The organism is Exiguobacterium sp. UBA3968, from assembly GCF_002385115.1.
Classification (GTDB): domain Bacteria; phylum Bacillota; class Bacilli; order Exiguobacteriales; family Exiguobacteriaceae; genus Exiguobacterium_A.
Genome location: NZ_DGCW01000005.1, coordinates 1,159,359 through 1,217,029, shown reverse-complemented (window position 1 = coordinate 1,217,029; position 57,671 = coordinate 1,159,359). Strand labels below are relative to the sequence as shown.

At 46.9% G+C, this 57,671-nt stretch carries 54 protein-coding genes (2 of these 54 cut by a window edge); 52 read left to right on the top strand and 2 right to left on the bottom strand.

Translation table 11 applies throughout. The features are described from left to right. The 40 genes from B3S86_RS08130 to B3S86_RS07935 all read left to right on the top strand — a co-directional run. Window positions 1-929, top strand: partial view of a flagellar biosynthesis protein FlhF gene (locus B3S86_RS08130; RefSeq protein ID WP_290751354.1) — the 3' portion only. 115 nt of this gene lie to the left of the window's left edge; only the last 929 of its 1,044 coding nucleotides appear in the window; the start codon falls outside the window, past its left edge; its stop codon occupies window positions 927-929. Beyond that, entirely contained in the window at window positions 926-1,780 is an 855-nt protein-coding gene (locus B3S86_RS08125) for a MinD/ParA family protein (protein WP_056062221.1), read from the top strand. Before B3S86_RS08130 ends, B3S86_RS08125 begins: the two co-directional genes overlap by 4 nt. A 21-nt stretch (window positions 1,781-1,801) precedes the next feature. Then, on the top strand, window positions 1,802-3,805 hold the full coding sequence (locus B3S86_RS08120; protein WP_290751350.1) for a chemotaxis protein CheA: 2,004 nt from the start codon (window positions 1,802-1,804) through the stop codon (window positions 3,803-3,805). Between the two features lie 11 nt (window positions 3,806-3,816). Then, window positions 3,817-4,245, top strand: a complete 429-nt coding sequence (locus B3S86_RS08115; RefSeq protein WP_035407036.1) for a chemotaxis protein CheW — start codon at window positions 3,817-3,819, stop codon at window positions 4,243-4,245. Further along, window positions 4,238-4,846, top strand: coding sequence for a chemotaxis protein CheC (locus B3S86_RS08110; protein ID WP_035407039.1), 609 nt, complete (start codon window positions 4,238-4,240; stop codon window positions 4,844-4,846). Before B3S86_RS08115 ends, B3S86_RS08110 begins: the two co-directional genes overlap by 8 nt. Beyond that, window positions 4,839-5,321: a chemotaxis protein CheD gene (locus tag B3S86_RS08105; protein WP_035407042.1), complete on the top strand. Its 483-nt coding sequence runs from the start codon at window positions 4,839-4,841 to the stop codon at window positions 5,319-5,321. The genes B3S86_RS08110 and B3S86_RS08105 overlap by 8 nt, the downstream gene beginning before the upstream one ends. A 13-nt stretch (window positions 5,322-5,334) precedes the next feature. After that, a complete protein-coding gene (locus tag B3S86_RS08100) occupies window positions 5,335-6,108 on the top strand; it encodes a FliA/WhiG family RNA polymerase sigma factor (RefSeq protein WP_035407044.1) in 774 nt (257 codons plus the stop codon). Between the two features lie 11 nt (window positions 6,109-6,119). Further along, entirely contained in the window at window positions 6,120-6,548 is a 429-nt protein-coding gene (locus B3S86_RS08095; RefSeq protein ID WP_035407047.1) for a hypothetical protein, read from the top strand. 129 nt (window positions 6,549-6,677) lie between these two features. Further along, the gene (gene rpsB, locus B3S86_RS08090) at window positions 6,678-7,412 is read left to right on the top strand and encodes a 30S ribosomal protein S2 (RefSeq protein ID WP_012370721.1); all 735 of its coding nucleotides are present in this window, start codon (window positions 6,678-6,680) and stop codon (window positions 7,410-7,412) included. 82 nt (window positions 7,413-7,494) lie between these two features. Further along, a complete protein-coding gene (gene tsf / locus B3S86_RS08085) occupies window positions 7,495-8,376 on the top strand; it encodes a translation elongation factor Ts (protein ID WP_056062207.1) in 882 nt (293 codons plus the stop codon). A gap of 111 nt (window positions 8,377-8,487) precedes the next feature. Then, the gene (gene pyrH, locus B3S86_RS08080; protein ID WP_029342047.1) at window positions 8,488-9,207 is read left to right on the top strand and encodes a UMP kinase; all 720 of its coding nucleotides are present in this window, start codon (window positions 8,488-8,490) and stop codon (window positions 9,205-9,207) included. A 1-nt stretch (window position 9,208) separates the two neighbouring features. After that, window positions 9,209-9,766, top strand: coding sequence for a ribosome recycling factor (gene frr / locus B3S86_RS08075; RefSeq protein WP_023468691.1), 558 nt, complete (start codon window positions 9,209-9,211; stop codon window positions 9,764-9,766). A gap of 79 nt (window positions 9,767-9,845) precedes the next feature. Continuing rightward, the gene (locus tag B3S86_RS08070; RefSeq protein WP_035407050.1) at window positions 9,846-10,586 is read left to right on the top strand and encodes an isoprenyl transferase; all 741 of its coding nucleotides are present in this window, start codon (window positions 9,846-9,848) and stop codon (window positions 10,584-10,586) included. Window positions 10,587-10,605: 19 nt separating this feature from the next. Further along, window positions 10,606-11,406, top strand: a complete 801-nt coding sequence (locus B3S86_RS08065) for a phosphatidate cytidylyltransferase (RefSeq protein WP_035407053.1) — start codon at window positions 10,606-10,608, stop codon at window positions 11,404-11,406. 14 nt (window positions 11,407-11,420) lie between these two features. Next, a complete protein-coding gene (locus tag B3S86_RS08060; RefSeq protein ID WP_035407056.1) occupies window positions 11,421-12,575 on the top strand; it encodes a 1-deoxy-D-xylulose-5-phosphate reductoisomerase in 1,155 nt (384 codons plus the stop codon). A 14-nt stretch (window positions 12,576-12,589) separates the two neighbouring features. Further along, window positions 12,590-13,831: an RIP metalloprotease RseP gene (rseP, locus tag B3S86_RS08055; RefSeq protein ID WP_056062204.1), complete on the top strand. Its 1,242-nt coding sequence runs from the start codon at window positions 12,590-12,592 to the stop codon at window positions 13,829-13,831. A gap of 34 nt (window positions 13,832-13,865) precedes the next feature. Beyond that, on the top strand, window positions 13,866-15,566 hold the full coding sequence (locus tag B3S86_RS08050) for a proline--tRNA ligase (RefSeq protein WP_035407061.1): 1,701 nt from the start codon (window positions 13,866-13,868) through the stop codon (window positions 15,564-15,566). 147 nt (window positions 15,567-15,713) lie between these two features. Continuing rightward, window positions 15,714-19,985 carry a PolC-type DNA polymerase III gene (locus B3S86_RS08045; RefSeq protein ID WP_290753246.1) on the top strand — a complete coding sequence of 1,424 codons (4,272 nt, stop codon included), beginning with the start codon at window positions 15,714-15,716 and terminating at the stop codon, window positions 19,983-19,985. A 129-nt stretch (window positions 19,986-20,114) separates the two neighbouring features. Beyond that, the gene (rimP, locus tag B3S86_RS08040) at window positions 20,115-20,582 is read left to right on the top strand and encodes a ribosome maturation factor RimP (RefSeq protein WP_023468684.1); all 468 of its coding nucleotides are present in this window, start codon (window positions 20,115-20,117) and stop codon (window positions 20,580-20,582) included. A gap of 17 nt (window positions 20,583-20,599) precedes the next feature. Continuing rightward, window positions 20,600-21,709: a transcription termination factor NusA gene (nusA, locus tag B3S86_RS08035; RefSeq protein WP_023468683.1), complete on the top strand. Its 1,110-nt coding sequence runs from the start codon at window positions 20,600-20,602 to the stop codon at window positions 21,707-21,709. A 3-nt stretch (window positions 21,710-21,712) separates the two neighbouring features. After that, window positions 21,713-21,982, top strand: a complete 270-nt coding sequence (gene rnpM / locus B3S86_RS08030) for an RNase P modulator RnpM (RefSeq protein WP_023468682.1) — start codon at window positions 21,713-21,715, stop codon at window positions 21,980-21,982. After that, complete coding sequence (locus B3S86_RS08025) at window positions 21,975-22,277, top strand: YlxQ family RNA-binding protein (protein ID WP_023468681.1); 303 nt, start codon at window positions 21,975-21,977, stop codon at window positions 22,275-22,277. The genes rnpM and B3S86_RS08025 overlap by 8 nt, the downstream gene beginning before the upstream one ends. A 15-nt stretch (window positions 22,278-22,292) precedes the next feature. Beyond that, entirely contained in the window at window positions 22,293-24,464 is a 2,172-nt protein-coding gene (gene infB, locus B3S86_RS08020) for a translation initiation factor IF-2 (RefSeq protein WP_035407064.1), read from the top strand. Window positions 24,465-24,503: 39 nt separating this feature from the next. Next, window positions 24,504-24,845 carry a 30S ribosome-binding factor RbfA gene (rbfA, locus tag B3S86_RS08015; protein WP_035407069.1) on the top strand — a complete coding sequence of 114 codons (342 nt, stop codon included), beginning with the start codon at window positions 24,504-24,506 and terminating at the stop codon, window positions 24,843-24,845. Window positions 24,846-24,895: 50 nt separating this feature from the next. Next, window positions 24,896-25,804 (top strand): tRNA pseudouridine(55) synthase TruB, encoded by a 909-nt coding sequence (truB, locus tag B3S86_RS08010; RefSeq protein ID WP_290751322.1) that lies wholly within the window; start codon window positions 24,896-24,898, stop codon window positions 25,802-25,804. 16 nt (window positions 25,805-25,820) lie between these two features. After that, on the top strand, window positions 25,821-26,750 hold the full coding sequence (locus tag B3S86_RS08005; RefSeq protein WP_035407075.1) for a bifunctional riboflavin kinase/FAD synthetase: 930 nt from the start codon (window positions 25,821-25,823) through the stop codon (window positions 26,748-26,750). A 123-nt stretch (window positions 26,751-26,873) separates the two neighbouring features. Beyond that, window positions 26,874-27,143, top strand: coding sequence for a 30S ribosomal protein S15 (rpsO, locus tag B3S86_RS08000; protein ID WP_023468676.1), 270 nt, complete (start codon window positions 26,874-26,876; stop codon window positions 27,141-27,143). Between the two features lie 138 nt (window positions 27,144-27,281). Further along, on the top strand, window positions 27,282-29,501 hold the full coding sequence (pnp, locus tag B3S86_RS07995) for a polyribonucleotide nucleotidyltransferase (RefSeq protein WP_290751315.1): 2,220 nt from the start codon (window positions 27,282-27,284) through the stop codon (window positions 29,499-29,501). Between the two features lie 74 nt (window positions 29,502-29,575). Further along, window positions 29,576-30,808 carry a M16 family metallopeptidase gene (locus B3S86_RS07990; RefSeq protein WP_290751312.1) on the top strand — a complete coding sequence of 411 codons (1,233 nt, stop codon included), beginning with the start codon at window positions 29,576-29,578 and terminating at the stop codon, window positions 30,806-30,808. 59 nt (window positions 30,809-30,867) lie between these two features. Next, on the top strand, window positions 30,868-32,331 hold the full coding sequence (locus B3S86_RS07985; RefSeq protein ID WP_035407085.1) for a UDP-N-acetylmuramoyl-L-alanyl-D-glutamate--2,6-diaminopimelate ligase: 1,464 nt from the start codon (window positions 30,868-30,870) through the stop codon (window positions 32,329-32,331). Beyond that, window positions 32,328-33,587, top strand: coding sequence for a lipid II:glycine glycyltransferase FemX (locus B3S86_RS07980; RefSeq protein WP_290751309.1), 1,260 nt, complete (start codon window positions 32,328-32,330; stop codon window positions 33,585-33,587). Before B3S86_RS07985 ends, B3S86_RS07980 begins: the two co-directional genes overlap by 4 nt. Next, window positions 33,587-34,249: a M15 family metallopeptidase gene (locus B3S86_RS07975; RefSeq protein ID WP_290751306.1), complete on the top strand. Its 663-nt coding sequence runs from the start codon at window positions 33,587-33,589 to the stop codon at window positions 34,247-34,249. The genes B3S86_RS07980 and B3S86_RS07975 overlap by 1 nt, the downstream gene beginning before the upstream one ends. A gap of 153 nt (window positions 34,250-34,402) precedes the next feature. After that, window positions 34,403-36,067 (top strand): ribonuclease J, encoded by a 1,665-nt coding sequence (locus B3S86_RS07970; protein WP_023468670.1) that lies wholly within the window; start codon window positions 34,403-34,405, stop codon window positions 36,065-36,067. A 68-nt stretch (window positions 36,068-36,135) separates the two neighbouring features. Next, a complete protein-coding gene (locus B3S86_RS07965) occupies window positions 36,136-38,283 on the top strand; it encodes a DNA translocase FtsK (RefSeq protein ID WP_035407095.1) in 2,148 nt (715 codons plus the stop codon). A gap of 317 nt (window positions 38,284-38,600) precedes the next feature. Continuing rightward, window positions 38,601-39,614 carry a BMP family lipoprotein gene (locus B3S86_RS07960; RefSeq protein WP_290751301.1) on the top strand — a complete coding sequence of 338 codons (1,014 nt, stop codon included), beginning with the start codon at window positions 38,601-38,603 and terminating at the stop codon, window positions 39,612-39,614. 222 nt (window positions 39,615-39,836) lie between these two features. After that, window positions 39,837-40,556, top strand: a complete 720-nt coding sequence (locus B3S86_RS07955) for a GntR family transcriptional regulator (RefSeq protein ID WP_035407101.1) — start codon at window positions 39,837-39,839, stop codon at window positions 40,554-40,556. 130 nt (window positions 40,557-40,686) lie between these two features. Further along, entirely contained in the window at window positions 40,687-41,760 is a 1,074-nt protein-coding gene (locus B3S86_RS07950; RefSeq protein ID WP_035407104.1) for a BMP family lipoprotein, read from the top strand. A gap of 65 nt (window positions 41,761-41,825) precedes the next feature. Continuing rightward, window positions 41,826-43,355: an ABC transporter ATP-binding protein gene (locus B3S86_RS07945; RefSeq protein WP_035407107.1), complete on the top strand. Its 1,530-nt coding sequence runs from the start codon at window positions 41,826-41,828 to the stop codon at window positions 43,353-43,355. Next, window positions 43,352-44,422, top strand: coding sequence for an ABC transporter permease (locus B3S86_RS07940; RefSeq protein WP_035407110.1), 1,071 nt, complete (start codon window positions 43,352-43,354; stop codon window positions 44,420-44,422). Before B3S86_RS07945 ends, B3S86_RS07940 begins: the two co-directional genes overlap by 4 nt. Continuing rightward, on the top strand, window positions 44,422-45,381 hold the full coding sequence (locus B3S86_RS07935) for an ABC transporter permease (protein WP_035407114.1): 960 nt from the start codon (window positions 44,422-44,424) through the stop codon (window positions 45,379-45,381). Before B3S86_RS07940 ends, B3S86_RS07935 begins: the two co-directional genes overlap by 1 nt. Window positions 45,382-45,514: 133 nt before the next feature. Here the strand turns inward: B3S86_RS07935 and B3S86_RS07930 are convergent, their stop codons facing one another. After that, window positions 45,515-45,763, bottom strand: coding sequence for a ferredoxin (locus tag B3S86_RS07930; protein WP_029342027.1), 249 nt, complete (start codon window positions 45,761-45,763; stop codon window positions 45,515-45,517). A gap of 230 nt (window positions 45,764-45,993) precedes the next feature. Between B3S86_RS07930 and B3S86_RS07925 the strand changes: the two genes are divergently transcribed. From B3S86_RS07925 to B3S86_RS07890, 8 genes are all read left to right on the top strand, one after another. Continuing rightward, window positions 45,994-47,016, top strand: a complete 1,023-nt coding sequence (locus tag B3S86_RS07925; protein ID WP_290751288.1) for a helix-turn-helix domain-containing protein — start codon at window positions 45,994-45,996, stop codon at window positions 47,014-47,016. Then, window positions 47,016-48,446 (top strand): RecQ family ATP-dependent DNA helicase, encoded by a 1,431-nt coding sequence (locus tag B3S86_RS07920; RefSeq protein ID WP_290751285.1) that lies wholly within the window; start codon window positions 47,016-47,018, stop codon window positions 48,444-48,446. Before B3S86_RS07925 ends, B3S86_RS07920 begins: the two co-directional genes overlap by 1 nt. A 43-nt stretch (window positions 48,447-48,489) precedes the next feature. Beyond that, on the top strand, window positions 48,490-48,684 hold the full coding sequence (locus tag B3S86_RS07915; RefSeq protein WP_035407120.1) for a hypothetical protein: 195 nt from the start codon (window positions 48,490-48,492) through the stop codon (window positions 48,682-48,684). 71 nt (window positions 48,685-48,755) lie between these two features. Continuing rightward, on the top strand, window positions 48,756-49,640 hold the full coding sequence (locus tag B3S86_RS07910; RefSeq protein ID WP_035407123.1) for a MerR family transcriptional regulator: 885 nt from the start codon (window positions 48,756-48,758) through the stop codon (window positions 49,638-49,640). 57 nt (window positions 49,641-49,697) lie between these two features. Then, entirely contained in the window at window positions 49,698-50,288 is a 591-nt protein-coding gene (locus tag B3S86_RS07905; protein ID WP_035407127.1) for an adaptor protein MecA, read from the top strand. A 139-nt stretch (window positions 50,289-50,427) separates the two neighbouring features. Then, complete coding sequence (locus B3S86_RS07900) at window positions 50,428-51,360, top strand: D-alanine--D-alanine ligase (protein WP_214854453.1); 933 nt, start codon at window positions 50,428-50,430, stop codon at window positions 51,358-51,360. A gap of 146 nt (window positions 51,361-51,506) precedes the next feature. Beyond that, window positions 51,507-52,772 (top strand): Glu/Leu/Phe/Val family dehydrogenase, encoded by a 1,266-nt coding sequence (locus B3S86_RS07895; protein ID WP_035407132.1) that lies wholly within the window; start codon window positions 51,507-51,509, stop codon window positions 52,770-52,772. Between the two features lie 131 nt (window positions 52,773-52,903). Continuing rightward, window positions 52,904-53,893: a YpdA family putative bacillithiol disulfide reductase gene (locus tag B3S86_RS07890; RefSeq protein WP_056062188.1), complete on the top strand. Its 990-nt coding sequence runs from the start codon at window positions 52,904-52,906 to the stop codon at window positions 53,891-53,893. A gap of 51 nt (window positions 53,894-53,944) precedes the next feature. Here B3S86_RS07890 and B3S86_RS07885 read toward each other — a convergent pair whose 3' ends face one another. Continuing rightward, window positions 53,945-54,913, bottom strand: a complete 969-nt coding sequence (locus B3S86_RS07885; RefSeq protein WP_056062186.1) for an asparaginase — start codon at window positions 54,911-54,913, stop codon at window positions 53,945-53,947. Window positions 54,914-55,080: 167 nt separating this feature from the next. On the opposite strand from B3S86_RS07885, the gene prsW reads away from it, so the two are divergent. The 4 genes from prsW to B3S86_RS07865 form a co-directional block, all read left to right on the top strand. Beyond that, window positions 55,081-55,758, top strand: coding sequence for a glutamic-type intramembrane protease PrsW (prsW, locus tag B3S86_RS07880; RefSeq protein WP_035407140.1), 678 nt, complete (start codon window positions 55,081-55,083; stop codon window positions 55,756-55,758). 19 nt (window positions 55,759-55,777) lie between these two features. Continuing rightward, window positions 55,778-56,434: a flagellar brake protein gene (locus B3S86_RS07875; RefSeq protein WP_035407143.1), complete on the top strand. Its 657-nt coding sequence runs from the start codon at window positions 55,778-55,780 to the stop codon at window positions 56,432-56,434. Window positions 56,435-56,510: 76 nt separating this feature from the next. Then, the gene (gene cmk / locus B3S86_RS07870; RefSeq protein WP_290751261.1) at window positions 56,511-57,185 is read left to right on the top strand and encodes a (d)CMP kinase; all 675 of its coding nucleotides are present in this window, start codon (window positions 56,511-56,513) and stop codon (window positions 57,183-57,185) included. Continuing rightward, window positions 57,182-57,671, top strand: the 5' portion of a protein-coding gene (locus B3S86_RS07865) for a lysophospholipid acyltransferase family protein (protein WP_290751258.1). Its footprint extends 110 nt past the window's final position; 490 of the gene's 600 nt are visible here — the first part of the coding sequence; the start codon lies at window positions 57,182-57,184; its stop codon lies beyond the right edge, outside the window. The genes cmk and B3S86_RS07865 overlap by 4 nt, the downstream gene beginning before the upstream one ends.

Here is a 57,671-nt window from a genome sequence, read left to right as displayed (position 1 = left end):
TCTTTGGTTTATTTGCGAAGAAAAAAGTGGAATTGGTTGCATCGGTGGATGAACATGTCTCAAGCGAACCTGTCGTCTCGAAGCAAGCAACGAGTCGACAGGAGGTTGTGGAAATTATCCAACCAGTACCAGTGCGTCCGACGATTGTTACGGTCGGCGAGCGACCATTGCCAAAAGAATTGCGACATTATGCGCCGTTACTGGCTGAACCAGCGTTACAGCAGGTATCTGAACGATTACACGAACGGTTATTGACTGCGTATTATCAAACACAACAAACGGAGTTAACGGATCTCTTGACGGAAGAAGTGAAAGCGTCATTACGCGTGACACCGTCGACTGCACGGTATGTCATGTTGACAGGACCGACTGGTGTCGGAAAGACAACGACCGTCGCTAAGCTTGCTGCTCACCATGCTCTCATTAAAAATCAACGAGTTGGACTCATCACGACCGATACATACCGGATCTCAGCGATTGAACAATTAAAAACATATGCAGACATATTAGGCATTCCGATTCATGTCGCATATGACTTGGATGATTTCGAACGAGCCAAGCAGGCGTTAGCATCGTGTGACATCGTACTTGTCGATACAGCGGGGCGAAATTTCTTAGACGAAGCGTATGTGGAGCAGTTACGAAGTCGGCATGATTTTGCGGATACGGATGTATTCTTGGTTCTTAGTTTGACCTCGAAATACCGAGATTTATTACAAATCCACGACCGTTTCGGCAAGATTCCCTTATCTGGAATCGTCTTTTCGAAAGCAGATGAAACAAGTGAACTCTGGTCGATATTCGGACTCGCGACCGAGACGAAGTTGCCGATCTATTGTGTGACGACGGGGCAAGAAGTGCCGGAAGACATCACGTTCGCTACGGCGGATGAGTTATCCCGAATGATTGTCGAGAGAGGGATGAGATGATGCGAGAAGATCAAGCACGTGTCTTACGATCTAAAGTGACCGTCAAGGAAACGAAGACGATTGCCATCGTGAGTGGAAAAGGTGGCGTCGGAAAAACGAATGTCGCGGTGAATCTTGGCGTGGCATTATCGTTGCAAGAAAAACGAGTGCTTTTGATTGATCTTGATATTGGAATGGCGAACATCGGGATTCTATTCGGTAAAACGTCGAAATCATCTTTAATGGAATGCGTCAAACGACGAGAATCACTCCAGCACGCAATCGTGGAACAGTCTCCGTCTCTTCATTTCATTCATGGCGGAAGTGGTTTTGCAGAATTGACGAATCTGACGAAGGAAGACGTGATGTTCCTTCTACGGGAGTTCCAATTTTTCTATGAATATGACTATGTGTTACTCGATTTAGGAGCCGGTGCGAATCATCAGACATTTGATTTCATCAGTAGTGCAGACGAAGCATGGTTGATTGTCACGCCAGAGCCGACTTCGATCATGGACGGATATGCGTTTGTCAAACTGGCACACCATCATGCGACGGATCTTCCGATTTCCGTTGTTGTCAATCGGGCGACGAATGGTGGGGAAGCGCTTGAAACGTTTGATCGATTAGCACTTGTCAGCCAACAGTTCTTGCAAAAACCTCTTCGCTTTACCGGTTTTTTACCAGAAGATCCGACAGTCGTTAAAGCAGTCAAGGCACAGATGCCATTTTATTTAATGGATCGAACGAGCGACGTCAGTTGGCGGCTCGATCACATCACGACATCGTTAACAGGTGTACAAGTCAAGGAACGGAAGTTTTTAGATCGATTGTTACATCGTCTGAAAAAAAGAAAAGATCATGTCCGTTAAGATTAAAGGAGGGTATCAGTCATGGACTTAAATGAATATGTAGGGTTGTTCCTCGATGAGTCGATGGAGCATTTACAAGCAATCAATACAAGCTTATTAGTTTTTGAGGAGCGGCTAGACGACGAGGCGGTCATCGATCAAATTTTCCGTTCTGCCCATACGTTAAAAGGAATGGCAGGAACGATGGGATACGACGCAATCGCTGATTTAACGCACGAGATGGAGAGTGCCCTTGATTTAGTCAGATCGAAAAAACAACCTGCTACTGCTGAACTGATCGATGTTCTCTTCGTAGCCGCCGAGCAACTAGAGACGATGGTAGAAGACATCAGTCGAGGTGGGAAAGGAAAGCTTGACGTCACTGAAACAGTGAGACGTTTACAGCAGTTCATTCGTCCCGAGCAAGAAGAAATCGTTCCAGTTACACCTATAGTTGCTTCACAAACCTTTGAGTGCGACGTTTACTCGGAGGCAGTCGTCAAACAATCGATTGCATCCGGTTATCAAGCGTATATCGTCCACGTCGAACTCTCGGCGGACGTCATCTTAAAAGCGGCACGCGTTTATATGGTGTTTGATCGTTTACAACAACTCGGAGATGTCATCTTATCGAACCCGACATCTGATGAACTGGAGCAGGAGCATTTTGAGACGACGTTCTCAGTCTTGTTCGTGACGCAACAAGATCAGGTGACGATTCAAGAAGCGATTGCTTCTGTATCCGAAGTTGCGATAGTAACGATCGACACATTCGAGACAACACCTGAAGCGGAGGTGGCGACGTCCACACTGCCGCAGGAAGTTCCTGTGACGACATCATTCTCTGCATCAGTAGCTTCACCAGAATCATCCGACCAGACAGACCTATCTGCGCCTGTCGCTTCGAAAACGATTCGTGTTAACCTTGAGCGAATCGATCGTTTGATGAACCTGTTCGAAGAGTTCATCATCGATCGCGGACGTTTGGAGCGTATTGCAGCAGAAGTCAGCTCACCTGAATTGACAGATACGGTCGAACGGATCAAACGAGGTACGAATGAATTGCAATCGCTCGTCCTAACGTTACGGATGATGCCGATCGAACAAGTGTTCAACCGATTCCCACGAATGGTGCGTTCCGTTTCGAAAGATGTCGGAAAACATATCAAATTACACATTACGGGTGCCGAGACGGAACTTGACCGTACAGTTATCGATGAGATCGGTGATCCACTCGTCCACTTGATCCGAAATGCCATTGATCATGGGATTGAGAACAAGGCAGAACGTATTTTAGCAAATAAGCCGGTCGAAGGAAATCTTTCGCTACGTGCTTATCACTCAGGAAACCGGGTCTTCATCGAGATTGAAGATGATGGAGCCGGTATCAATCACGAACGTGTCACACGGATCGCGATTGAAAAAGGATTGATCACGGAAGAAGAAGCAATGCAATTAACGATGGAAGAGGCTTCGATGCTGTTATTTGCACCTGGTTTCTCAACGGCAGAAGAAGTCACCGACTTGTCTGGTCGTGGTGTTGGTCTCGATGTCGTCAAATCGAAGATCGAGTCACTGGGCGGAGAAGTGTTCGTCGAGACACGTCGAGGAGAAGGAACGATTTTCCGAATCAGTTTACCACTGACGCTATCGATCATCTCAGCCATGCTCGTAGAACTCGGACAAGAGACGTATGCGATTCCATTGACTGCCATCATCGAAACAACCTCTTTACGTAAATCAGCCATTCTACAAGCACACCGGGAAAAAGTATTTGATTTCCGTGGGCAGTTGGTTCCGCTTATTTCGTTAAATGAGGTTTATGGGTTGCCGCAACATGAGGCAGAAGCCTATTCGGTCGTCGTCGTCCGGAGTGGTGAAAAATTAGCTGGTTTGATTGTATCTGAATTGATTGGTCAACAAGAGATCGTCATGAAACCACTTGGCAGTTATCTTGAAGGAATCCGTGCCATTTCTGGTGCGACGATTCTTGGAGACGGGCAAGTCGCGTTGATCATTGACAGCAATGCACTATTACGGAAGTGAGGGGAACGAAGATGGAACAAAAATGGGTTGTTTTTCAATTAGAAGATAATGCATACGGTATTGATGTACAGTCTGTTCGTTCAATCGAACGGCTCATCCCGATCACGCGGATTCCGAACGCTGCATCTTATGTCAAAGGAGTCATCAATTTACGCGGTGTCGTTACGCCCGTGATTGATTTGCGTGCTCGTCTTGGATTCGAGTTAGCGAAAGAGACAGAAGAGACACGCATCATCATCGCCACTTTAGAGCATGGAGATGCTGGATTCATCGTCGACCGGGCAAACGAAGTCGTCGAATCAACGGATGTTCGCATTGAACCGCTCAGTGAACAAAAGCAGGAGGATGCCTCATATTTGACTGCAGTCGCCAAAGGCGATCAGCAATTGTTCTCGTTGATTGAACCGAATCGCTTATTTGAGGACATCGTTCATGCTTAACCCAAACGAACGTGACATCTTGAGAGAAGTCGGCAACATTGGAGCCGGTCACGCGGCAACGGCACTTTCTACTTTACTCGGACAGCCGATTGAGATCGAAGTCCCTTCCGCTGAGCTGGAGGATTTCACGACGATCGTCGAGCGAAGTGGAGGAGCTGAGACGTATACTGCTGGTGCATTATTACGTTTTTCTGGAGACATTCAAGCCACGTTACTCTTTTTGATGCCACTACGCGATGCAGAAAAACTTGTGAGTCAATTGATGCAGACGGAATTCCACTTTTTTTCCGAGTCCCACGAAATGGGGGTTTCCGCATGGGAAGAAATTGGGAATATTTTAATAGGAGCGTATGCTCGGGCTATCTCCGATTGGCTTAACTTATCGTTACATGTCAGTGTTCCTGCATCGGCGTTTGATATGGTAGGTGCGTTACTTGAAGTAGCCTTACTTGAATCAACGACTCCTGGAAATATGGCTGTCTATATTGACACGCACTTGTCTAGTGCAGGAAACGATTTGACCGGACATTTACTTTTGTTGCCTGAAGCTAACGCCTTTCAGACGGTCTTTGAACGATTGGGTGTGGACATGAATGGATGAAATCGTACGGATTGGCATTGCGGAGTACGCCATCAGTAAGCACCCCGTCATTTTACGAACGGCAGGTCTTGGATCGTGTGTAGGCGTTGTCATCTACGACCTGGAACAAGGGTTATCGAGTATGGCGCATGTCATGTTACCTGATTCAGCTATCAGTCGGAATCGGGAGCTTGAAGTCGGGAAGTTTGCCGATACGGCAATTCTAGAAGTAGCCCGCCAACTTCGAGCAAGTGGTGCCATCCGATTACGTGCGAAGATTGCTGGTGGGGCTCAGATGTTTCAATTTAAATATGAACATGAATCAATGCGGATCGGTGAGCGAAACATCGCTGCGGTCAAAGCAATGCTTCAACAAGTCAAAATTCCACTCGTTGCTGAAGATGTTGGCGGCACGAATGGACGAACGATCGAGTTCCACTCACAATCAGGGCGTCTCGTCATCCGGACGGTGAATGTCGGGACGCTGGAAATCTAGAGGAGGAATGGTCATGCGTGAGGAATTACAACAACTTTGGGATCGATGGCTGACCACACGCGATATTGCGGTGGCAGACCTGTTACTTCACAATTATGAACCACTTGTTCAATACCACGTTCAGCGTTTAAGTGCGACATTGCCTAAAAGTGTCGATCGAGACGAGTTGAAAAGTTTAGGGATGATGGGATTGTACGATGCGCTTCAAAAATTCGATCAAAATCATAATAATAAATTCGACACGTATGCCGCCTTTCGGATTCGAGGAGCTATTTTAGATGGGCTTCGTAAAATCGATTGGTTACCACGTTCCTTACGCGAAAAAGCAAAGCGGGTCGAGGCAGCTGTCGAGATCCTAGAACAATCCTTGCAACGGACGCCGACGATAGAAGAAGTCTCTTCTATCGTCAATATGACACCAGACGAGGTCAAGGGTGCGTTAGCAGAAAGTTATTTCGCGAATGTATTATCGATCGATGAAGCAGTCACGTTACAAGATGAGGGAAAAGCGATGACCGTCTCCTATCTTGATCCGGATACCGCTACACCAGAAGATATGTTGTTAATGCGTGAGTTGATTGCTAAACTGGCAGAGGAAGTCGAAGGGTTATCAGAAAAAGAACAACTTGTCGTTTCTTTGTTCTACTATGAGGAATTGACGCTTACTGAAATTGGTGAAGTCCTCGGGCTCTCGACTTCCCGTATTTCGCAAATCCATTCCAAAGCGCTTCGTAAGTTGAAAAATGCGCTCGGAAGTGCCTATTTAGCAGATCGTGTCGCCATGTGAAAGGGAGAATTATGACTGTCGTTTATATCTTATTAGCTGCACTCGTCTGTTATGCCCTGCTAGTTTTATTTCGTCAGCAGGCGGCGCTCAAAGACCGGATCACACATTTAGAACGCGAAAAAAACGAGACGGAACAAGTGTTATTACATTTCATGGAGCACGTCAACGCCATGACGGATACATCTATATATGAGACAACCGAACCCGTTGATCAAGTACCGGATGCGTCTTTACAAATAGTGCAGGTTGCTACAAATGAGAAGCCAGAAACCGTCGAAGTCGAACGGTCCGTTTCAAAGGAACCATCGTTAACGGATATCAAGCAGGCGCTACGAGAAGGAGCAGATCTTGAGACGCTTGCACGATCTTTGAATCGGGGGACCGGCGAGGTGGCTTTGATTGCTAAACTTTCTCATCAAACGAAGGTTGCCCCTCGGTAATCTTTATGCTATATTAGTCTACGGTGTTAATTACGCACGCATGTATCGCCAGCTGCGGTGCCTTTAATAGGTTAGCTGGACAGACGATCATCGCGGAGGACATCCAAAACCCAAAAGGAGGAATTCATCATGGCAGTAATCTCGATGAAACAATTGTTAGAAGCTGGTGTACACTTCGGTCACCAAACACGCCGTTGGAACCCGAAAATGGCAAAATACATCTTCACAGAACGGAACGGAATCTACATCATCGACCTTCAAAAAACGGTCAAAAAAGTAGACGAAGCATATAACTTCATCCGTGAAGTAGCGTCTGAAGGCGGAAACGTTCTTTTCGTTGGTACGAAAAAACAAGCTCAAGACACTGTGAAAGAAGAAGCGATCCGTGCAGGTCAATACTTCATCAACGAACGTTGGTTAGGTGGAACTCTCACGAACTTCTCTACAATCAAAAAACGTATCAACCGTTTGAAACAACTCGAAAAAATGGAAGAGAACGGTACATTCGAAGTTCTTCCTAAAAAAGAAGTCATCATTCTTAAAAAAGAAATGACTCGTCTTGAGAAATTCCTCGGCGGTATCAAAGATATGCCAGGCGTTCCGGATGCACTCTTCATCGTTGACCCACGCAAAGAGCGTATCGCGATTGCAGAAGCACACAAACTCAACATCCCAATCGTTGCGATTGTTGATACTAACTGTGATCCAGACGAAATCGACTACGTCATCCCAGCGAACGACGATGCGATCCGTGCAGTCAAATTGCTCACTGGTAAAATGGCTGACGCAATCCTCGAAGTTAAACAAGGCGAAGATAACGTAGCACCTGAAACTACTGAAGAAGTAGTAGCAGACGCTGAGTAATTCGTGATGCCAGGTGATAAAGGGAATCGACCTTTTATCACCTTTTTTTTGAAACTAAGGATGTTATAAGGAGGAATATCGAATGGCTATTACAGCAGCAATGGTTAAAGAACTTCGTGAAAAAACAGGTGCAGGTATGCTCGACTGCAAAAAAGCACTCGTTGAAACTGACGGTGATATGAATGCAGCAGTAGATTTCTTGCGTGAAAAAGGAATCGCTAAAGCAGCAGCAAAAGGCGATCGTATCGCAGCTGAAGGATTGACTGCAGTTGCAGTTGATGGCAACAAAGCGGCACTCGTCGAAATCAACTCAGAAACAGACTTCGTTGCAAAAAACGAACGTTTCCAAACGCTCGTTCAAAACATCGCAAACGCTGTTCTCCGTAACGGTTCAGAAACAGCTGAAGCGGCTCTTGCTTCTGAATATGAAGCAGGTAAAACAATCGACACATACATCTCAGAAGAAGCTTCAACAATCGGAGAGAAAATCTCACTCCGTCGTGTAGCGCTCTTCACAAAAGCAGATGATGCAGTCTTCGGTTCTTACCTCCACATGGGTGGACGCATCGGTTCAGTCGTCGTCATCGAAGGTACGACAGACGAAACAGTTGCAAAAGACGTTGCAATGCACATCGCAGCAGCACGTCCACTTTACGTTGACCGTACTTCTGTCACAGAAGAAGAAAAAGCACGTGAAGAAAAAGTCCTCACTGAGCAAGCATTGAACGAAGGAAAACCAGCTAACATCGTTGAAAAAATGATCGTTGGTCGTATGAACAAGTTCTTCGAGGAGATCTGCCTTGTCGATCAAACGTTCGTCAAAGATCCAGACTTCAAAGTTGGTAAATATGTAGAGTCTAAAGGCGGTAAAGTCGTGTCATTCGTACGCTTCGAAGTTGGAGAAGGTATGGAAAAACGCGAAGAGAACTTCGCTGAAGAAGTTATGAACCAACTTAAAAAATAAGAATCGGGATCATCCTGATGACAAGAGAAGGAACACGTATGCTTCAATCCACTTTCGTGTGGAAGTGGTTCGTGTTCCTTTTTTACGGAATTTAGCAAGGGGGACATAGTCATGCAACCGAAATATAACCGGATTGTGTTAAAATTGAGCGGAGAAGCGCTCGCAGGAGATCAAGGGTTTGGAATCAATCCTGTCATCGTCAAATCTATCTCGGAACAGATTCGCGAATTAGTTGAACTGAACGTTGAAGTAGCGGTCGTCGTCGGAGCTGGAAACATTTGGCGTGGCAAAACAGGTGCAGAACTTGGGATGGACCGGGCCAACGCCGATTATATGGGGATGTTAGCGACAGTCATGAACTCGCTTGCGCTTCAAGACAGCTTGGAAGATGTAGGTGTCGAGACACGCGTCCAAACATCTATCGAGATGCGCCAAGTAGCAGAACCGTACATCCGCCGCCGTGCGATGCGTCACCTTGAAAAAGGACGCGTCGTCATCTTTGCAGCAGGTACAGGGAACCCGTACTTCTCGACAGATACGACAGCTGCTCTTCGTGCAGCTGAAATCGAAGCAGAGGTCATCTTAATGGCGAAAAACAACGTCGATGGTGTGTACTCAGCTGACCCGAATGTTGATCCAGAAGCGAAGAAATTCGAGACGCTCTCTTACTTGGACGTCTTAAAAGATGGACTTCAAGTTATGGATTCTACAGCAACTTCACTTTGTATGGACAATGACATCCCGCTCATCGTCTTCTCGTTGATGGAAGAAGGTAACATCAAACGTGTCGTCATCGGTGACGAAATCGGGACAATCGTAAGGGGGAAATAATATGTCAAAAGAAATCTTAAAACAAGCCGAAGAACGGATGGAGAAAGCACATCTTTCACTTAAGAAAGAACTTGCGACGCTCCGCGCAGGTCGTGCAAACGTTGCGATTTTGGATCCCGTTCAAGTCGAATACTACGGTTCACCGACACCGCTCAATCAAGTAGCGAACGTCAACACACCAGAAGCACGTCTGATCTTGATCACTCCTTGGGATAAATCAATGGTCAGCGAAATCGAAAAAGCGATTCAACGTGCTGATCTTGGTCTTGCGCCGTCGTCTGATGGTACGGTCATCCGTCTTGCGATTCCACCATTAACGGAAGAGCGCCGGAAGGAACTCGTCAAACTCGTCAAGAAGTATACGGAAGAAGGTAAAGTTGCCCTCCGTAATATTCGTCGTGATACGAACGAGCAGTTAAAGAAACAAGAAAAAGATGGTGCATTGACAGAAGATGATCTGCGTGGATACACAGAAGATGTTCAGACGTTGACAGACAAGTTCGTTAAACAACTTGATCAGACGGCAACGGAAAAAGAACAAGAAATCATGGAAGTATGACGCGACGGATCGTCATGGGGGGGACTCTTTGTCACACGAAGAGTCCCTTTCTTCATAATTGAGAGAGGAGGAAGTGCGGATGTTTCAATGGTTGAATCAGACGAAAGAAACCGAAACCTATGATCGGGTACCAGAGCATGTCGCTATCATCATGGACGGAAACGGTAGATGGGCACAAAAACGCGGACTTCCGCGTATCATGGGACATCGCGAAGGTATGAAATCGATTCGTGAAGTCGTTCGGGTTGCAAATGAACTCGGCATTAAGAGTCTGACATTATATGCTTTCTCGACGGAGAATTGGACGCGTCCGGAAGAAGAAGTGAGTTTTCTCATGAAGCTGCCGGCGCAATTCTTAGAGTCGGATTTAAAAGAGTTAGACGCGCAAAATGTTAAAGTCGAGGTAGCAGGAGAAGTATCACGCCTCCCTCATTTCACACGTGAGGCAGTGGAACAAGCGAAACTGGATACGCAACATAATACAGGACTTCGTCTGATTTTCGCTCTGAATTATGGAGGACGCGATGAACTCGTTCAAGTCATGCAAAAACTGGGCGAACAGGTTCAGGCAGGAACACTGTCACCGGATGCGATTACAACGGAGACGATTGAACGCGAGTTGATGACAGGATCCGTAACCGACGTCGATTTCGTCATTCGAACGAGTGGTGAACAACGGTTATCGAACTTTTTACTTTGGCAAGCGGCATATGCGGAGTTTTATTTCACAGACGTCTTGTGGCCAGAATTTCGCCGAAATGCTTTCTTAGCAGCAATTGAAGATTACAATCAACGGACACGCCGATTCGGTGGCGTCTGATTAAATGAGGAACTAGCTTATGAAAACTCGAATCATCACAGGGATATGGGCTGGTGCTATCTTTTTGGCACTTCTGTATCTCGGCGGACTTCCCTTTTTAGCATTTATGGCAATCTTAACGCTTCTCGGATATACCGAGCTCGTTCGGATGCGACAATGGAGCGGCTCACGCGTTCCTCGGATTCTGTTTGGTATTGGGACGTTATTGCCTTTCGTTGGTATTTATGAAGAAGCAGTCGATCAGACGCTTCCGATCGGACTTTCGCCAATCGCTTGGGCAATGATCATTTTATTGATCGGTCTCTTCTGGAACGTATTCTCAAAAAATGTCTTTACGTTCGATGATGTTGCGTTTTTACTGCTGACGGCCGTGTATGTCGGTGTCGGTTTTGCATCATTCGCCTATATCCGCTTACTCGAACACGGATTAACGTGGTCACTGTTGATTATCCTCTTGATCTGGTTCACGGATTCAGGCGCTTACTTCGTCGGGAAACGATTCGGTAAGAATAAACTGTGGCCGTCGATCAGTCCCAACAAAACGATCGAAGGGGCAGTCGGTGGCGTACTGCTTGCCATCTTACTCGGTGTCGTATTTGAAGGTATCGAACCGACAGTCGGTTTTGGGAAAGTCATTGTCCTTGCCATCATCGTTGCCGTCGTTGGGCAACTTGGTGACTTGGTCCAGTCTGCTTACAAACGCCATTATGGTGTGAAAGATTCTGGAACGTTACTACCGGGTCATGGTGGTATTCTAGATCGGTTCGACAGCATGATGATCGTCTTTACGGTCCTCGTCGTACTTGATATCTTTGCTTGAGGAGGCACTTCATTATGAAGAAAATCAGTATCATCGGTGGTACAGGATCGATTGGTACGCAGACGCTCGATGTCATTGCGGCTAATCCAGACCTTTTTGAATTGACGAGTTTTGCATTTGGTCGAAACACGACGGTCGCCATACCGTGGTTGAACCGTCTGCAACCGATGCTTGTCGGCGTCCAAGATGAGACGACACGTCAAGAACTCGAGCAACACTTGACTTATCAGCCAACGATCGTTGTCGGTGAAGAAAAATTGCTTGATGTCGTGACGCATCCCGAAGTCGATACGGTCATTACAGCGGTCGTAGGAGCTGTTGGCTTACGTCCAACGCTTGCTGCAATCGAGGCGGGTAAGACGATTGGTCTTGCGAATAAGGAGACACTCGTCACGGCAGGTCATCTTGTCATGAAGTTGGCACGTGAGAAAAACGTGACGATCTTACCAGTTGACAGTGAACATGCGGCGATTTTCCAATGCTTAAACGGGGAACGTCGTGAAGATGTGCGTCAAATCATCTTGACGGCTTCAGGTGGTAGCTTCCGCGACCAAACGCGGGATGAGTTAGCGAATGTTACGGTCGAACAAGCACTAGCGCATCCAAACTGGTCGATGGGAGCAAAAATCACGATTGATTCTGCGACAATGATGAACAAAGGGTTCGAAGTCATTGAAGCACATTGGTTATTTGATGTCGATTATGCAGATATCGATGTCGTCATTCACCGTGAATCCATCATCCACTCGATGGTCGAATTCAACGATGGTGCGGTCATGGCACAACTTGGTATGCCTGACATGCGAGAACCGATTCAGTACGCTCTTACATATCCGTCCCGCCTTGAAATTCAAGGGGGAGAACGGTTAAACTTAAAGGAAATCGGACGCCTACACTTTGCTGATGCTTCATTCGAGCGTTATCCGTTGTTGCGACTTGCTTTTGAAGCAGGTCAAGCCGGCGGATCGATGCCATCAGTACTCAATGCTGCGAACGAACAAGCGGTGGATCGCTTCTTAAAAGGAGACATTCGCTTTTTAGAAATCGAAGCGAGCGTTGAGGCGGCGCTTCAAGCTCATGAACTTATCGAGGAGCCTTCCTTGGATCAAATCCTTGAGGCTGATCGATGGGCGCGTGAGTTCGTATCGTCTCTTACATTCGCTAACTAAGGATGGGATAAGTAATGACGACCTTTATTTCAATCGTGCTGATGTTCGGTGTACTCGTCGCCGTCCATGAATGGGGTCATCTCGTGATGGCGAAACGGGCAGGTATTCTCTGTCGGGAATTCGCGATTGGATTTGGACCGAAGATCTTTTCAGTGTTTAAGAATGAGACGTTGTATACGGTACGTCTGTTGCCAATCGGCGGTTACGTCAAGATGGCGGGTGAAGAACCGGAACTCGTTGAGATCAAATCAGGTCAAACCGTCGGATTACAGTTAAAGGACGGCGTCATCGAGACGATTTATTTCGATGCGGATCAGCCACAAGTCGACCAAGTCGTTACTGTCGAACGGATTGACTTATTGCGTCAACTCGAACTCGTTGGATTACAAGACGAGACATCGGTTCGCTACCCCGTTTCACCGACAGCATTTCTCGTTGAAGGTCAGACACGGACACAAATTGCACCGTACGATCGTACATTCGGTTCGAAATCCGTATGGAAGCGCGTCCTTGCGATCGCTGCAGGACCGTTCATGAACTTTGTCCTCGCGTTCGTTATCCTGTTCGGTCTTGCCTTATATAATGGCTCTCCAACGGGGGACAGCGTCATCGGAACAGTTCAAAAGGGTTCTCCGGCCGATCAAGCTGGACTTGTTGAAGGTGACCGGATTGTCTCGGTCAACGGTCAGGATACAGCCAAATGGACTGATTTACGTGCTGGATTCCAAGATCGTGCCGGTAAAGCGACAGAAGTGAAATACGAACGTGATGGGAAAGAAACGACAACACAAATCACGCCAAAAGTACAACAGCAAGGAGAACAGAAGGTCGGCATCATCGGCGTCACGAATGAGACAGAAAAATCATTCGGGACAGCACTCCAAACCGGAGTTTCAGAAACATGGCGGATGTCGACGCTCATTGTCGGAGCTGTTGGAGATCTCGTGACGGGTGTCGTCGGCGTCGATCAATTATCAGGACCAGTCGGGATCGTCAAAATGACCGATCAGGTCGCAGATAGTGGGTTCTCGATGCTATTGACATGGACAGCATTGTTGTCCGTCAACTTAGCAGTCTTCAACTTATTGCCACTTCCAGCACTTGACGGAGGACGATTGTTGTTCCTCTTCCTTGAAGCCTTACGCGGTAAACCAGTTGATCCTCAAAAAGAAGGATTGGTTCACTTCGTCGGTTTCGCGCTTTTGATGCTACTCATGCTCGTCGTCACTTGGAACGACATTCAAAAATTCTTTTAATTAATCACTCAGTCAAAGGAGTTCGTGACTCATTATGAAACAATCAAAACTATTCATGCCAACGTTGCGTGAAGTACCATCTGATGCAGAAGCCATCAGTCACCAACTCTTGCTTCGTGCAGGATTCATGCGTCAAAATGCCGCTGGGATCTATTCGTATCTACCCCTCGCAAAACGAGTACTCGCAAACATCGAGACGATCATCCGCGAGGAATTAGAAGCGGCGGGTGCGCAAGAATTACTGATGCCAGCGATTCAACCAGCTGAACTATGGGAAGAAACAGGACGCTGGGATATCTATGGACCTGAATTAATGCGCTTGACGGATCGTCATGATCGCCGGTTCGCGCTCGGAGCGACACACGAGGAACTGATCACTTCGATCGTTCGTGATGAATTGAACTCGTACAAAAAGTTACCGGTCAATCTCTTCCAGATTCAAATGAAGTACCGTGACGAACGTCGTCCACGTTTCGGTTTATTACGTGGTCGTGAGTTCATCATGAAGGACGCTTATTCGTTCCATTCTTCACAAGAGAGCTTAGACGAAGAGTATCAAAACATGTTTGATACGTATTCGCGGATTTTCACACGTGTCGGTCTTGAGTTCCGTCCAGTCGTCGCTGACTCAGGTGCGATAGGTGGTAGTGGAACACATGAGTTCCATGCGTTAGCAGCAATCGGTGAAGATACGATCGTCTATTCGGATCAGTCGGACTATGCGGCAAACTTAGAGATGGCAGAGTCGATCGATGCCTATCCGAAGCAAGACAAAGCACCAGAAGCACTTGAAGAAGTGCATACGGCAGATGCGAAGACGATCGAAGCGGTCAGCGCACATTTGAATTTACCAGCAAACGAATCGATCAAGACCGTCATCTTCAAGACGGAGCAAGGGCTTGTCATGGCACTCGTCCGGGGCGATCACGAAGTCAACGATATCAAGTTGAAAAACTATCTCGGTGCACTCGACATCACGATGGCGAGCGACGAAGAGATTGAAGCAGCGCTTCACTCAACGCCTGGAACACTTGGACCAATCGGGGCAGATATGAAGGTCGTCGCGGACTACGCGATTCGTGCCTTGACGAACGCTGTCTGTGGTGCAAATAAAGCGGAAACGCATTATATCCATGTCGACCCAAGCCGTGATTTCGAAGCAGAATATACAGACTTGCGCTTCGCAGAAGAAGGTGACGCGTCACCAGACGGTAACGGTCAAGTCAAGTTCGCTCGCGGGATTGAAGTCGGTCAAGTCTTCAAACTCGGAACACGTTACTCAGAAGGAATGGGAGCGACGTTCCTCGACGAGGGCGGTAAAGCACAACCTCTCATCATGGGTTGTTACGGCATTGGTGTCTCGCGGACATTGTCGGCAGTCGTTGAACAACATTATGATGAGCGTGGAATCATTTGGCCAAAAGCAATCGCGCCATACGATGTTCATTTAATCGTCGTCAACGGTAAAAATGCAGAACAACTCGAACTCGGAGAGACACTATACCGTGAGTTGACGGCTGCAGGATTCAGCGTCTTGCTTGACGACCGGAAAGAACGAGCAGGTGTCAAGTTCGCCGATGCTGATTTGATCGGTCTACCGGTTCGCTTGAACGTCGGGAAAAAAGCGACAGAAGGAATCGTCGAATTAAAAGCCCGTCGTGGTGGCGATGCAGAAGAAGTTGGACAGGAACAAGTCGTTGAGGCTGTTCGTTCACTCTATGAAGGTTTAGAATAAAGAATGGAGACGGTCACTTTTCATAAAGTGACTGTTTTCTTGTCTCACACCCATTCGCCCCTTGGGCAATCCGCAAGAGGAGGAGGAGTTGCTGTCACGGTGTGAAGCGATCAGACAGCACAATTGCGAGTGGATACACAACAACGCATGTCACTGTTGCTCAGTGACTTGGAATTACCGAACGGTATCATTGAAGAATACTTTCACGAAGCAGTTCTCGAGAAGCTTCGCGTCAATAAAGCAAAGGCAACCTGGACATTTGAAGTTCGCTTGCCACATGTTTTACCCCAAAACGTCTATCAACTCTTTACGAGTCGTTTGACAAGTCGGTATCAGCAATTTGCCGAAGTCAAAATCATATTACACGCAGATAGCCGTCCAGATGAACGGATGTATCATGATTACTGGCCATATGTCGTGCAGGATCTCGCAGATGTCTCATCGGCAATGCGGACACAACTCGGGCGTGTCTTACCGGAGTTTAAAGAACAGAAACTATTCATTCCGGTCCGAAGTGAACCGGAAGCAGGTTTCTTAAAGAGTAGCTTATGTGGGGAATTACAATTACTCTATAGTGCTTACGGATTCCCAAAATTCAACTGTGAACCGATTGTTCAGATCAACGAATCGAAACAAGAAGCGTTGCGAAATCAGGTGAAACAGGAAGACATGGAAGAAGCAAAACGGATGCTCGAGTTGCAATTCAAACGGGAACAATCGCGAGATGACGATGATGGCCCTGTCGAAATCCGGATCGGGAAACCAATTCAAGATGAGATCGTTCCGATCAAGACGATTCAAGATGAGGAACGACGGATTGCGATCCGTGGTCTTGTTTTCTCAGCTGAGAGTCGTGAACTACGAAGTGGGAAGACAATTTTTACGTTCAAGATGACAGATTATACGGACTCGCTCGTCGTCAAAATGTTTGCGCGTGACGAAACAGACGTCAAAATCCTCTCAGCCATCAAAAAAGGCATGTGGATTCAAGCAGCAGGTCGTGTCGAGTTCGATACGTTCCTGCGCGATCTCTGTATGATGATTGCCCAACTGTCAGAAGTGAAGATGGAAGCCCCTGCTGACCCTTGGGCAGGCGAGAAACGTGTCGAGTTACATGCACACTCGCAAATGAGCCAGATGGACGCCGTCATGAACGTGACAAAATACGTCGAGCGTGCCGCAAAATGGGGTCACCCTGCTGTCGCGATCACGGATCACGCCGGTGCACAAAGTTTTCCGGATGCCTACTATGCCGGAAAGAAAAACGATATCAAGGTACTGTACGGAATTGAAGCAAACGTCGTCAATGATGGGGTGCAAGTCGCCTACCATCCGGTGGAGCGCAATTTGGATGACGCGACATTCGTCGTCTTTGACGTCGAGACAACTGGTTTATCGGCGATGTACAACAAGATCATCGAACTTGCAGCTGTTAAAATCCACGATGGTGATATCATCGATAAGTTCGAAGCATTCGCGGATCCGAAGCATCTATTGTCGGCGACGACGATTGACTTAACAGGGATTACCGATGATATGGTCCGGGGAAAACCAGACCCGGAACAAGTCGTCAAGGAATTCATGGACTGGGTCGGCGACTCGATTCTCGTTGCCCACAATGCCTCGTTTGATATTGGATTCTTGAATGCGACACTCCGGTCTGGTGGTCACGATGAATCAGTCTTACCGGTCATTGATACGCTTGAGTTAGCCCGTGTCCTGATGCCGACACTTAAAAACCACCGGTTGAACACACTCGCGAAACGATTTGACATCGAATTGACGCAGCATCACCGCGCCATTTATGATGCGGAAGCGACAGGATATTTGATGGTCAAGTTGCTTCAAATGGCAGATGAGATGTTCAACATGAAGACACATGCCTCACTCAACCGAGAGATGGGAAAAGATATCTCGCGGGCACGACCATACCACGCGACGGTCTATGCGAAGAACCGGACGGGCTTGAAGAATCTGTACCAATTGATTTCGATTGCTCACACAAAACACGTGCACCGTGTCGTGCGGACACCACGCTCGCAACTCATCGCACATCGGGATGGATTGATCATCGGGTCAGCTTGTGATAACGGCGAGGTATTTGATGCCGCCTTGAATAAGTCGGACGAAGATTTAGCAAAAGTGATGCAGTTCTATGATTTCATCGAGATTCAACCACCAGCGATGTATGGTCATTTGATCGAACGGGAAATCGTTCAGAATGAACTTGAACTGCGCGAGCTAATCAAAAAGATCATCCGTGTCGCGGAAGAACATGACATCTTACCAGTCGCGACTGGTAACGTACATTATCTCGATCAACATGACGCCACGTATCGAGAAATTTTGATCCGGACGCAAGGTGGAGCGAACATGCTGAACATGCGAAAACAATTGCCACCGGCGCATTTCCGGACGACGAAGGAAATGATGGACGACTTTAAGTTCCTCGGACCAGATGTGTCGGAACGTCTCGTCATCACGAACAGTCAAGCCGTCGCGGAACAGTTCGAGAACATCGATATCATTCCAAAAGATCTTTATACACCGAAAATCGAAGGGGCAGACGAAGAAGTTCGGAATCTGTCGTACGATATGGCGCACCGGATTTACGGCGAGACGTTACCGGAGATCGTCGAAGCCCGACTCGAAAAAGAGTTGAAGTCGATTATCGGTCACGGATTCGCTGTCATCTATTTGATTTCCCATAAACTCGTAAAAAAATCACTCGACGACGGCTATTTGGTCGGTTCACGGGGATCGGTCGGATCAAGTCTCGTTGCGACGATGACGGAGATCACGGAAGTCAATCCATTACCACCGCATTATGTCTGTCCAAATTGTAAGGAATCGGAGTTCTTCGATGATGGTTCCGTTGGTTCGGGATTCGACTTACCGGATAAATCCTGTTCGAAATGTGATATCCCGTTGTTTAAGGATGGTCATGATATTCCGTTCGAGACGTTCCTTGGATTTAAAGGGGATAAAGTACCGGATATCGATTTGAACTTCAGTGGAGAATACCAACCGCAAGCCCATGCCTATACGAAAGTCTTGTTCGGTGACGATTACGTCTACCGTGCCGGAACGATCGGAACGATCGCCGAGAAGACGGCGTATGGCTATGTCAAAGGGTATCAGTCGGAGAATGAGCTGACGTATCGGAATGCGGAAGTCGATCGTCTTGTCAGTGGTGTCACTGGCGTCAAACGGACGACTGGTCAACACCCGGGAGGGATCATCGTCGTACCGGACTACATGGATATCTATGATATCAGTCCGATTCAGTATCCGGCAGACGATATGGGTTCTGAATGGAAGACGACACACTTCGACTTCCATTCGATTCACGATAACTTACTCAAACTCGATATTCTCGGTCACGATGATCCGACGATGATCCGGATGCTACAGGATTTATCGGGACGTGATCCGAAGACGATTCCGGTCGATGACCCGGAAGTCATGAAAATCTTCAGTTCGACGGAATCGATCGGTGTGACGCCGGAACAGATTGATTCAAAAACGGGAACGCTCGGTATTCCGGAGTTTGGGACGAAGTTCGTTCGCCAAATGTTAGAGGAGACGAAACCGACGACGTTCTCAGAGCTCGTTCAGATTTCAGGACTCTCGCACGGAACGGATGTCTGGCTCGGAAATGCCAGCGAATTGATCTACAACGGAACGTGTGAACTAAAAGATGTCATTGGTTGTCGAGATGACATCATGGTCTACTTGATTTATGCCGGTCTTGAACCGTCACTTGCCTTTAAAATCATGGAGTCGGTCCGTAAAGGAAAAGGACTCTCGATTGACATGGAAGAGGCGATGATCGAGAACGATGTGCCGCTCTGGTATATCGATTCCTGCAAGAAAATCAAGTACATGTTCCCGAAAGCCCATGCTGCTGCCTACGTCTTGATGGCTGTCCGGATTGCCTATTATAAAGTCCATCATCCGATGTATTACTACGCTTCGTACTTTACGGTACGTGCGGGTGATTTTGATATCGGTGCGATGAATAAGGGCTCTGCTGCCGTTCGGAAAGTCTTGCAAGACATCAAGGACAAAGGTTTCGAAGCGACGGCGAAGGATAAGGGATTGTACACGGTTCTTGAAATCGCGCTTGAGATGATCGAACGCGGCTTTACGTTCCAAAAGGTCGATCTCTATCGCTCGAGTGCAACGGAATTCCTCATTGACGGGGATACGTTGTTACCACCGTTTAATGCCGTGACAGGTCTAGGGACGAATGCTGCGAAGCAAATCGTCGAAGCACGTAAAGGCGGCGAATTCCTCTCGAAGGAAGACCTCCAAAAACGCGCCAAATTGTCGAAATCGATCATCGAGACGCTCGATAACCTAGGCTGTCTCGAAGGGTTACCAGACGAGAATCAGCTCTCCTTGTTCGACTTGTAAGCCCTTAGGAACACTTGCTTTGAGCGCTTTCCTATGCTATATTGAGTGAGGAAATGTTTTTTATACTACGACTTGGAAGGAGTAGGGGGACCTGCTCCTTTCTTGTTTGTTTTTTGAAGGAGGATGAAGATGACGAACGTAACGGAAAAGGTCGAAGCGCTCGCAAAACCAATCGTCGAACGAGAGGGGATGGAGCTAGTCGACGTTGAATTCGTCAAAGAAGGGGCGGATTGGTTCCTACGTGTCTCCATCGACAAAGAGGGTGGCGTAGATCTTGAAGACTGCGTCAAAATCAATGAACAGTTATCGGAAGCATTGAATGACAATGATCCGATCGACGAGCCGTATTACCTCGACGTCGCTAGTCCAGGAGCGGAACGTCCACTGAAGAAAGATGAGGACTTCGAAAAGGCGATTGGGAAACATGTGTACATCAAAACGCACGATCCAGTAAAGAATGCGGTTGAATTCGAAGGAACGTTGCTCGCGTACACACCTGAGATGCTTGAAATCGAAGTGCGTGTCAAAACAAGAAAATTGAAAATTGAGATACCGGTCGACAAGATTTCACTTGCGCGACTTGCGGTAATGTTCTGACGGAAAGGAAGAGAACGATGGGACCACAGTTACTCGAGGCGATCAATCAAATCGCGAAAGAGAAGGAAATTGACAAGAACATCATCATCGATGCGCTCGAACAGGCATTGATTTCAGCGTACCGACGCAACTTCGGAAAAGAGTCGGAGGCTGTAAAGGTCGAATTCGACCAGCAGACAGGAGACATTCGTGTCTTCGCGCTCAAGGAAGTCGTCGAACGATTGACACAACCAGAAGAGCAACTTTCGCTTGAAGAGGCGCACGAGATCGATCCGACATATGAACTCGGCGATTTCCATAAAGTCGAAGTGACGCCAGGCGATTTTGGTCGCGTTGCGGCACAAACAGCAAAACAAATCGTCACACAAAAAATGCGTGAAGCAGAACGCGAACGCATCTACAATCACTTCGCGGATCGTGAAGACGAGATCATGACAGGTATCGTCGAGCGTCAAGATGCACGCAACTTGTACGTCAACCTAGAAGGTATCGAAGCTGTCTTGACGACACACGAGCAAATGCCGAACGAGCGTTTCGGGATTCGTGATCGCATCAAGGTGTACGTCACGAAGGTTGATCCGATGGTCAAGGGATCAGGGGCATCGATTCTCGTATCACGGACACATCCAGGTCTCTTAAAACGTCTCTTCGAAATCGAAGTACCAGAGATTTCAAGTGGCGAAGTCGAAGTCAAGTCTGTGGCGCGTGAAGCGGGCGACCGTTCGAAAATCGCAGTCGCAGCGGACGACATCGATCCAGTCGGTGCATGTGTCGGACAAAAAGGGGCGCGTGTTCAACGCATCGTCAATGATTTGAACGGGGAAAAAATCGATATCGTCCGTTACTCGGATGATCCGAAAGAATATGTCGCGAACGCACTCAGCCCAGCTCAAGTCGTTGCAGTCTATGTCAACGAACCAGCGAAAGCGACGATCGTCGTCGTTCCGGATTTCCAACTGTCGCTTGCAATCGGGAAACGTGGTCAAAACGCGCGTCTCGCAGCGAAATTGACAGGATGGAAAATCGACATCAAGAGCGAGTCTGAAGCGGAAGCGATGGATCTCGAAGATGTCTTCGCGACGGAAGAGCCGGCAGTAGAAGCGGTCCAAGTCGAAGGCGAGGAATAATTCGTGCAAAAAAAGGTACCATTACGTAAGTGTGTCATCACACAAGAAATGAAACCGAAAAAAGAATTAATTCGTGTCGTCCGGACACCTGAACAAGAGGTCGTCATCGATTTAAATGGTAAGATGAATGGGCGAGGTGCCTATTTATCGAAAGATGCGGCAGTCATTGCGACGGCGAAGAAAAAACGGACGCTTGATCATCATTTAAAGGTCAAGACGACAGATGCCTTATACGATGAATTGCTTGAAATCGCGGGAGGTACAAATGAGTAAATGGGAATCCCTTCTCGGTCTCGCGAATCGAGCTAGAAAAGTGACGACGGGAGAAGAACTCGTACTGAAAGAAGTACGAGGAGGGCAAGCGAAGCTTGTTCTTTTAGCAGCAGATGCGGGGGCTGCCACGCGTAAGAAAGTCACAGATAAATGTACGAGTTATCAGGTTCCTTACCTAGAAGTCGCCGACCGTACGATTCTCGGTCAAGCATTAGGAAAGGATGCGCGTGTTGTCGTGTCAGTCAATGAAGCCGGATTTGCGAAAAAGCTAACTGAACTCCTCTCGAACGACTAATTGGAGGTGGATCCTTTGGGTAAACGTGTATACGAATTCGCCAAGGAACAAAATGTAACAAGTAAGCAGGTCATCACCCAGCTTGAAAAGCTGGAGAAACCAGTCAAGAATCATATGGCAGTATTAGATGAACAGACAGTACAGCAACTCGATCAAGTATTTAATCCCGAGAAATATCGGGCTCAAAAGACGGAGGCTCCAAAACAAGTGAAATCAGATAATAAACCGAACCGACCAGGAAGTACAAACAAACCAGCAGGTAACCAATCACGTAACAGCAAAGGCGGACGCCCAGAATTCGGCAACCGTAACAACCGTGGCGGCAAACGTCGTCCGAACCAAAAGAAAGCAGAACCGCGTAAACTTGAAGTAGCGGATCCGAACTCGAAGTCGAGTCAACGTAAAGCTGCTCGCCGTGCACAAGAAGAGGCGATGGCAAACGTCGTTCAATACTCTGACAACTTGACAGTCGGTGAACTCGCTGAAAAAATGGCGAAAAAACCGAATGAACTGATCATGAAATTGATGGGTCTCGGTGTCATGGCGAACATCAACCAAGATCTTGATGACGAGACAGTGGAACTTCTCGCGACAGAGTTCGGCTTTGAAGTCGAGAAGACAGTCCAAGTCGATGAGACGGACTTTGATCAGTACGAATTGAATCTCGACCAGTACGAATTGTCTGAGCGTCCACCGGTCGTTACGATCATGGGACACGTTGACCACGGTAAAACGACATTGCTCGATTCGATTCGTAACACGAAGGTCACTGCAGGCGAAGCTGGCGGGATCACACAGCACATCGGTGCTTACCAAGTTGAGATCGACGGCAAGAAAATTACGTTCCTTGATACACCAGGTCACGCGGCGTTCACGACAATGCGTGCACGTGGAGCAGATGTCACGGATATCGCGATCATCGTCGTTGCAGCGGATGACGGTGTCATGCCACAGACGGAAGAAGCGATCAGCCACGCGAAAGCAGCTGGCGTTCCAATCATCGTTGCTGTCAACAAGATGGATAAAGAAGGCGCAAACCCAGACCGTGTCAAACAAGAATTGACAGAGTTCGAACTCGTTGCAGAGGACTGGGGTGGCGATACGATCTTCGTACCCGTTTCAGCACTTAAAGGTGACGGCATTGATGAATTGCTCGAAATGATTCTTCTCGTTTCAGAAGTACAAGAATACAAATCAACACCAGAAATGAACGGTCGCGGAACAGTCATCGAGGCGAAACTCGATAAAGGACGCGGTCCAGTCGCGACGCTTCTCGTACAACACGGAACACTTCGTGTTGGGGATCCAATCGTTGTCGGTCACACGTTCGGTCGTATCCGGGCAATGGTCAACGATATCGGTCGTCGTGTTAAAGAAGTTGGACCATCGACGCCAATCGAAATCACAGGTTTGAACGACGTACCGAAAGCAGGCGATCAATTCTTCGCATTCGAAGATGAGAAAAAAGCCCGCCAAATCGGTGAAGCGCGTTACCAGCGTGAAATCGAAGCACAACGTCGTGATTCGGCGAAAGTCAGCTTAGAAGATCTCTTCGATCGTATTAAAGAAGGCGAAGTCAAGGACCTCAACATCATCATCAAAGGTGACGTACAAGGTTCAGTTGAAGCCTTAGCCGGTTCATTGAAGAAAATTGATGTCGAAGGTGTTAAAATTAACATCGTACACTCAGGTGTCGGTGCCATCACGGAAGGTGACGTCATCCTTGCTTCGGCAGCGAATGCGATCATCATCGGATTCAACGTTCGTCCGGATGGTAACGCGAAATCAATGGCGGATCAGGAGAAAGTCGAAATTCGTCTTCACCGGATCATCTATAACGCAATCGAAGAAATCGAGCAAGCGATGAAAGGTCTTCTTGATCCTGAATTCGTTGAAAAAATCATCGGTCAAGCTGAAGTCCGCGATGTCATCAAAGTATCGAAAGTCGGTACGATCGCAGGTGGATATGTCACAGAAGGTAAGTTGACGCGTGATGCAGGCGTCCGTGTCGTTCGTGACAGTATCGTCATCTACGAAGGAAAACTCGATACACTTCGTCGTTTCAAAGATGATGTCAAAGAAGTCGCTACTGGCTATGAGTGTGGAATTAAGATTGAAAAATATGATGATATCAAAGTCGATGATGTCATCGAAGCGTTCATCATGGAAGAAGTCAAACGGAAGTAACAGAACGGAATCCATTCTTCCGAACTGGAGGGAATAACTATGAGTTTACGCTCGAATCGTGTCGCCGAACAGATGCGTAAGGAAATTACGCAATTGCTCATCAAAGATGTCAAGGATCCTCGCGTCAAGACGATTACCGTCACAGGTGTCGAAGTGACAGGAGACTTACAACAAGCGACGATCTTCTACTCGGTCCTCGGTGACGAAAAAGCACGTGAGGATGCGCGCATCGGTCTCGAAAGATCAAAAGGCTTCATGCGCAAGGAAATCGGATCGCGGATTCGTCTACGGAAAACACCTGAACTATTGTTCGAGGTCGATTCTTCTGTCGAATACGGATCACGCATTGATGAGTTGCTTCGGAATTTGAACAAAGATTAACATCTAAGGCAACCACGTGTGTGGTTGCCTTTTTTCAAGGAGGAAATAACGTGGAACCCATCGGAGTATTACCGTTAGATAAACCAGCGGGTATGACGAGTCATGATTGCGTCTTTCGTCTACGTCGCTTGTTTCAAACGAAAAAAGTCGGACATACAGGTACGCTTGATCCGGAAGTAACGGGTGTCTTACCGATTTGTCTCGGTCGAGCGACGAAGCTTGCCCGCTTCATCACGGATGAAGGAAAGCGCTACGCGGCGGAAGTGACGATTGGCTTTGCAACGACAACGGAAGATGCGCACGGGGAAACAGTTCGCGAAACAGCGGTTGAACCGGGAACTATTACCGAGGAAGCAATTGCAGACATCTTGACTCAATTGACAGGAGAGATCGAGCAGACGCCACCGTATTATTCAGCTGTTAAAGTGAATGGGAAAAAATTATATGAATATGCCCGAAAAGGCATTGAAGTCGAACGACCGACACGAATCGTCCGCATCGATCGATTAGAACGGACATCGGACCTTGTGTTCGAAGGTGGTCTTTGTCGTTTCCGTCTCGATATCGCTTGTGGAAAAGGAACGTATATTCGGACATTAGCAGTAGAAATCGGAGAACGACTTGGTTACGCGGCACACATGAGTGAACTACGTCGGACAGGCTCTGGTGCGATTGCTGAGACGGATACAGTGACTCTTGAGACACTCGAATCGTATGAGACGGTCGAAGAACGGATGCAACACGTTCTACCGATTGAACACGTCATCCAAAAATGGCCACGCTTGACGGTCGATGCGTCGACTGCACAGCGTGTATTGAACGGAGCAAAGCTGACAAGCATTCCAGTCGAATTCGAGCTGTTTACTGTCTATAATGAAGAAGACGTACCTTTAGCGCTATATCGACGTCTTCCAGAAGAACAGGTAGCACGCGTTGAGGTCATGCTACAAATCGATTAAGATCGGAGAGAGCATCATGGACATCATACATTTAACATATCCGGAACAACCTCAAAAAGACCCTGCTGTCATCGCACTCGGCTTTTTTGACGGTGTACATCTCGGACATCAGCAAGTCATCGCAGCAGCACTAAAAGAAGCGGAGGCTCGTCGCCTGCCTTTGGCTGTCATGACCTTTGATCCCCATCCGAAACAAGTGCTTGGTAAAGGGGATGAACCAGTCCACTACATCACGCCGCTTGAACGCAAATTAGAGAAACTCGAGCAGCTTGGTGTCGATCGTGTTTATGTGATTGAGTTTACGATTCCTTTCTCGGAATTATCACCGCAAGCTTTCGTCGACGAATATCTGATTGCGTCTGGAGCAGAACACGTCGTTGCTGGATTCGATTATTCCTACGGTCGCTTCGGAGCCGGCAAAATGGCGACGCTTGATTTTCATAGTCGTGGCACATTTACGCATACCGTTGTAGCAGAATTCCAAGAAGAAGCTGAAAAGATCAGCTCAACCCGGATTCGTCGTTTACTTGCTGCAGGAGAAGTCGAACCGGCTGCACGTTTGCTTGGAGAACCCTACCAAATCAAAGGCACGATCATTCACGGTGACGCACGCGGACGGCAAATCGGTTTCCCGACAGCCAACATGCGACCGGAATTCGCCTACGTCATTCCGAAACTTGGTGTGTATGCGACATTCGTTCGCTTAGCAGACGGTCGCCGGTTCAAGGCGATGACGAATGTCGGGAGACGCCCAACGTTCTATGAGACGGGAGACGTCAGTATCGAGACGCATCTTCTTGACTTTGATGAAGATCTTTATGGTCAAGAATTGACGCTTGAATGGATCGCTTACTTACGCGATGAAAAAGCCTTCAACGGTATCGATCAATTGAAAGAACAATTGGCGCGGGACCGCGAAGAAGCAAATGTACAATTAAGCGTTTGACAGTACGGACAGGGTTCGTTATGATAGGTCAGTACGATCACGTACAGCCGATTCACTTGGCATCTGGTCTCACCATCCGATGCTCGGGAATACGGTCATTTATAAGATGGAGGTGGAGTGACAATGGCACTCACAAAAGAACGTAAAAACGAAATCATCGAAGCATATGCTACGAAACAAGGCGATACTGGTTCGCCGGAAGTACAAGTTGCTGTTTTAACTGAACAGATCACAACTTTGAACGATCACTTACGTACACACAAAAAGGATCACCACTCACGTCGTGGTCTCTTGAAAATGGTCGGTCGTCGCCGTAACTTGCTCACATACCTTCGTAACAAGGATGTTGCACGTTACCGTTCGTTGATCGAGCGTCTTGGTCTCCGTCGCTAATCCCGACGAGAACGAGGTAGGGAAGCAGGAGCATCGTCTCCTGTTTCTTTTTTTTGCCGATTCATGGACTTTTTGCGCAAGAACCTACATAATTAGATTTGAATGAAAAAACGGATAGCAGTGAGAGGAGATTTGTGCATGTCACAAACAAAACAGACGTTTTCGACCGAACTCGGTGGACGTCCATTAACGATTGAAATCGGTCAATTAGCAAAACAAGCGAACGGAGCAGCATTGATTCGCTACGGTGATACAGCCGTTCTTGCTACGGTCGTTGCATCAAAACAACCAAAGGACTTAGATTTCTTCCCATTAACAGTGAACTATGAAGAAAAATTATATGCGGCAGGGAAAATCCCAGGTGGATTCCTTAAACGTGAAGGACGTCCTGGAGAGAGCGCGATCTTGACTTCGCGTCTGATCGACCGTCCAATCCGTCCATTATTCCCGGATGGTTTCCGTCACGACGTACAAGTGGCGACGACGGTTCTTTCGTCAGATGCTGACAATTCACCAGAAGTCGCTGCGATGATCGGGGCTTCGATTGCGCTTTCGATCTCGGATATTCCATTCGACGGTCCAATCGCAGGCGTGACGATCGGTCGCGTCGACGGAGAATTCGTCGTGAACCCGACTTCAGCGCAAATGGAAGTCAGCGACATCGACCTTCAAGTTGCCGGAACAAAACATGCCGTCAACATGGTTGAAGCAGGTGCGAAGGAAGTATCGGAACAAGCAATGCTTGAAGCGATTTTACTTGGACACGATGTCATCAAGGAAATGATCGCGTTCCAAGAAGAAATCGTCGCACAAGTCGGTAAAGAGAAGTTCGAATATACGGTATCAAGCTTCGATGAGACAATCGTCAATCGCCTGAAAGCAGAAGCATTAGCAGAAGTCACACAAGCGGTTCAAGTTGAAGAAAAACAAGCGCGTGACATTGCTATCAACGAAGTCATCGCAAAATACATCGAGTTGTATGCAGCTGACGAGTCCGTCACAGCAGAGCAACTGGCAGAAGTATCAGGCGTGCTCAACAAGTTCGTCAAAGACGAAGTCCGTCGTCTCATCACGGAAGACAAAGTTCGTCCAGATGGTCGTGGTCTTGCTGAGATCCGTCCGCTTGATTCAGAAGTCGGTCTCTTGCCACGTGCACACGGTTCAGGTCTGTTCACACGCGGTCAGACACAAGTCTTGTCTGTAGCGACACTTGGTGTTGCGGGTGACGCTCAAATCATTGATGGACTTGGTCTGAAGGAAGAGAAACGTTTCATGCACCATTATAATTTCCCACCATTCTCAGTTGGGGAAGCACGTCCGATGCGTGCACCAGGTCGTCGTGAAATTGGTCACGGGGCACTTGGAGAACGCGCACTTTTACCAGTTCTTCCGAATGAAGTTGATTTCCCGTACACGATTCGTCTCGTGTCAGAAGTGCTTGAGTCGAACGGTTCTTCATCACAGGCTTCCATCTGTGGTTCGATCCTTGCCATGATGGATGCGGGTGTTCCATTAAAAGCACCTGTCGCTGGTATCGCGATGGGCTTGATCATGGAAGGCGAAAATTACTCGATCTTGACAGATATCCAAGGGATGGAAGATCATCTCGGAGATATGGACTTTAAAGTCGCTGGAACTCACGAAGGCGTCACAGCTCTCCAAATGGATATGAAAATTGGCGGAATCACGCGTCAAATTCTTGAAGAAGCACTTGAACAAGCACGTCTTGGTCGTCTGCATATTCTTGAGCATATGCAATCTGTCATTGCTGAACCGCGTGTCGAATTGTCGCAATACGCGCCGAAAATCGTCACACTTAAAATCAATCCAGATAAAATCCGTGATGTCATCGGACCTGGTGGTAAAGTTATCAACGGTATCATCGATGAGACAGGCGTTAAGATCGACATCGATCAAGACGGAACAGTCTTTATCGCTTCGACGGATCAAGCTGGCATCGATCGTGCCCGTCAATTGATCGAAGATATCGTCCGTGAAGTCGTCGTTGGTGAAGAGTTCGATGGAACGGTCCGTCGCGTTGAGAAATTCGGTGCATTCGTCGAATTGTTCAAAGGAAAAGACGCACTCGTCCACATCTCGGAACTCGCACTTGACCGTGTTGGTCAAACGGAAGATGTCGTTAAACTTGGAGATAAGCTAAAAGTCCGTGTCACAGAAATCGATGACAAAGGACGCGTTAACGCGTCGCACAAAGTCCTGCTCGTCGAAGGATTAAGCGAAGAAGACCGTGCCGCATACGAAGAAAAGAAAAAGACAGAGCGTGAGAACCGCCCGCCACGCCGGGATCAGGGTTCACGCCCACCACGTGACGGACAACGTCCACCACGTCGTAACTAATGAATCCAAGGTGGCTCGACGGTGCAGAGAATGCAACGAGAGCCACCTTGTTTCCTATATTTGGAGGAATTACTATGATCGAACGGATACAACTAGAAAACGGGGTTCGACTAATCGTTGAACGGATGCCAGAAGCACGCAGCGTCGCGACCGGAATCTTCATTCAAGCAGGAAGTCGGACGGAACAGATCGAGGAGCATGGTATCAGTCATCTCATCGAGCATATGATGTTCAAAGGAACAAAACGCCATACGGCAAAAGAGATTGCGGTTTATTTTGACCGACTTGGTGGAAATATTAATGCGTTCACGAGTAAGGATCAAACGTGTTATTACGTCAAGACATTAGATGAACATGCAGGTGAAGCCTTTCAAGTGTTGGCGGACATGTTCCTCGAATCGACGTTTGACGCGGAGGAACTAGAAAAAGAGAAAAAGGTCGTCATTGAAGAGATTAAAATGTACGATGACACACCAGATGATCTCGTCCATGAGTTATTAGCTGTTGCGGCTTACGGAGAGGATGTCATGGCTCGTCCGATTCTTGGAACGGAAGAGAGTGTGCTTCGGATTGATCGTACAATGATTGAACAGTATCTCGAAGAAGCATATGCTCCGGATCAAATCGTCATTTCCGTTGCCGGAAACGTCTCAGACGAGTTGATTACGCAGATTCAAGAGCGGATGTCGATCCTCATATCACGATCGAAGACCCGTGAGACAGCGTCACCAAGGTTACAAAATGGTGTGATTCGTAAGGAAAAGGATACGGAACAGGCACATATTTGTTATAATTTCCGTGCGATTCCTTCTGCTGATTCACGATTGCCTGCCCTCGCCTTACTCAACAATGCATTCGGTGCGACGATGTCGAGTCGCTTGTTCCAATCAATCCGAGAGGAACGCGGTCTTGCTTATTCAGTCTTTTCCTATTATACGACGTTTGACGATCATGGAACGTTCACGATTTATGTCGGTACGTCTCCGGAATCAGTCGAAGAGGTCGAACAGGTTCTCGCTGCTGAGATTGATCGCTTGAAGCGAGACGGACTATCCGCTAAGGAACTCGAAGATGGCATTGAACAGCTAAAAGGTTCTCTGATTTTAGGAAACGAAGGCACATCGAGCCATATGAACCGAAATGCCCGAAATGAGTTGCATCTGCATCGTCACCCGTCACTCGAAGAAGTACTAGCGGATGTAGAACGAATTCGTCCATCGGACATCGAAGGGCTGATTGAGCACATCTTTTCGGAGGAACCGGCAAAGGCCTATATTCTTCCGGCAGACCAGGAAGAGGAAGCATGACAGCAGAACGGAATAGATGAAATATATGAAATGACGATGTCGAGAAAGAAGGAATACCGTTGAATTTAGCTGAACTGATTCAAGTCATACAGACGCAAAAAATCGAACGAATGGTAGAAGTGGACGTCACGTCCATCACGACCGATTCACGGGATGTTAAACCGGGAACATTGTTCGTCGCCATCAAAGGGTATACTGTTGATGGACACGACTATGCCAAACAGGCAGAAGCACAAGGAGCGGTCGCAATCGTTGCGGAACAACCGGTCAATGTGTCGATTCCTGTCATTCTCGTTCGTAGTACATCACGTGCCATTGCCGAATTGGCTGGCAAATTCTATGATTATCCTTCTGAAAAGATGCGGATGATTGGTATTACAGGAACGAACGGGAAAACGACGACGACGACGATTGTCCGTGATATATTAGCGCACCTTGGTCGGAAAACGGGTATCATCGGAACGGTCGAAGTCAAGATTGGTGACCGCGTCGTACCAAGTCGCAATACGACACCACAAAGCTCCGAATTACAAGCATTTTTGCATCAAATGCATAAAGAAGATGTCCAAGACGTCATCATGGAAGTCTCTTCGCATGGACTAGAGCTTGGTCGAGTAACGGGTGTCGATTACGACATTGCGGGATTCACGAATCTGACGCATGATCACCTCGATTTTCACAAAACGTTTGAGAACTATGCACGTGCCAAAGGATTGTTATTCGCACAGCTCGGACAACGGCTGTCGACAGAGAAAGTCGCGGTCTTGAATGCCGATGATCCGACGAGCGAACTGTACGAAATGATGACAGGTGCTCGTGTCATGACGTACGGTATCGACAACGCAGCTGACCTCCGAGCAACGGCGATTGAACAGTCACTTCAACAAACGACGTTCACGATGATGTACAAAGAAGAACAAGTCGACGTCACGGCGAATTTCATCGGTCGCTTTAACGTCTACAATCTGTTGCTTGCGACAGGGATCCTCTTGTCTTGCGGATACGACCTAACGACGATTGCAGGAGCGATTTCAGCAATCCGTCCGGCAAAAGGTCGGATGCAACGCTTACCAATCGAAGGATATAACGTGTATGTCGACTACGCGCATACTCCTGACGGCATTGAACAGTGTCTGAAAGCACTCGTTGACGTACCGAAGGAAAAGATCGTCTTCCTGATCGGGACAGGTGGAAACCGCGACGTGACGAAACGACCGAAGATGGGCGAACTGGCTTCGACCTACGCAGGAACCGTCGTCATCACGACGGATGATCCACGATATGAAGCATATGAGTCAATTACATCCGGCATCGCCAAAGGGATGACCCACGATCAGTTCGTTGAAATCGGTGATCGGGAAGAGGCCGTGCGTTATGCAGCACGACTCGCACGACCAGATAATATCGTCATCTTAGCCGGTAAAGGTCATGAAAAATATCAAATCATTGGGGATGAGAAAATCCCTCTCGATGAGGAAGTCATCGTCAAAGAGATGATACGGCAAATGGAGGAACAGAAGTGACTTATCAACCAATCGTTGTAACCATAGATCAATTTGAAACATTCGTAAAAACACATCCAAAAGGCGACTTACTTCAGCTTCCAGCATGGGGAGAAGTCAAAAGCGCGACAGGATGGACACATGAACGGATCGCGGTCGGAACAACTTCTGGTGAGATTGCCGGAGTTGGTCTGCTCTTGTTTAAGAAAGTACCGAAGCTACCGTTCACGCTTTGTTATGCACCGCGCGGTTTCGTCGTCGATTATACGGATACGGACGCACTTCGTGCTCTTCGTGATGAAGCGATACGTGTCGCAAAACAACAGAAGGCGATTGCGATTAAATTCGATCCGAACGTCGAGCGGGAAGAATATCCAGGTCTGTTACAGGAGATGCAAGGACTTGGCTTCAAACATAACGGTTTTGGCGGCGGTTTTGACTACGCGCAACCACGCTTTACGATGGAGACGAATCTTGAAGGAACAGAAAAAGAGATCTTCGACGGTTTCCATTCGAAGTTCCGCTACAACGTCCGTCTTGCTGAACGCAAAGGGATCGTATGCGAGCAAGCGGATCGTGAAGGACTCAAGACATTTGCGAAGCTGATGGTCGAGACGGGCGAACGGGATGGGTTCTCGATCCGCGGTCTGGATTATTTCGAGAATCTGTATGATCATCTCCATCCAAAGGGTGATGCGGTCTTGTTTTTGACGAAACTTGATGTCGTACGTGCTCTTGAGAATACGGAAGCCTTATTACTTCAAGCCGATAAGGAACTCTCGAAGATTCACCGTCAGCTTGAGAAAGAGACGGCCGAGAAGAAGCTAAAAAGCTTAAACAATCGCTTGGAGCAGACGACAGCACAAATCGAAAAAGCAGAAAAGTCGAAAACGGAACTGATGACGATTGCTGCCAAACATCCAAACGGTGTCATCCTGTCTGGTGGTCTTTTGACGCTTGCTGGTCGTCGTTCCTATTACTTATATGGAGCCTCATCGAACGAGTACCGGGAATTCATGCCGAACCATTTGATGCAATGGACGATGATGCAATATGCGAAAGAACATGGTGCGCTCTCCTATGACTTCGGTGGAGTCAGTGGTTCGACCGACCCGGATGATCATTACGCGGGACTCTATGCCTTTAAATCTGGGTGGGGTAGCCGAATGATTGAAAAAATCGGTGAGTTTGATTATGTACTCAATCGTCCGCTCTATCTGTTGCTTGAGACGGGGTTACCGATTCTACAAAAACTTCGGAAGAAGCTTCGCCGCTGATGAAACGGGGAACAATCTTCGGTTGGATCGTATTTTTATTGACGATGTTTGCGATTGGATTGTTTCTTGCGGCATCCATGAACCGGATGCCGACGATTTTGATGGACCAACCGGAACTCGGGATTGATAGTTGCCCACGAGACGTAGCAGGGGAAAACCGTTTGATCAATGCAAGCGAGGCGAACCTGAAGCGTCTCCATCCAGCTGTCGAGGCAGGGGCAAAGGATCTGATCCGTGTTGCACATTCTTGCTACAATATCGATATCAAGATCACGCAAGGGTACCGCTCGATCCAGCAACAGAACGCACTTTTTGAACAAGGGCGTTCTGAGGCAGGTGAAGTCGTCACGAATGCACGAGGCGGTGAATCGATGCATAACTACGGACTTGCAATTGATTTCGTGCAACTCGTAAATGGACAGATTTCGTATGATCTTGAGTATGATGGGAATCGGTCAGGGAAAAGTGATTGGCGTGAAGTCGCTGATATCGGGAAAGCACTCGGTTTTGAATGGGGAGGCGATTGGAAGCGATTCGTCGATTACCCTCATTTTGAGATGACGTTCGAGTATTCGCTCGACGAACTGAAGGCTGGTGAACGTCCAAGCCGTTCGGAAAAAGCGAAACGAACAGAAGAAGTCGAAGATTTGTTGAATACATGATTAACGTCATTCCTGGAGTAATGTGGCAGGAATGACGTTTTTTTTAGATTTCCTAGTCCGATTGTTGGCAGATTGTGAAAATTCGGCTAGAATAGTGATAGTGATAAGTGGACGGCTCACGAAAAGTGAATATGAATTATAGGAGGTCATGTCGTGTCAAAGAAGAAGACGGAAAAAGTAAGCGTCTTTGCTCTTGGTGGCGCCGGTGAGATCGGTAAGAACATGTACGTCGTCGAACTCGACGAGGACATCTTCGTCATCGATGCCGGGTTAATGTTCCCAGGAGATGAGATGCTTGGAATCGATAAAGTCATTCCAGACATCAGTTATTTAAAAGAAAACAAAGAGCGGATTCAAGGGATTTTCATTACCCATGGTCACGAGGATCATATCGGGGCACTCAGTTACGTCTTGCGTGACTTGAAGGTACCTGTTTACGGAACACGTTTGACGCTCGGTTTGATTGAACACAAATTAAAAGAAGCCGGTTTATTGAAAAAGGCAGATCTTCGTCCAATTGATGCCAAGACGAAATTAACCGTCGCAGGTCATTTTATTACGTTCTTCCGGGTCAACCACTCGATTCCGGATGCAGTTGGGGTTTGTATTCAAACGTCTCAAGGTGCCATCGTTCATACGGGGGATTTCAAGTTCGATTACACACCAGTCGATGGAAAACAAGCAGACTTCGGGAAAATTGCAGCGATTGGTCAACGGGGCGTACTGTGCTTGCTGTCTGACTCGACGAATGCAGAGCGACCAGGGATGTCTGGGTCAGAATCGATTGTCGGTTCTGAATTGAACGACGTCATTTATGAAGCACCGGGTCGTGTGATTGTAGCTTCATTCGCTTCGAACATTCATCGTCTACAACAAGTGTTTGCAGCAGCAGAAGCGAACAATCGAAAAGTAGCGGTCGTCGGTCGTAGCATGGTCAACAACGTTGAAGTGGCACAGCGTTTGAATTACTTACGCTTCAAGCAGAAAACATTGATTGATCTATCTGACATCAATCGCCTCGATGATAACCAAGTCGTCATCTTGACGACGGGATCTCAAGGTGAGCCAATGGCAGCCTTGACACGAATGGCACGTAACGCACACAAGCAAGTCAATATTCGCTTGAATGATACGGTTGTCGTCGCGGCTTCCCCAATTCCAGGTAACGAGAAGTCGGTTTCGAAAACGATCGATCTCTTATTCCGTGCGGGTGCGAATGTTATCTACAACCAACGGAAAGTACACGTTTCCGGTCACGGTCATGCGGAAGATCTGAAGCTGATGCTCAACTTGATCAAACCGAAATTCTTCCTACCGATTCACGGAGAATTCCGGATGCAAAAGGCACACAGTCGTCTCGCACAGACGGTTGGCGTCAATGCGAACAATATCTTCATCATCGAGAATGGAGATGTCGTTGAGTTTGAGAAGCGTAAAGCACGGATGTCACGCAAAGTGAACGCCGGAAACGTCTTGATCGACGGAATCGGTGTTGGTGATGTCGGAAACATCGTCCTTCGTGATCGTCGCTTGTTGTCACAAGATGGTGTCGTCCTCTGTGTCATTACGATTAGCCGGAAAAACAAAACGATCGTCTCGGGACCCGAAATCATTTCTCGCGGATTCGTCTATATGCGTGAATCAGAAGATATGATCAATGAAGCGAACCGAATCGTCGCGAAACAACTACAAGGTAAATTAAACGGAGAATTGGATTGGACGGAGATGAAGTCGTTGATTCGAGATAAACTCAGTGCTTATCTCTATGAACAGACGAAACGCCGCCCGATGATTCTTCCAATCATCATGGAGATTTAACAAACGAGCGGCTCAGATTGACCAATACCTGGTCCACTGAGCCGTTTTTTTATCAGGAGGGATGACATATGGCGACGACGAAACGAAAAACCGTACGAAAAAAAACGCCGCCACGGAAACGACCGGCAGCGAAGAAACAACGTCAGCCGATTGCGTATCGTACATATGCGACCATCATCGCAATCGTTTCACTACTTGCCTTCGTTCTCGCATTTGGGGAATTCGGGAAAGTCGGACTGACGCTAGCTGATGGAGGAGAACGATTAATCGGTCAGTTCGGTTCCTTATTATACGGCGGGATAGGTGCCGTGCTACTCTTGCTACTATCGAACGCGTCACGGGCTCAGAAATGGGCATGGTCGATGCTACTAATGGGTTCAGTCGTCTGGATTGATCTAATGCTCGGAGCACCGCGTGGTATTCTCAATGGATGGCTCTATCAAAACGCAGCATATTACATTTCAAGTAGCGGTGCCTTCTTGATTGGTCTGTTCTTCATCGGCGCAGCTGTTCATCTACTACACCCTTCGTTTTATGGAGAACTATGGCTTGGACTGCGGGAACGCGCAGAAGAATTTCGTAATCGTGAACGGACACCTCGTCCTCGGATCGAAAAAGACCTGACACCGAAACCGGTCCGCGAGAAAAAAGCAAAGACGTTGCGACCAGCAACTGTTGAGGAACCAATCGAAACAGAGCAAGAAGCAGAGGATCCTTCGGTCAACATTCAAGACGTTCCAATTATCGGCTTTACGGATCACGTTGAACCGCAAGCAGCGGAGACACAAGGACCACTGACGATGACGGAGACACCGGACGGATATCAATTGCCGTCGCTTGATTTATTAGCAGAGCCGACGTCCAAGGACTTATCGGGTGAGAATAAGCGACTAAAGGATAATGCGACGAAATTGATTGCGACCTTAAAATCGTTCGGGATCGGAGCGAAAGTGTTGAAGATTCATCTCGGACCAAGTGTCACGAAGTATGAGATTGAACCAAAACAAGGTATCAAGCTTAGTCGGATCACAGGACTCGCCGATGATTTAGCGCTTGCGTTAGCGGCGAAAGATATTCGAATCGAAGCACCGATTCCTGGTAAAGCGGCTGTCGGAATCGAGGTGCCAAACCGTGAAGTCGCCATGGTATCACTTCGAGAAGTGTTAGGAGCGGAGAGCGTTCAATCCGACAATGATCGTTTGCTCGTCGCACTCGGACGAAGCATTTCTGGTGAGACGGTGACAGCAAAGCTGAATAAGATGCCACACGTCTTAGTTGCCGGTTCGACCGGTTCCGGTAAATCGGTCTGCATTAACGGGATGATCGTCTCAATTTTGATGCGAGCTCGACCGGATGAAGTCCGCCTGATGATGATTGACCCGAAAATGGTCGAATTAAACGTCTACAACGGTATTCCTCATCTTTTGGCACCGGTCGTCACCGATCCGAAAAAGGCGGCGCAGGCGTTAAAACAGGTCGTCTCGGAAATGGAACGTCGTTATGAGATTTTCAGTCAAAACGGAGCTCGCAACATCGAAGGCTACAATGCACTAATCGATAAGATGAACGCAGAGGAAAAAGTGCATCAACGATTACCGTATATTGTCGTCATCGTTGATGAGTTAGCCGACTTGATGATGGTCGCGTCAAACGAAGTTGAAGATGCAATCATGCGACTTGCACAAATGGCGCGAGCAGCTGGGATTCACATGGTTATCGCGACCCAGCGACCAAGTGTTGATATCATCACTGGTGTCATCAAAGCGAATATTCCGTCACGTATCGCCTTCAGTGTGTCGAGTGCGACGGATTCACGGACGATCCTTGATACGGGAGGCGCTGATAAATTGCTTGGACGAGGGGATATGTTGTTGCTCGGTAACGGCATGAACAAACCCGTCCGTGTACAAGGTGCGTTCTTATCAGACGAAGAAGTCGAGAAGGTTGTCAATCATGTCATCAGTCAACAAAAAGCGCAGTATGTTGAAGCGATGATTCCAAAAGATGTACCTGAAGGTGAAACAGAGGTCGATGACTCACTCTATGATGAGGTCGTCCAGTTCATTCTGACCCAAGAGACGGCATCGACGTCGATGATTCAACGAAAGTATCGTATCGGCTACAACCGAGCTGCCCGGTTGATTGATGCTCTAGAAGAAAATGGTCTGATTGGTCCTTCTGAAGGATCAAAACCACGCCGCGTCATGGGACGTTAATCAAGAATCACGGTATCCACCGTGATTCTTTTTTATTAAAATAATGGATATATATGGATGAGCGTATAATGTGCTCAAAAAAATGACACAGGAGTCGTATATGAGATGAGAAAATTAGAAATGAAAGGAAGGAAAAAAGACAAAAATAAAATAAAATCGCTTTCATGAAAATAGTTGTCAGACGTCTGTTGATTTTCAATATTTTTTTTGGCATACTCAGACATATGAGTGACCGACCTTCAACATGAGGGCTGGGAGCGACTTTTTCACAAATAGATAATGAAAGCGCTCTCATAAATGCAGAGGAGATGGATGATATGAAGAAAAAACAGGTAATCGTATCGATGATGTCAGTAGCAACAGTTGGACTTGCAGCCTGCGGCGGTTCAGGTGAGAAAGCTGACCAAAAAGATCAGTTCTCTGTCGCTATGGTAGCGGATAAAGGTGGAATCGATGATAAATCGTTCAACCAATCAGCTTGGGAAGGTCTGCAAGCGTACGGTAAAGATAACAAACTCAAGCAAAATGAAGGGTTCTCTTATTTACAGTCTAAATCACAACAAGATTATCAACCGAACTTGTCTCGTCTTGCACGTGGTGGAGAAGATCTCGTTTTCGGTATCGGGAATACATTCAATGAAGATGTTAAAACCGTAGCAGATCAATTCAAGGATACACAATTTGCAATCGTTGATAATGTCGTTGAAGGGAAAAACGTCACATCGATCACATTTAAGGAAAATGAAGGGGCGTATCTTGCAGGGATCGTTGCTGCTATGGAGACGAAAAAAGATCACATCGGTTTCGTCGGTGGCATGAAAATGGACGTCATCGAGCGGTTCCGAGCTGGTTTCGAAGCTGGAGCGAAATCCGTCAATCCAAAAATCAAAATCGATGTTCAGTACGCAGAGGACTTCGCAGCACCTGAAAAAGGTCAAGCCATCGCAGCCGGCATGTACGGTAAAGGAGCGGATATCATCTTCCCAGCAGCAGGCGGTACAGGAAATGGTGTCTTCACAGAAGCGAAGAACCGTAAGAAAAATGGAGAAGATGTATCGGTCATCGGTGTCGACCGTGATCAAAAAGAAGAAGGTATGCCGGAAGACGTGACGTTAACATCGGTCATCAAACGTGTCGACCGCGCAGTTGAAGATACAGCTAACGCAGCGAAAGATGGAAAACTCGAAGGTGGTAAAACGGTTCGTTATGGTCTGAAAGAAGACGGCGTTGATATCGTCCCATCTGAAAAAATCTCGAAGAAGACGATGACTGCGCTTGAGAAAGCAAAAGCGGCTGTCGTTTCAGGGAAAATCGAAGTACCTGAGCAATAAGCGTTGAAAAGATAAAGGGCATTCTTAGGTAGAATGCCCTATTTTCTTCCATTATTGATTACGTTATGAAAAGGGTTACAAAAGCGCCAAAAGTCAGACTTCTAACCTGTTACAAAATGATTGCAGGATTGTGTTAAGCATCATATACTTATCTTGGCTGGAGTTCTCATACGTCAGAAGTCTGAGCACTGGTTACAACTAGATAGAGGATGGAGATGCGTCATGTCGATTAAACTAGATCATCGTTTGCTTTATTTACGTGTGATTGAAAAAATCAAGTCAGACATCGATGACGGCGTTTACAAGGAAGGCGAGAAGCTCCCTTCAGAGTTTGAACTTTCAAAGCAACTTGGCGTCAGTCGAGCTACTCTTCGAGAGGCATTACGAATTCTTGAAGATGAGAACATTGTCATCCGTAAACACGGTGTCGGTACGTTTATCAATGCAAGACCACCGTTTACTTCTGGTATCGAGGAGTTATACAGCGTGACAGAGATGATCGCGCGCGCAGGCATGATTCCGACCTCAGAAGTGCTATCATCCGAGATGGTCCAACCGACTGAGCGCGACCGAGAACGCTTTCAACTTGGTCCGGATGAATTGGTATATCGAATCGAACGAATCCGACTCGCAGGAGATGTTCCTGTCGTCTATTGTATCGATAAGATTCCAAGCCATTATATTAAAAATGAAGAGCAGTTCACCTCTTCGACATCATTGTTTGATGCTTTAGAAAAAGAACTCGGACGACGTGTCACACATGCTGTGACGCATATCGAGCCGCGTATTGATCCGAAAATCGCTGAACAATTACATACGGACCAACCTCTGCTCGCTTTGCGTCAGACGCATTATGATGAGCTCGACCGTTCCGTTCTTTTTTCAGCGAACTATTTCCGAGCAGATAAGTTCGATTTCCACGTCATCCGTAAACGTGTGTGAGCCATTGTTTTAGGATGAATACTGAAAGCGCTTCCCGTCAAAACCTACGTAACGCTCCTCATCGCCAGCCTCAGGTGCTAGACGTAGTCTTGAACTTTGTATGACCATATTCGAAAGGGGATTTTTCCAGATGAAAAAGAAGTCACTTCTCGCATTAGCAGCAACAGGTTTAGCAATGAGTTCCGTCCTTGCAGCATGTGGTGGCAACGACGATTCGAAAGATTCAGGTAGCGGCAGCAAATCAGAAGGCTTTAAAGTAGGTATGGTTACAGATACAGGCGGCGTGGATGATAAATCATTCAACCAATCTGCTTGGGAAGGTATCCAAAAGTTCGGGAAAGACAATGACTTAAAAGAAGGTACTGGCTATAAATATCTCCAATCTGCAAAACAATCAGACTATCAACCGAACCTTCAGCAATTAGCACGTGCAAAATACGACTTAATTCTCGGGATTGGTTTCTTGATGGCTGAAGATATCGGTAAAGTAGCGGATCAGTTCAAAAAGAACAACTTCGCACTCGTTGACCAAGTCGTCGATAAACCAAACGTCGCTTCAATCGTCTTCAAAGAAAACGAAGGTTCGTTCCTCGTTGGTGTCGTTGCAGGTCTAACGACGAAAACGGATAAAGTTGGATTTGTCGGTGGTGTCAACTCGGACTTGATCAAAAAGTTCGAAAGCGGATTTAAAGCAGGTGTTAAAGCGGCTAACCCGAAAGCGGAAATCGAAATTCAATACGCAGAAGATTTCAACGCTGCAGAAAAAGGACAAGCAATCGCTTCAGGTATGTACGGTAAAAAAGTCGACGTCATCTATCACGCAGCTGGTGGTACTGGACAAGGGGTATTCACAGAAGCGAAAAACCGTAAAAAGAACGGTGAAGATGTTTGGGTTATCGGTGTAGACCGTGACCAAGTCGAAGAAGGTATGCCAGAGAACGTCACATTGACATCAATGGTCAAACGTGTGGATACAGCAGTAGAGCAAGTCGCGAAAGACACGAAGGACGGCAACTTCCCAGCAGGTAAAGTCGTTGAGTTCGGTCTAAAAGACGGCGGTGTCGATATCGCTCCTTCAAAAGACAATGTCTCAAAAGAAGCACTCGACAAAGTCGAAGAGTACAAAAAACAAATCATCGATGGTGACATTAAAGTTCCATCGACTGACGACGAGTATAAAGAGTACGAAGCGTCACTTAAATAATAATGAAAGCGGGGGTCGCTAGCATTGCGACTCCCCTTTTAAACTAAACATGGGAGTGGATTTTCTTGGAATACGTCATTGAGATGCTGAACATCAGAAAAGAGTTTGGCAATTTCGTCGCAAATGATAATATCACGCTCCAGCTTCGGAAAGGTGAGATTCACGCTTTACTTGGTGAAAACGGTGCCGGAAAATCGACGCTGATGAACGTCTTATTTGGTTTGTATCAGCCTGAGGCTGGAGAAATTCGTGTACGTGGTGAAAAAGTCAATATTACGAGTCCGAACGTCGCGAATGATCTTGGAATCGGCATGGTGCACCAACACTTCATGCTCGTTCAAAATTTCACTGTTACTGAAAACATCATTTTAGGTGCAGAGCCACGTACAGGGATTAAGATTGATCGTGCATCGGCGCGTGAAAAGGTACGCCAGATTTCTGAACAGTATGGTCTTGCTGTTGATCCTGATGCAAAAATCGAGGATATTTCAGTCGGAATGCAACAACGTGTTGAAATTTTGAAGACGTTGTACCGTGGGGCAGACATCTTGATCTTTGATGAACCATCTGCTGTTTTGACACCGCAAGAGATCAAAGAATTGATTCAAATCATGAATCGCTTGATTGCGGAAGGAAAGTCGATTATCCTCATTACGCATAAACTGAAAGAAATCATGGAAGTAGCTGATCGCTGTACGACGATTCGCCGTGGTAAATATATCGGCACGGTCGATATCGATGAGACGATGACACAGTCGCGTCTTGCTGAAATGATGGTAGGTCGTGAAGTCAACTTTAATGCGGAGTATTCCAAGGCAACTCCACAAGAACTCGTCCTCGATATCAAGAATCTAGTCGTCAAGGACGGTCGTGGCATCAAAGCAGTCGATGGGTTGAATCTCGACATTCGTGCCGGAGAAATCGTTGGAATTGCCGGAATCGACGGGAACGGACAAACGGAATTGATTGAAGCCATTACAGGTCTTCGTAAAGCAGACAGTGGCGAAATCTTCCTCAACAACAAATCGATTAAAAACCTGAAGCCACGGAAAGTAACGGAATCAGGTGTCGGTCACATCCCACAAGACCGACATAAACATGGACTTGTCCTTGATTATTCGATTGGACATAACATGGTCTTACAAACGTACTACAAACAACCGTACTCAAAAGCAGGCATCATGAACTATAAACAAGTCATGGAAAAAGCCAAAACGCTCATCGAGAAGTTCGACGTCCGAACTCCAAGCCCAGAGACGTTCGCTCGTGCCTTGTCTGGTGGTAACCAACAGAAGGCGATCATCGCGCGTGAAGTCGATCGTTCACCAGATTTGCTGATTGCGGCTCAGCCGACTCGTGGTCTTGATGTTGGGGCAATCGAGTTCATTCATGAACAATTGGTTCTTGAGCGCGAAAAAGGTCGTGCTGTCTTGTTGATTTCATTCGAACTCGAAGAAATTCTACAAGTCTCTGACCGGATTGCCGTGTTATATGAAGGAAAAACAGTGGCCTTCTTGGATCCGAAAGAAACGAACGAAATTGAGCTTGGCTTCCTGATGGCCGGCGGTAAGAAAGAGGAGGTAGGTCATTCATGAAGTTAGAGCGTTTTTACGGCATCCTCATTCCGATTCTTTCCATCGTGCTTGGGATGGTCGTCGGGGCAATCGTCATGCTCATTGGTGGGTATGATCCGATTGCTGGGTTTGATCAATTATTCTATGGTATTTTTGGCGAACCGTACAGCATCGGTGAAACATTGCGTGCGGCGGCTCCATTGATCTTCGCGGGTCTTGCTGTCGCGTTTGCTTTTCGGACAGGACTTTTTAACATCGGTGTCGAAGGTCAAGTACTCGTCGGCTGGATGGTTGCAGTCTGGATTGGAATCAAGTTTGATTTGCCGACAGTTGTTCATTTACCACTCGCTTTGATTGGAGCAGGTTTAGCAGGTGCGCTTTGGGCATCGATTCCTGGTATCTTAAAAGCGAAATTCCACGTACATGAAGTCATCACGTCGATCATGATGAACTATATCGCGTTATACGTCACGAACGATATTTTACGTCATGTCATCGGCATTACGAATGAGCGGACGGAGACAATCAAGGAATCAGCATCACTTGCGTCGCCGTTCTTACAAGAGATCACGGATTTCTCACGTCTTCATAACGGAATTTTCATCGCAATCATCGCTGCACTCGTCTTCTGGTTTATTCTTTGGAAAACAACACTCGGTTATGAACTTCGAGCTGTTGGATTCAATAAGAATGCTGCTGAATATGCAGGGATGGGCGTTAACCGCAATATCATCTTATCGTTCGTCATCTCAGGTGTGTTCGCTGGTCTTGCTGGGGCGATGGAAGGTCTTGGGACGTTCCAAAACATGACGCTGAATGCGTCCTTCACTGGTGTTGGATTCGACGGGATCGCGGTTGCCTTGTTAGGTGCGAATAATCCGATCGGCGTCGTGCTCGCTGCATTACTATTTGCAGGACTCAATATCGGTGGTCTGTCGATGCAACAGATTGGTATTCCACCGGAACTGATCAAAATTATCATTGCGTTCATCATCATCTTCGTGGCTTCTGGATACGCGATTCGTCTCGTCATCGAGAAGTTCGCAGTTAAGAAAGAATCTAAAAAAGCGAAAGGAGCCGGTCAGTAATGGGCTTTCTTGAAGTACTTTATATCATCGTGCCAATCGCACTTGCCTATTCGGCTCCGTTGATCATTGCAGCACTTGGCGGCATTTTCAGTGAGCGTTCTGGCGTCGTTAACATCGCGTTAGAAGGTTTAATGGTCATGGGTGCCTTCACGGGTGTCGTCACGGCATTGACGCTATCAAAAATGGGCTTGGGTGCTGCGAGTCCTTGGCTTGCGATGCTCATTGCGATTGTCGTCGGAGCAGTTTTCTCGCTCTTCCTTGCGATTCCGGCAATCCTTTTCCGGGCTGATCAAACGGTTCTTGGAGTTGCGATCAACTTGCTTGCAGTCGGTCTTGCCATCTTCCTCGTCCGGGCGCTTTACGGAAAAGGACAAACGGATTCGATTCCAAACCGAATCTCAAAAGAGAACGTGCCATTCTTGTCCGATATTCCTGTGCTGAAGATGTTCTTCGCGAACGTCTACTACACATCGTATATCGCGATCATCCTTGCCTTCGTCGCGTGGTACATCATTTTCAAGACGCCATTTGGTCTTCGTTTACGTTCTGTCGGGGAACATCCGATGGCGGCAGATACAATGGGGATCAACGTCACGAAGATGCGTTTCATCGGTGTCATGATCTCTGGTGGTTTCGGTGGTCTTGCTGGTGCTGTTTATGCGACATCGATCTCACTGAACTTCAGTGTGACGACGATCCTCGGTCAAGGGTTCCTCGCGATTGCGGCGATGATCTTCGGAAAATGGAATCCACTCGGGGCTATGGGTGCTGCACTATTCTTCGGATTCGCTCAAGCGATTTCAATCATCGGTCAGCAATTGCCGTTACTCGATCAAATTCCGCAAGTGTATCTATTGATTGCACCGTATCTCTTGACGATCCTAGCACTCGCTGGTGTCGTTGGTCGGGCGGATGCACCAAAAGCTGTTGGCGTACCATATATCAAAGGAAAACGCTAAATTTTTTACCACTTAGAAACCGGATGTTGCCAAATGGCGACACCCGGTTTTTTTAATGATTGATAGATATATCGCGTGAATAAAAGACCAATAAAAAAAGATGTTTCGCAAGGAAACATCTTTTTTTATTCACTTATTCGAATTTTAACGCATCGCCTTCGAACGATTCATCTGCTACTTTGATTGAATCCGTCGGGCATCCTTCAAATGCATCAATCATATCGTCGAATAATGCTTCTGGAATTTCGGCAGTACCATTGTTATCATCAAGAATGACATATGCCAAACCCTCATCATCATAATCATAGATATCTGGTGCCGCTGCTCCACAAGCACCACAAGCGATGCAAGTATCTTTGTCGACAATCGTAAATTTAGCCATTGAACGGTCTCCTCTCTATACGAAAACATTATTGAAACACGCTGTTCTCATCTATATGTCATTGTATCGGACTCATCGTTGCATTTCAATGACGAAGCGTAAGTGATAACAGAAAATGTATATATCATCACATGCCCGCAAACAGTATGTCTAAAACGTAACGAAAAGAAAATGGATGAGGTATCATCTTCAAATCGATAAACACTATATATCAGAAAGGAGCGTGGCAGATGGAAATTTCATTACTAGAGCGCATTTTTCTAGAATCGATTCAGCGTCTTCGAGACGAACGTTCGGACCGGAGTCTTTATCATGTTTTTCAAGGGAAGAAGTCAGCCACTTCTCTTCAAGATGCTCATTTTTATGATTTAGAGTCGACGTTCGGTACCGTATTAGTCAGTAAACAGCGATTCGAGTCGGTTTTAACGGAACTCGCTCAGAAAAAGTGGATCGAACGGCAAGAGACACTTCGACTGACGAGCGAAGGCGCTCGACTAGTAGGACAAATGGATGGAGTAATCATTGATCAACTTGGTGGTGAACTTCGGGGATATGCTGAAATGATGTGGAAACGGCTCAGTCTTCTCGTTCAAACGGTAATTTGTCTAGAAGCGCAACAACCATTCATTCCCGTGCAACAAGAGACGATCGTTCGGGAGTGGGTCAAGAGTGTTCTTCCGACCATCTCGAATCGAGCAGATTGGTTAGCGCAGATGTATCAAGAATTGATGCTCCTCCTTGAGCGCTTACCGGAACGAGATGCGACATTGATCAGTCATCGATTATCAGGTGTGCAAACGGGATGGTCATATCCTCAATTGGCACGAATGATGAAGGTAGATGTCGAGACGGTCCAGTTCGAATTTATCATAGCTTGGCGAAGATGCATCAATGACTTAAAAAGTACACCGCTCATTCAACAAATCGGAGCCAGTCTCCACACTCCGAAGATGACGCAGTCTGCTCAAACGACTTGGGAATTATTGCAACAAGGACTCACTGCTGAAGATGTTGCGGTCAGAAGACGTCTAAAAAATAGCACGATGGAAGACCATCTTGTTGAAATTGCAATGTATGCACCCACTTTTCCGTTAGATCATTTCGTTGATACGGCTCAACAAGAAGAAATTCGACATATCGCACAACAACTCAAAACTTATGCGCTCAAGCGAATCAAAAGCGTGATGCAATCAGACGTATCCTATTTTCAAATTCGATTGGTCTTAGCTCGTAGTAAATGGGAGGGAAGTTAATGGAAGCGTTATTGCATCGACATTTCGGTTATGAAGCGTTCCGACCTGGACAACGCCAAATCATCGAATCCATCCTGAATGGAACAGATACGTTAGCAATTTTACCGACAGGTGGAGGAAAGTCTGTTTGTTATCAGTTTCCTTCGTATGTAAAAGGAGAGGGACTGACATTGATTTTGTCTCCGCTGCTCTCTTTGATTGAGGATCAAGTCATGCAAATCAAACGTCGGGGAGAACGTTCTGTCGCAAAATTAACATCTGTTGAGACGCGAGAAGAAAAAGAGCAAATCTTATCCGTACTCGAACATCTACGGTATCTCTACTTATCACCGGAACAACTCGCGTTACCACAAATACGGGCTCGTCTGAAACAGGTCGACATCGCGCTATTCGTCGTCGATGAAGCCCACTGTATCTCGCAGTGGGGACACGAGTTTCGACCTGAGTATGCAAGACTTGGGCAAATTCGCCGGGAACTAGGTTTTCCGCAGTGCCTCGCCTTAACCGCAACAGCGACTCAAGCTGTCGAACGAGATATCCGAATACAATTGCAGATGCGAGAACCGCATGTCATCCGTCGTTCCGTCAATCGACCGGAAATCCAATACATCGTGGATCGCGTCGATCGAGAAGAAAAAGACGCAGCACTCGACCGTTGGATGACACGTATCGTTCGTCCCTGTGTCATCTATACGACAACGCGTAAAGAAGCGGAACGGATTGCAGGAATCATTGAAGGGGCAACCTACTATCATGCCGGATTAACGATGGAAGACCGTCAGCTTGTTCAACAACAGTTTCTTCATGATGAAATGGACTGTCTCGTTTGTACGAGCGCATTTGGAATGGGTGTTGATAAAGGAAACGTTCGTACAGTTATCCATCACACGATGCCGGCGACGCTTGAAGCTTATATGCAGGAAATCGGACGTGCCGGTCGGGACGGAAAAGAGGCGACGGCGATCTTGCTTTATGCTCCTCAGGATGAACAATTACAAACCTTTCTGATTGAGACACAATATGCGCCTGTCCTTTGGATTGATCAGTTACAACAAGGGGGGAGAAGAGGTGAATCCTACGCGAAAATCGAGACTCGTCTACACCTCAATCCGGAAGATCCAGCATATCGGTTACTGAAATCGCAACTTGAGAATGGCTGGTCGAAGGAACGTATCATGCAATGGCAGGTGGAACGAAAACAGCTCAAAGGACGAGAAGTCAGCCAGATGATGGACTATATTCACCGGAATGAATGTCGCCGTAAGATGTTATTGCATCATTTTGATGAACCGGCAATCGTTCAGCCACGTTGTTGTGATATATGCGGTACGATCGAATGGCAGGATCCCGTGAAGAGTAAGGTGCTTCAAACGGTAAATTGGAAAAAGCGTTTAGAACAAGTCTTTTTTTCGTCACTAGATTCGGTGTAAACTAGAAAATATCCTTATTTTTTTCAAGAAAAGGTGATGAACATTGAGTAAACAAGATCAACGGCGGTTACATCAGAACGAAGAGGAGCAACTCTTACCACCACGTTCCTCGCGAATCGAACACGTTCGAAATGAACGACTGAAGCAACCATTTCGAAAAAATCCGCTAGCAATCACGCTAACGGTACTCATGATCACGATCATCATCGCCTTCGTCTCCATCGGTTTCATGATGTAAAGGCACATTGTGAACGGAGATTTTTTTCCTTTCAGCGTATACTAGAAAGGAAGGGGAAGGAGGCACGATGCATGGATCGTGGGAAATACAATATCAAAGCAGTCGCTGCGTTGGTGGGACTCAACCCGACGACCATTCGTGCTTGGGAGCGGAGATATCAAGTGCTTGATCCGGATCGAAGTGAATCCGGGCATCGCATTTATAGTGATAGTGACGTTGCGAAATTGCGTTGGATCGTCGATAAACAAAAAGAAGGATTGTCGGTTTCAAAGGCAATTCAATTATATGAGATGCCTGTCAATCGAGCTGAAGTGCCCCATGATTACGGAGTCGAACTACGAGATCAGTTATTCCGTGCATTGACGAACTTCGAAGAACGACACGCGCATGACATCATGAATAAAGCGTTCTCGATGTTTAGTTTCGATAAAGTCATTCAAGATATCGTTGGTCCACTCTTACATGAAATCGGACTGAAATGGGAGTCAGGAGAGATTACAATTGCGCATGAACATTTTGCAACAGCTTTCTTAAGAGCCCGTCTTTCGACGTTATCACTACAGATGCCGATCAATCCGTTCTTGCCGCGAATCGTATGTGTCTGTGCACCAGAAGAAGAACATGAGCTCGGACTACTCTTCTTCACACTCTACTTGCGGCAATCGGGTTTTGATGTGATTTTTCTCGGTTCCGGTATTCCGGTGCCGGACTTAGTAGCCGTGACACATCAATTGCAACCGAAAGCTGTCATCTTATCGTGTACGTTATCCGATCATTTACCATTGCTTGATGAAGCATTAGACTGTTTGATGGCTGATTTTCCGAATCTTGAAATTGGACTTGGAGGATACGCGGTCGATCAGCTTCCGGAACGATACGGACCACACTTACTTGGTGCGGACGATCAATCGTGGAAAAGTTGGTTAAGTCGACTCACTCCGGTATCTGGTGTATAGTATGGTTCATAGCGAACGGAGACACCTATGTTTCCGGTCTTGACTGGAGGAGTCTATATGAGGTTTGAACAAATGAAACAAGGACACCTTCGTGTCTTCATTACGAAGCAAGAGTTATCACTTCACGATGTCCGACCAGAAACGTTGGCCGTTGGGAAGGGACAAGCTCTATTGCGCAATTTATTAGAGGAAGCTGAATCGAATTTTGGTTTTCAGGCAGCAGGAACACTCGAATTTTTCGTCACATTCTTTCCGAATGACGGCATGCTCGTTGATGTGCGTCGTGAAGGTGATCTACCGGAAGAGATGAATGACGAATTTGATCAAGTCGAAATTCGCATGACGGTCGACATCGTCCATCATGTCTTGTATGCCTTGAATTCGCTCGAAGATGTCATTCAAGCGAGCCATGGGTTATTACGACATATGTCGTACACGGAGACAGGCGGTAGTCTTTATTTCTTCGAAGGCAGCTATTATCTCTATTTCCAGGAACGAATGAATGACGCGCTCGAGCGTACGGTGACGACGATTTTGTCAGAATACGGGGAACCGAGCCCGAAAAGTCCGCTCGTCATGTCAGAGTACGGAAAAACGATTCAATCGAAACAAGCCATTGCCACGATTGCGGAACAATTCCACATTTAGAACATTAGGTGCGACATTGCCTCGTCAGGCAATGTCGCACCTTTTTATCTTCTACCAGAAGTGGCACCATTTTGTATTTTTTCGTGGTCAGAAGGATGGTATGATAATCATTGAACGTAAGAAGAAGGAGTGAAGTAGGATGAAAGTGGCAGTGTTATATGGTGGGACTTCAGGTGAACGGGAGGTTTCATTAAACAGTGGAAAATCAATCATGGAAGCGTTAAACAGTAAAGGACATGAAGTCACGGCTGTTGATTTCCATCCTGATCGAGCACATGAACTCTTCCAGCTGGATGTAGATGTGGCTGTCATCGCTCTTCATGGGAAAATTGGTGAAGATGGACGCGTGCAGGCGTTACTTGAACTTGCGAATATTCCATACACAGGTTCAGGTGTGTTAGCGTCAGCACTTGCGATGGATAAGGCACGTTCAAAAGTTCACTTTGATAAAGCGGGTATCACGATTGCACGTGATGTATTATTAGAACGTGAAGATGATGTCGAGGCGAAAATCGCAGAATGGAATGGTCAATTCCCTTGTGTCGTTAAACCAGCACAAGAAGGTTCATCGAATGGATTGACAATCGCACAAGACGAGACGATGTTACGTGAGGGGATTGCAAAAGCGTTCGAAGCCGATGATGCGGTTCTCGTCGAACAATTCATTAAAGGACGCGAAGTGACGGTTCCAGTCGTTGGTCATAAAGGTGCAGAAAAAGCATTACCGGTCATCGAGATCATTCCGAAGAATGCCTTTTATGATTACGAATCGAAATATGCAATCGGAGGTTCAGAGCATATCTGCCCTGCCGAACTAGATGAGACGACGACAGCAACACTTCAGGAGTGGGCCGTCAAAGCACATCAAGTACTGGGTTGTGCTGGGTATTCCCGGTCAGATTTCCTTGTTCCTGAGTCCGGAAATCCAGTTATTTTAGAGACGAATACATTGCCAGGTATGACGTCAACGAGTTTATTCCCGGACGGAGCACGAGCAGTTGGTATCGAATATCCGGAATTGGTCGAGTATTTCATGGAATTAGCGATTGAACGCCACGCCCAAATCAAGTAATCCAATCATTGATATCCTAGGAAAAGAAGTGAGAAAGCGCTTACAAATATGGGCGTAACCCCTTTCATTACGTTCGAGAAAAGAGTATACTTTATCCGAACAAGGAAACGGCATAGGGGATGCCACTTATGGGGAGGAACGTTGGAATGATTACTGACCAACAACATGCGAATCATCGCAAGAACGTACTGGAAGCAACACAAGAAATCGTCAAGGAAGCACTAGGGAAATTAGGGTATCCAGACGAAATGTATGAATTACTTAAAGAACCACTCCGGATGTTGACAGTCCGGATTCCGGTGCGAATGGATGATGGTTCGACGAAAATCTTCACAGGATATCGTGCGCAACATAACGATGCTGTTGGACCGACAAAAGGGGGAATTCGTTTCCACCCAAACGTGACGGAAGTCGAAGTCAAAGCATTATCCGTCTGGATGAGTCTGAAGGCAGGTATCGTTGATTTACCATATGGCGGCGGGAAAGGCGGGATCATTTGTGATCCACGTGAGATGAGCTTCCGCGAAATCGAACGTCTCAGCCGTGGATATGTCCGTGCCATCAGTCAGATCGTTGGACCGACAAAGGATATTCCAGCACCTGACGTCTTCACGAACTCACAAATCATGGCTTGGATGATGGATGAGTACAGCCGGATCGATGAATTTAACTCTCCTGGTTTCATCACAGGAAAACCGCTCGTTCTTGGTGGCTCACACGGTCGTGAAACAGCAACGGCGAAAGGTGTCGCAATCATGATCCGAGAAGCGGCAGCAAAAAAAGGCATTACACTTGAAGGAGCACGCGTCGTCGTTCAAGGGTTCGGGAACGCAGGTAGCTTCTTGTCGAAGTTCATGTATGACTTAGGTGCAAAAGTCATCGCCATCAGTGATGCTTACGGTGCACTTCATGATCCGAACGGACTCGACATCCCATATCTACTGGACCGTCGCGACTCATTCGGAACGGTTACGACATTGTTCAAAAATACGATCTCGAATAAAGAATTGCTTGAACTCGAATGTGATATTCTTGTTCCTGCGGCAATCGAGAATCAAATTACAGAAGACAATGCACATGATATCCACGCAGCGATCGTCGTAGAAGCAGCAAACGGTCCAACGACGAACGAAGCGACGAAAATTCTTGCAGAACGTGACATTTTGATCGTTCCGGATGTTCTTGCTTCGAGTGGTGGCGTAACGGTTTCTTACTTCGAATGGGTACAGAATAATCAGGGGTATTACTGGACGGAAGAGGAAGTCCACGAGAAACTCGAAAAGGTCCTCGTGAACTCATTCAACCAAGTCTATCAGACAGCACAGACGCGAAATGTCGATATGCGTCTCGCCGCTTATATGGTAGGTGTGCGGAAAATGGCAGAAGCATCCCGTTTCCGTGGTTGGGTCTAATTAAACGTTAAAAATACGTATCACCCGTTCCTCTAGATGAGGAGCGGGTGTTTTCCTATTGCAATTTCTTTCGTCTCTTGATGAGATTTGCTAAGATATAAAAAAAAGCAACCGGAAGAGGAGATATTCGAATGTTAGATTGTATCGTAATCGGTGCAGGACCATGTGGTTTATCGGCAGCGATCGAAATGCAAGATCGAGGACTAGACGTCGAAGTGCTCGAAAAAGGAAATATCGTTGAAGCGATCTATCGTTATCCGACGCATCAAACGTTCTTTTCAAGTAGTGAAAAATTAGAAATCGGTGGCGTGCCGTTCATCAATAAGGAATTAAAACCACGTCGTCTCGATGCACTCGTCTATTATCGAGAAGTCGTCAAACGAAAGCAGTTGACGATTCGTCCATTTGAGACGGTCGAGCACATTGAACGTCAGGCGGATCGCTTCATCATCCATTCAGAACGCTCTGGAGTGAAGAAACAGCGAGAAGCACGATCTGTTGTGCTTGCGACAGGTTATTATGGGTTACCGAACCGAATGGACGTCCCAGGAGAAACGTTACCCCACGTATCGCACTATTTTACGGAAGGGCATCCATACTTTGATCAGGATGTCGTCGTCATCGGTGGGAAGAATTCAAGTGTTGATGCAGCAATCGAGCTTGAAAAAGCAGGAGCACGCGTAACTGTACTTTATCGTGGACCCGAGTATAGTCCATCGATCAAACCATGGGTCTTGCCGAACTTCGAATCACTCGTTCGTTCGGAAAAGGTCAAGATGGTGTTTGACGCGATGATCGAGGAAATCACGGACCAAGAAGTCGTTTACCGAGTGGAGGGAGACAAGCGGACTGTCCGAGCAGATTTCGTATTTGCGATGACGGGTTATACACCAGACGTCGGCTTGTTCGCTGATGCTGGTATCGCAATCGATCGCAAGACAGGTGTTCCGAGTCATGATGAAGAGACGATGGAGTCGAATGTTCCTGGGATTTATATTGCCGGCGTCGTTGCAGCAGGATACGATGCCAATAAGATATTCATTGAAAACGGACGTTTTCATGGCGCGAACATCGCGAATCATCTCGTCGAACGATTACGTGGTCTATCAATTCACGTCTAAAAAAACCTCTTGATTCGGAATGATGAGTTCCGAGTCAAGAGGTTTTTTCATTTATTCGACCCTGAATGACTCTTCGAGTTCTGATTGGGTCGCATTGATTTCGAGTTCAATCATTAATTTAAGTCGTGCTTTTTGTGAGTTCAGTCCATTTGAGAAAATGACACCGATCTCTTTTAACTGTTGACCGCCACCTGTATATCCATAAACATCTTGCACGATTCCATTGAAGCATCGACTAACGATGACGATCGGCATGACTGCGATCAATTCGGCAATGGCATCGACGATACTCGGAGGGACGTTCCCTTGACCGAGAACTTCAAGTACGAGTCCATCGTAACCGAGTTGTTTCACGGCTAGTAATAAATCTGGTTCCATTCCGGCATATACTTTCAAAACAGCAACACGTTTAGAGAGCGAGGTTACCATATGTGTTTGCTTCAGAAGTGGCGTGTTGAATAGGTAAACGTGATCTTTCGTCACCATGCCAAGATTTCCGAAGTGAACCGATTTAAACGTATCGACGGATGACGTATGCGTTTTCGTGACGTTGAATGCCGAATGAATCTCACCATTAAAGACGACGAGAACACCTTTTTCACGCGCTGCTTCACTAACTGCGACACGGAGTGCCGTGATCAAATTAAACTCGCCATCCGATCCGACTTCGTTGGATGAACGCATGGCTCCAGTCAAAACAATCGGAACAGGTGCACCAATTGTCAAATGCAAGAAATAAGCGGTCTCTTCAAGTGTATCCGTCCCATGGGTGATGACGACTCCATCGTAGTGTTCCTTAGCAAGTTCACTTTCGATGAAGTGTGCCAAACGTAGCATGATGTCGGGCGTCATATGTGGAGAAGGTAAATTTGAAAAATGACGCGTTGTGATGTTTGCGATATCCGTCGCTCGAGGTAGTGAAGCATCCAGTGGATTGATGTCATTCGGTAAGACGTGACCGGAGTGATCTTGCGCCATCGCAATCGTTCCACCCGTATGAATTAATAATAATGATTTCATTCTAAATGGTCTGTGTCAAAAGACAAAAGACCTTCACCTACTTTCTATAGCATATTCAATTAGTTCTTCCATATTGTAACCTTTTTCCCTCCCGAAACAACGAGGACGTTTTCTTTTTTCCAAGAAACCTTTATTCTTATGGAGAGGAAGAAAGGGGGAGAGGAAGCGTGATTCAAATCGTTTTCTCCGGAGTTGCCCCAGGCATCGCACTCCTAACTTATTTTTATCTACGTCACGAACATGAATCAGAGCCTGTTGGATATATCCTTCGAAGCTTCATTTTTGGAATTTTACTCGTTTTTCCCTTGATGTTCATCGACTATATCGTTCAAACGGAGTTTGGTGGGCGTGAAGAGGTGCAATTGGTTCGAACAGCAGTCACAGAAGAGTTTGCAAAATGGTTCGTCGTCTTTTATACCGTGTATATCCATCAACGGTTTAATGATTATTATGATGGGATCATCTATGCCGTAGCGTGCTCGCTTGGATTTGCTACCCTTGAGAACATCTTATATCTGATGGTGAATGGAACGGTCGAACACATGCTATTCCGAGCTTTACTACCGGTATCCGGTCATGCTTTGTTTGCTGTCATCATGGGTTTCTTCATGGGAATGGCGAAATTCTCGCCTCACCCGTATCGGTGGTTGTCCTTATCGATAACGATTCCGGTATTTGCACATATCTTATTTAATTTGTTAATATTGGAAAATGGTGGTATATCTGTTTTGCCAATCGTCTTCATGATCATTTTATGGACGATCGGATTATTTCAAGTACGAGGTGCCAACCGTTTGAATCGTCGATTCAAACGAAAAAAACAACATTCAGATGGCATCGAATAGAAAGTAGGAGCGAAGTAGGATGATGGAAATCGGGGATTTAGTAATGCTTTCGAATAGTGAAGATCGACAAGGACGGTCAAAAGTAACAGCCGTAACGAATCGATTGATTTGGATCGAGGCACCAAGTGAGGTCGCGACATTAAAAACGTTCATCTTGTCAGACCACGAAGAAGTTTCGTTTTACTTCTTTAAAGAAAAAGGTAAATTATTTGGATTTGATACGGTCGTCGTGGAACGACAAAATGATCCACTTCGTGGTCAGCGGTACGCCTTAAAGCGACCAAGTGATGATCAAATCGAGCGCATCCAACGACGTCAATTCGTTCGAGTACCACAAATGCTCGATGTCGCCGTTCATCCGCATAAAACGCAATTTGATCCGTTTACGACGGTGACGCTTGACTTATCGGCTGGTGGCATGATGATTTTGTCAGATCAGTTACCGATTCAAAAAGAGGAAGAGGTAGAGATGACATTCATTCTACCTACTGGTGACGGTATTTCGAGTACGTTAGATGTTATTGCTGAGCTCGTCCGTATCGATCGACGGGAAGAACGGTATGAACTCGCATTCCAATTTACAATGATTCCTGACAGAAGTCGTGAGCTAGTATTGCGTCACTGTTATCAAATGCAAATGAAAAGTTCAAGAAGGGGCATGAATCCATTCACCTGACCGCATTTTTTTGCTATGATAACGTTCGGAAGAATGAATCCCCATCAAATATGGGGAAGATGGAAGGATTGGATGGATGATGAAGAAGATTCAAATTGCATTAGATGGACCAGCAGGTGCTGGGAAAAGTACGATCGCAAAACAACTGGCGGCACGCCTTGACTATGTATATATCGATACAGGGGCGATGTATCGTGCCGTTACGCTCGCAGCACTCGAACAATCGCTTGATCTGAACAACGGAGAAGTGCTTGGCGAATTGATGAAATCGCTTGATATTCGTTTAACACCAGGCGAAAACGGGCAACGTGTCTTTATTGGTGATCGCGAAGTGACGGATGCGATCCGTTCCATCGAAATCACGAATAATGTATCGTTCGTCGCTCGTCAAAAAGAAGTTCGAGCAGCACTCGTCACGGCGCAACGAAAATTAGCAGATCAGGGTGGCATCGTCATGGACGGTCGTGACATCGGTACAGTCGTATTACCTGATGCTGAATTAAAAGTTTTCTTGACGGCAACTGTGGAAGAGCGTGCAGCTAGAAGGCACCGGGAGAACATCGCGCGTGGGATGGCTAGCGATATCACAGTTCTTCAAGAAGAAATCGCGCTGCGGGACAAACGGGACAGTGAACGTGAAGTCTCTCCTCTACGCCAAGCAGACGACGCATTATATCTAGATACGACAGAGATGACGATTGATCAAGTCGTTGTTCGCCTGATGGAACTAGCGGAAGGTGTTCTAAAATGAAACGTCAAGATACCGTTTATCGGATTGCGCGGTTTGTCGTCTGGGTCATAGCCAAAACAGTCTTCCGATTGAAGGTGACGGGGCAAGAGAATATTCCGAAAGACGGTTCCTTACTCATCTGTGCCAACCACAGTTCAAATTGGGATCCCGTCTTCCTCGTCAGTGCGATTCCACCGAAACGTTCGGTTCGTTATATGGCGAAGGAGGAGTTGTTTAAAGTCCCTGCCTTAAAGCAGCTGATGATTGCGGCAGGAACCTATCCTGTCGGTCGTGGTCAAGGGGACCGTCAAGCCTTGAAACGGACGATCGAGCTGTTAAATACGGATGAGACTGTTGGCATTTTCCCAGAAGGAACGCGTTCTGCTCCAGGAGAATTCACATCAGCACAACCCGGTGTAGGGTTCTTCGCCTTACGATCGAATGCTCAGATTTTACCGATTGCCATCATTGGATCGTATCGCCCTTTCAAACGAATGCGCGTCGCGA

What these genes read in the sequence shown, in the direction of transcription:
- B3S86_RS07965 (WP_035407095.1), top strand. Translation starts at nt 36,136, where the DNA reads ATGGCGACGACGAAACGAAAAACCGTACGAAAAAAAACGCCGCCACGG.
- cmk (WP_290751261.1), top strand. Translation starts at nt 56,511, where the DNA reads ATGATGAAGAAGATTCAAATTGCATTAGATGGACCAGCAGGTGCTGGG.
- rseP (WP_056062204.1), top strand. Translation starts at nt 12,590, where the DNA reads ATGACGACCTTTATTTCAATCGTGCTGATGTTCGGTGTACTCGTCGCC.
- B3S86_RS07935 (WP_035407114.1), top strand. Translation starts at nt 44,422, where the DNA reads ATGGGCTTTCTTGAAGTACTTTATATCATCGTGCCAATCGCACTTGCC.
- B3S86_RS08120 (WP_290751350.1), top strand. Translation starts at nt 1,802, where the DNA reads ATGGACTTAAATGAATATGTAGGGTTGTTCCTCGATGAGTCGATGGAG.
- B3S86_RS07900 (WP_214854453.1), top strand. Translation starts at nt 50,428, where the DNA reads ATGAAAGTGGCAGTGTTATATGGTGGGACTTCAGGTGAACGGGAGGTT.
- B3S86_RS07890 (WP_056062188.1), top strand. Translation starts at nt 52,904, where the DNA reads ATGTTAGATTGTATCGTAATCGGTGCAGGACCATGTGGTTTATCGGCA.
- B3S86_RS07925 (WP_290751288.1), top strand. Translation starts at nt 45,994, where the DNA reads ATGGAAATTTCATTACTAGAGCGCATTTTTCTAGAATCGATTCAGCGT.
- B3S86_RS08115 (WP_035407036.1), top strand. Translation starts at nt 3,817, where the DNA reads ATGGAACAAAAATGGGTTGTTTTTCAATTAGAAGATAATGCATACGGT.
- rpsB (WP_012370721.1), top strand. Translation starts at nt 6,678, where the DNA reads ATGGCAGTAATCTCGATGAAACAATTGTTAGAAGCTGGTGTACACTTC.
- B3S86_RS07910 (WP_035407123.1), top strand. Translation starts at nt 48,756, where the DNA reads ATGGATCGTGGGAAATACAATATCAAAGCAGTCGCTGCGTTGGTGGGA.
- B3S86_RS08100 (WP_035407044.1), top strand. Translation starts at nt 5,335, where the DNA reads ATGCGTGAGGAATTACAACAACTTTGGGATCGATGGCTGACCACACGC.
- B3S86_RS08060 (WP_035407056.1), top strand. Translation starts at nt 11,421, where the DNA reads ATGAAGAAAATCAGTATCATCGGTGGTACAGGATCGATTGGTACGCAG.
- frr (WP_023468691.1), top strand. Translation starts at nt 9,209, where the DNA reads ATGTCAAAAGAAATCTTAAAACAAGCCGAAGAACGGATGGAGAAAGCA.
- B3S86_RS07930 (WP_029342027.1), bottom strand. Translation starts at nt 45,763, where the DNA reads ATGGCTAAATTTACGATTGTCGACAAAGATACTTGCATCGCTTGTGGT.
- rbfA (WP_035407069.1), top strand. Translation starts at nt 24,504, where the DNA reads ATGAGTTTACGCTCGAATCGTGTCGCCGAACAGATGCGTAAGGAAATT.
- B3S86_RS07920 (WP_290751285.1), top strand. Translation starts at nt 47,016, where the DNA reads ATGGAAGCGTTATTGCATCGACATTTCGGTTATGAAGCGTTCCGACCT.
- B3S86_RS07950 (WP_035407104.1), top strand. Translation starts at nt 40,687, where the DNA reads ATGAAAAAGAAGTCACTTCTCGCATTAGCAGCAACAGGTTTAGCAATG.
- B3S86_RS08050 (WP_035407061.1), top strand. Translation starts at nt 13,866, where the DNA reads ATGAAACAATCAAAACTATTCATGCCAACGTTGCGTGAAGTACCATCT.
- B3S86_RS07885 (WP_056062186.1), bottom strand. Translation starts at nt 54,913, where the DNA reads ATGAAATCATTATTATTAATTCATACGGGTGGAACGATTGCGATGGCG.
- B3S86_RS07955 (WP_035407101.1), top strand. Translation starts at nt 39,837, where the DNA reads ATGTCGATTAAACTAGATCATCGTTTGCTTTATTTACGTGTGATTGAA.
- rimP (WP_023468684.1), top strand. Translation starts at nt 20,115, where the DNA reads ATGACGAACGTAACGGAAAAGGTCGAAGCGCTCGCAAAACCAATCGTC.
- pyrH (WP_029342047.1), top strand. Translation starts at nt 8,488, where the DNA reads ATGCAACCGAAATATAACCGGATTGTGTTAAAATTGAGCGGAGAAGCG.
- B3S86_RS08105 (WP_035407042.1), top strand. Translation starts at nt 4,839, where the DNA reads ATGGATGAAATCGTACGGATTGGCATTGCGGAGTACGCCATCAGTAAG.
- B3S86_RS08110 (WP_035407039.1), top strand. Translation starts at nt 4,238, where the DNA reads ATGCTTAACCCAAACGAACGTGACATCTTGAGAGAAGTCGGCAACATT.
- pnp (WP_290751315.1), top strand. Translation starts at nt 27,282, where the DNA reads ATGTCACAAACAAAACAGACGTTTTCGACCGAACTCGGTGGACGTCCA.
- B3S86_RS07895 (WP_035407132.1), top strand. Translation starts at nt 51,507, where the DNA reads ATGATTACTGACCAACAACATGCGAATCATCGCAAGAACGTACTGGAA.
- B3S86_RS08095 (WP_035407047.1), top strand. Translation starts at nt 6,120, where the DNA reads ATGACTGTCGTTTATATCTTATTAGCTGCACTCGTCTGTTATGCCCTG.
- rpsO (WP_023468676.1), top strand. Translation starts at nt 26,874, where the DNA reads ATGGCACTCACAAAAGAACGTAAAAACGAAATCATCGAAGCATATGCT.
- B3S86_RS08065 (WP_035407053.1), top strand. Translation starts at nt 10,606, where the DNA reads ATGAAAACTCGAATCATCACAGGGATATGGGCTGGTGCTATCTTTTTG.
- B3S86_RS07875 (WP_035407143.1), top strand. Translation starts at nt 55,778, where the DNA reads ATGATGGAAATCGGGGATTTAGTAATGCTTTCGAATAGTGAAGATCGA.
- B3S86_RS08025 (WP_023468681.1), top strand. Translation starts at nt 21,975, where the DNA reads ATGAGTAAATGGGAATCCCTTCTCGGTCTCGCGAATCGAGCTAGAAAA.
- B3S86_RS07940 (WP_035407110.1), top strand. Translation starts at nt 43,352, where the DNA reads ATGAAGTTAGAGCGTTTTTACGGCATCCTCATTCCGATTCTTTCCATC.
- B3S86_RS07960 (WP_290751301.1), top strand. Translation starts at nt 38,601, where the DNA reads ATGAAGAAAAAACAGGTAATCGTATCGATGATGTCAGTAGCAACAGTT.
- B3S86_RS08125 (WP_056062221.1), top strand. Translation starts at nt 926, where the DNA reads ATGATGCGAGAAGATCAAGCACGTGTCTTACGATCTAAAGTGACCGTC.
- B3S86_RS08070 (WP_035407050.1), top strand. Translation starts at nt 9,846, where the DNA reads ATGTTTCAATGGTTGAATCAGACGAAAGAAACCGAAACCTATGATCGG.
- B3S86_RS07905 (WP_035407127.1), top strand. Translation starts at nt 49,698, where the DNA reads ATGAGGTTTGAACAAATGAAACAAGGACACCTTCGTGTCTTCATTACG.
- tsf (WP_056062207.1), top strand. Translation starts at nt 7,495, where the DNA reads ATGGCTATTACAGCAGCAATGGTTAAAGAACTTCGTGAAAAAACAGGT.
- nusA (WP_023468683.1), top strand. Translation starts at nt 20,600, where the DNA reads ATGGGACCACAGTTACTCGAGGCGATCAATCAAATCGCGAAAGAGAAG.
- B3S86_RS08005 (WP_035407075.1), top strand. Translation starts at nt 25,821, where the DNA reads ATGGACATCATACATTTAACATATCCGGAACAACCTCAAAAAGACCCT.
- B3S86_RS08045 (WP_290753246.1), top strand. Translation starts at nt 15,714, where the DNA reads ATGTCACTGTTGCTCAGTGACTTGGAATTACCGAACGGTATCATTGAA.
- B3S86_RS07975 (WP_290751306.1), top strand. Translation starts at nt 33,587, where the DNA reads ATGAAACGGGGAACAATCTTCGGTTGGATCGTATTTTTATTGACGATG.
- B3S86_RS07990 (WP_290751312.1), top strand. Translation starts at nt 29,576, where the DNA reads ATGATCGAACGGATACAACTAGAAAACGGGGTTCGACTAATCGTTGAA.